This window comes from Leucobacter manosquensis (assembly GCF_018304845.1).
GTDB lineage: Bacteria > Actinomycetota > Actinomycetes > Actinomycetales > Microbacteriaceae > Leucobacter > Leucobacter alluvii.
The window spans coordinates 1,312,239-1,369,568 of the sequence record NZ_JAFEVO010000001.1 but is presented as its reverse complement, the minus strand read 5'-3'; the positions used below and the strand labels follow the sequence as shown (position 1 = coordinate 1,369,568).

Sequence of the window (57,330 nt, the reverse complement as noted above, 5' to 3'; positions counted from 1 at the left end):
ACGCCGCTACCCGACGGTGGCGATCCGCTCCTCGACGAGCGGCCAGAAGGTGTCGGCCCACACCTCGTACCCGCGGTCGTTCGGGTGGAAGGCGTCCGCGGCGAACTCGGTGAGCACGCCCGCCACTCCGCGCTCCTGCGTGGCCCGGTGCAGCGGCACGACGCGCATGCCGAGATCGCCGGCGATGGCGTGAATCATGCGGTTCGCGACCCGCACCTTCCGCTCGTTCCACGGCAGATGGAAGCAGGGGAGCTCGCTCACGATCGTGTGCCTGGGCAGCGCCCCGAGAATCTGCGTCATGTTCCGGTGGAAGCGCACCGCATCCCACTCGGCGATGTCGTTCGCGCCGATCGCGATTGTGACAAGGTCGGGCTCATACGCGAGCACCTTCTCCGCTTTCGGCAGTTGATCGCGCAGGCACAGGGCCGTCGTGGCCCCCGAAACCGCGAGATTGACGACTTTGACGGGCTCGCCGGTGCTGGCCTCGATCCGGTCGATCAGCTGCCCGACGTAGCTGCGCCCGGGTGTCGACGCTCCGATGCCCTGCGCGGTCGAGTCGCCGAGCGCGAGGTATCTGAAGCCGCCCTTCTGCTTGCGCCGCTCCCGCCACCACTGGGCGGTCACCGGCTGCATCTCCGCGAGCTCCATCAGCGGGCGATTCACGCGGTCGTAGAGTCGCTGCCACCCGAGCAGGCGAGCCGCTGACGCGGCTCCCGAGCGGGCGAGGGCGCGCGCACCGTCGCGTGGAACTCCTGCAGGCATCATGGATTCAGCGTAGCGAGGGCGGCTGTCGCGGCGCATCTCCTTCGCGCCGGCGGCGACCCCGACCGAACGGCGACGGGCCCGGGATCGACGCACTGCGATCCCGGGCCCGTCGGCGGTGCCTGCGGTGAACCTACTTCGCGACGCCCGGGTGGGTCATCGACAGCAGATCGAGCGCCTGGTCGAGCGCCTCTTCCGAGACCTCGCCGCGCTCAACGTACCCGAGGTCGACGACCGCCTCCCGCACCGTGATGCCCTTCTTGACGGAGTGCTTCGCGATCTTCGCGGCGGCTTCGTAACCGATGAGGCGGTTGAGCGGTGTCACGGTCGACGGGCTCATGCCGGCGAGGGCGGCGGCGCGCTCGAGGTTGGCCTCCAGACCGGCGACCGTCTTATCGGCGAGCACCGTCGAAGCGTTCGAGAGGAGACGGATCGACTCGAGCAGCGCGGTGCCCATGACCGGGATCTGCACGTTGAGCTCGAATGCTCCGGATGCGCCGGCCCACGCGATGGTCGCGTCGTTGCCGATGACCCGAGCGCACACCATGAGCACGGCTTCGGGAATCACCGGGTTGACCTTGCCCGGCATGATCGACGAGCCCGGCTGCAGGTCGGGGATGTGCAGTTCGGCGAGGCCCGTGTTGGGGCCCGAACCCATCCAGCGGATGTCGTTGTTGATCTTCGTCAGCGACACGGCGATGGTGCGCAGGGCTCCGGATGCCTCGACGAGCCCGTCGCGGTTCGCCTGCGCTTCGAAGTGGTTGCGCGCTTCGGTGATCGGCAGGCCGCTCGACTGCGCGATCTCGGCGATGACCTTCTCGGGGAACCCGAGCGGCGTGTTGATGCCCGTGCCGACGGCCGTGCCGCCCTGCGGCACCTCGGCGACGCGGGGGAGCGCAGCGTCGATGCGCTCGATGCCGTAGCGGATCTGGGCGGCGAATCCGCCGAACTCCTGTCCGAGGGTCACCGGCGTCGCGTCCATGAGGTGGGTGCGACCCGACTTCACGGCCGTCTTCCACAGCTCGGCCTTCGTCTCGAACGCCTCGGCCAGGTGCGCGAGCGCGGGCTTCAGCTGCTCGATGAGCGCTCCGGTGACCGCGATGTGCACGGACGTCGGGAAGACGTCGTTCGACGACTGCGAGGCGTTGACGTGGTCGTTCGGGTGCACGGGGGAGCCGAGGTGGCGCGTGGCGAGCGTCGCGAGGACCTCGTTCATGTTCATGTTCGAGGAGGTGCCGGAGCCCGTCTGGTACGTGTCGACCGGGAACATGTCGTGGTGATCGCCCGCGATGATCTCGTTGGCCGCCGCGACGACGGCCTGAGCGACCGAGGCGTCGAGGATGCCGAGATCGCCGTTCGCGATGGCGGCGGCGCGCTTGATGCGCGCGAGCGCGACGATCTGCGCGGGCTCGAGGCCCTTGCCCGAGATCGGGAAGTTGTCGACGGCGCGCTGCGTCTGGGCGGCGTACAGGGCGTCCTTGGGAACCCGCACCTCGCCCATGGTGTCGTGCTCGATGCGGTACTCGGTCTCGGCGCCGGCGGCGCTGCGATCTTCGGTCACAATCATCCTTCGTTTCGTGGATACTGCTCGTGGGTCGGAGAAGTTCGAGAGGCCCGTGCCTGGCTCACGCCGCGGCGACCGGCTCTGCCGCGGTGATGTCGAGGTGCCCGACGGCGCTCACGGCGACTGCGCGTCCCTCTGACAACTGATACTGGCAGCCGACGATGCCCAGCCGGCCAGCGGCCACGGCATCGCTGATGATGCGCGAACTGCGCAGCAGCTGGTTGACGGTCGCGGAGAGGTGCACGCGGCCGACGGCGTCGGCGTCGATGGCCGAGACGTCGACGTACGGGGTGTCGCGGTGCTCGCGGAGCCAGAGCTCCTGCACCGAGGGCAGGATCGGCGCGAGCGTGTTCTGCACCGCGATGGGAACAGCGGGGGGCTCCTGCTCCATCTGACCGATCGCCGCAGCGACGGCGCCGCACGAATCGTGGGCGAGCACGACGATCACGGCGACGCCGAGGTTCGCGACGGCGTACTCCATGGAAGCCGTGATGGATTCCGCCACCACGTGCCCCATGTTCCGGGCGATGAAGAGATCGCCGAGGCCGGCGTCGAAGATGATCTCGGCGGCGAGCCGGGAATCCGAGCAGCCGAAGAGCGCTGCGTCTGGCACCTGCCCGTTCGTGAGCTCGTTGCGGCGCTCGACGTCTTGCCTGGGATGCTGAGGGCCGCCGTCGATGAAGCGCCGGTTGCCGGCGACCAGTGCGTCCCAGGCCTGCTGCGGGGTGACTCTCGGGGCGGTCATTCGGTTCCCTTCGGTTCGGAGAGCGACTCGGCGACGTCCGTCGCCAGGTCGCGAAGCGTGGACGGTGCGTCGGTACCGTAGACGAGAATGGTGTCGTTCTCCCACTGCGCCTGAAGCGCGAAGAGCACATTGGAGTTGTCGGGATCCCGATCGCTGTGATCGTAGGTGATCCATTCGAGGCCGCCGAGCGATTCGTTGCCGGTCGGAGCTTGCTGTTCGAGCTGCTGCGCGATCCAGACGTCTTCGACGGGGGCGCCGTCCGGGGTGAACGCCTGCGTCACCGCGGCATAGGCCTCGCGGCCCGATTCCGCATCGACCGTGGTGTAGTTGATCTGCCAGGCGGTGACGCCATCGCTGCCGCGCAGTTCGGCCTGCTTCGCCTTCCACTCCTCGGGCACCTGCGGAGCGGCGAGCTCTCGGCCCGCGCTCGGAGCCGCCTCGGTCGCGAGCGACGCGACGTTCACCTCGTGATCCGCGAACCCGCCCGTGCAGCGGGGCACCATCAAGAAGATGACGAGCACCAGCCCGAGGCTCACGAGCAATGAGAAGACGAGGTTGTTGACCGTCTTGCGCTCCCGATAGAGCCGGCTGTCCCTCGCCTTGCGCGATGCGGTCTCGGCAGGGGTCTCGGGTCGGCCGAGCTCGGCGACCACCGCTGGCGTCTTGTGCTGCTTCGCCATCGGTTACGCGTCACCTCCGACGGATCCGTCGCCCGCGTTCTTCCGCGCCGCCTCGAGTCGCTGTCGCGCGCCGAGCAGCCATTCCTCGCAGCGCGACGCCAAGTTCTCGCCGCGCTCCCAGAGCTGCAACGATTCTTCGAGGGTCGCTCCGCCCTGTTCGAGGCGGCTGACCACCTGGATGAGCTCGTCGCGCGCTTCCTCATACGAGAGGGAGGCGGGATCCGGAACCACCGTATCTGCCATGCGTACGAGTCTACCCGGCGCTCCTGACACCGATGTCGACGGAGTCAGCGTCGCGGCGGGGCCTCCTCGCGCTCAGCGCCGTCCGCCGGATCCTGGGCGACGGCGCGCTTGCCGAGCTTCGCCCAGGACGATCGGATCATGCGCTGGATGGAGCTGTCGAGGGCCACCGCGATGATCAGGGTGGCGCCGACGAGGATCGTCTGCAGGAACGGCGACGCCTGCATGAACACCAGACCGGCGCGCAGCACGCGGAAGAAGAGGAGACCCGCGACGACGCCGCTGATGCGGCCGACCCCGCCCTCGAAGGCGACCCCGCCGAGCAGCACGACGGTGAGCACCTCGAGCTCCAGGCCCGATCCGATGTTCGGGTTCGCCGACTGCACCTTGGCCGAGAGGAACAGGCCGGCGAGTGCGGCGAAGGCCCCGGTCGCGACGAAGAGGAGGAAGCGGGAGCGCTGCACGTTGACGCCCATGAGGCGCGCGGCGCGCTCGTTCCCGCCGATCGCCTTGACCGACTTGCCGAAGGTCGTGTGGTTGAGCACGTACCATCCGAGCGCGATGACCGCGACGAGCGCGATGATCTGAATGGGGATCGGGCCCACCTTCAACGTGCCGATGCTGCGAAACGCCTCGGGGAGCTCTGCGCGCGGAATGGTGCGCCCATCGGAGAGCAGGAGTGCGAGCCCGCCCCAGACGCTGAGAGCGCCGAGCGTGACGACGAAGGAGTTGAGCCGCAGGTAGGCGATCAAGAACCCGTTGAGCGCCCCGGCGGCGACCCCGGTGGCCACGGCGGCGATGAAGCCGAGCAGTGTCGAACCGGTCGCGCTCATCGCGAGGCCACCGGTGATCGCGGACGCCGAGGCGACCGAGCCGACCGAGAGATCGATGGTGCCCGACATGATGAGGAATGCGGCGGGAATCGCGATCAATCCGAGTTCTGCTGCCTGCAGCAGGATGCTCTGCCCGTTGGCGAAGGTGAAGAAGTTGGGGCGGAGGATGGAGAAGACGGCGACGAGCACGATGAGAGCGAGGAAGATGCCGTTCTTCGCGGCGAAGATCTTGAGGCGTTCGGCGTTCATGAGGGGTCCGTTCAGGCGCGGGTCGGCTCGGCGATGGCGAGGAGCGAGGTCAGGAGGTCTTCGTTGAAGGTGCTTGATCGTGGGACGTCGACGAGCTGATCGCCCAGCATCGTGTAGGCGCGGTCGCAGAGGCTCGCGATCTCGTCGGACTCGCTCGACGCCACGAGGACTGCTGCGCCGCGGGCGGCGGCGGCTCGCGTCGCTTCGACGATGTCGAGCTTCGCGCCGACATCGACGCCCTGCGTGGGCTGCGAGAGGATCAGCAGCGCGGGTTGGGCGGGGTACAGCCACCGAGCGAGCAGATGCTTCTGCCGGTTGCCGCCTGAGAACTGCGAGATCTCGGCATCGGCCGAGGGGCCGCGGATGTCGAGGGCGCTGCGGGCGCGCTCATAGACCTCAGCACCCGATTTCGCCGATACCCACCATCCACGAGCCGCGCCTGCCGAGTGCCACGGGAGCATGACGTTGTCGAGCGCGGTTTCAGAGGCGATGAGTCCTTCGGTGTCGCGATCGGGTGGGACGAAGAAGACGCCGCGCTTGATGGCCTGCGCAGGTGAGGCGAAGCGCACGGGCGCCCCGCCCAGCGTGTAGGGCTGCGGAGTCTTGGCCGCCCCCGCGAGCTGCGCCGCGATGTCGAACTGCTCGCCGCCGGCCATGCCGAACAGGCCGACGACCTCCCCGGCGCGTGCGCGAACGGCTCCGCCGGGAGTGTCGATCGCGACGACCTCATCGCCGGGTGCGACGTGGGTGAAGTCGAGTGAGCGCAAGTCGGGAACGAGCGCATCCGCGAGCTTCGCGGGCGTGAAGTCGCTCGACGGTCCGTCCACGACGAGACGCCCGCCGCGAAGCACCACGATGCGCGTGCACACCTCCATGATGTCTGGCAGGCGATGCGAGACGTAGACGACGGCGATGCCGCGCTGCGCGAAGCCTCTGATGAGGTCGTGCAGCGCATCGGTCTCGGCCCGGCCGAGCGCTGCGGTTGGCTCGTCGAGCAGGAGCACCTTCATCTCGCCCGAGAGCATGCCGCGTGCGATATCCACGAGCTGCCGTTCACCGAGTCCGAGCGCTTCGACCGGGATCTCGAGCGGAATGTCGGCCCCGACAGCCGCGAGCGCCTGGCGTGCCTGGGCCCGCCGCTCCGCGACCCGGGGAGCTCTGCGTGCGAGAAAGAGGTTCTCGAGCACCGACATGTTCGGGGCGAGCGCAGGTTCCTGATGGATGACGGTCACTCCGTGCTGGGCGGCCTCGCGCGGGGTCAGCCGCTTGTCGATGCGTGCGCCGTCGATGCTGAACGCTCCGCTGCTCGCATCGATCACGCCCGTGGTCACGTTGAAGAGCGTGCTCTTGCCAGCGCCGTTGTGGCCGAGCAGTCCGACGATCTCGCCGGGGGCGATCGCGAACGTGATGTCTTCGAGTGCGCGTGTCGCACCGAAGTCGACGGTCACGCCGGTGTACTCGAGCCGATACTGATGGTCGACCATGCGGGGGTCCTCTCGTCGCACGCTACGGGGTCATCGGGGCGCACCTCGGCCTCTGGGCGCCCCGATGGGAGTACTACTGGTTCGCGAGCAGGAAGTCCTCTGCGTTCTCGCTCGTGACCTCCGTGACCGGAACGGACTGATCCTCCACGGGTTCGCCCTCCGCCGCGTCGACGAGCATCTGCGCGTTCGCTTCGGCGAGCTGTCGTGCCGGGGCGATGTACGCGTACCGCCAGAACGAATCCGGCTCCATGATGACCTCGAGTTCGGCGTCCGTCGCATCGAGGTTGAGCAGGAGCATGCTGTCGTCGGTGGGCGAGACCCCCGAGTCGGTGAGCGCCTGGTATGCCCCGAGCGCCGGGTCGTTGGCGATGGCGAGCCAGACCTTCGTGTCGGGTGCCGCGTTGAGCTGATTCTGCACGGCGGCGTACCCGTCGTCGAGGCTCAGCACCTTGTGCTCGGTGATGTCGAGATTGAGATCGGCCGCGTCGAGGGCGTCGAGCATGCCCTGGCCGCGGAGCCGCCCGAGATCGGTGTCGGGCCAGCCGAGGAAGGCGACGTCGACTTTCTCGTCGCCGTAGGTCTCCGCGATCCATTCAGCGGCCTTCTCGCCGGCCTTCTTGCCATCGGCCTCGTGATCGAGGGTGACGGCCGCCGTCACGCCATCCCACGTGCTGCCGTAGCCGAGGATCGGGATGCCGGCGTCGGTCGCCTGCGTCGTGACTGCGACCATCGCGTCCGACTGCACGGGGTACCCCATGATCGCCTTGATGTCGCCTCGGACGAGCCACGACTCCCAATCCTGCACCTGTGTCTGGGCATTCCACTTGGGGTCGTCGGTCACGAATTCGTAGCCGGCGTCGGTCACGATCGTCTCCATGAAGGGGAGCATGTCGTTCCAGATCTGGATGTCGAGACCGGCGAAGCTCATCGCGACGGCGCCCTTCGCCTCGGACCCGGATGACGCGTCGCCTCCGGTGCTGTCTGAAGTGCATCCGCTCAGTGCGAGCGCTGCGGCAGCCGCGAGTGCGACGCCGCCGGATAGTGCACGGGTGCGTTTCATGAGTTGACTCCTTCGTCGGGGTGCTCGGAGGGCACCGGCGCCCTCCGTTGTCGAGCCGACCCTGGCCCGCAGCGTCACTATGACAACACGTTCGAATCCCTAAAGTCAACGGGAAGAGTGTTTCATTTATGTTTCGACATTCAAATGGTGCATTTGTTTGTGGATCGTGAATTCTTGAGGCTATGGTGGGGGCCATCGGGACGCAGCGCCATCGGGCGCGGATCGCCGAGCGAAGCTGGAAGGACAACCGCAATGGAGCGCAGGACCGGATACGTCTGGCACGAACGATACGCATGGCACGACACCGGCACGCACGCCGGCATCTACCCCTCCGGGGGATACGTGCAGCCGTACCAGAACTTCGAGAGCCCGGAGTCGAAGGCTCGGTTCGCCGGCCTCGTCGAGGTGTCGGGCCTGCTGGAATCGCTCGTGCGGATCCCTGCGCGCGAAGTCGATGCGGCGGATCTGCTGCGCGTGCACACTCCGGAGCACGTGGAGCGCATCCGAACGCAATCCGAGCAGGCCGGGGGAGACGCCGGCGACGGGTTCTCCCCGTTCGGTCGCGGAGGGTACGATCTGGCGCGCCTCGCGGCAGGCGGCACGCTGGTCGCGGCGGAGGCGGTGCTCGACGGCGTCGTCGACAACGCGTACGCGCTGGTGCGCCCTCCCGGCCATCATGCGGAACCGGACCAGGGGCGGGGATACTGCCTGTTCGCGAATGTGCCGGTGGCCATCGAGGCGCTGCGGGCCGCGGGGAAGGTGCAGCGGGTGGCGATCTTCGACTACGACGTGCATCACGGCAACGGTGCGCAGAAGATCTACTGGGATGATCCGAATGTGCTCACGATCTCGGTGCATCAGGATCGCCTGTTCCCGGTCGACAGCGGATTGGTCGACGAGCAGGGCGCTGGCGCGGGCGCGGGAACGAACATCAATGTGCCGCTGCCGGCGGGTTCCGGCGACGGCGCCTACTGGTCGGTCGTCGACGAGGTCGCCCGACCGGCGATCATCGCGTTCCAGCCCGATCTCATCCTCGTATCGAGCGGATTCGACCCGTCGGCGTTCGACCCCCTCGGGCGCATGAGCGTGACCTCGGAAGGCTTCCGCGGGATCGCCGAGCGGTTGCTCGCGATCGCCGATGAGGCGTGCGGCGGGAGGATCGTCTTCTCCCACGAGGGCGGCTACTCGGCAGTGCACGTCCCGTTCTGCGGCATCGCGGTGCTCGAAGTGCTGAGCGGTGTGCGCACGGGCGTCGAGGATCCGTTCGCGCTCTCGGTGGGGGGATCGCCGACCCGTGCACTCGCAGACTGGCAGACAGCCGTGATCGAACAGTCCGCGTCACTCGCGCGCGCGCTCGGACTCGTGGTCGATCGAGAGGCCGACTGACCGGGCCGGCGCCTTCGGCCGGATCGATTCGCGCACCGGCGATCGATCCGGTCGGCCTCAGCGCCCGTTCCGCAGCGGGAAGATCGGGCGATGGGTGTGCACCGAGTCGTAGAGGAACGTCTCGATGTGCGATACCCCGCGGATCTCCCGGATCTGCCGGTTGATGAGCGTGAAGAGCTCGCCGGGCGACGTCGCGTAGACCTCGACGAGGATGCTGAACCTGCCGGAGCCGAGCACGACGTAGCGAACGCCCTCGAAGGCCGCGATGCGATCGGCTACGGCGTCGATGTCGCCCGACACCTCGATCTGCAGGCTCGCGATACTGCTGAGCCCGACTGCATTCGGGCTCGTCACTCCGATCACGCGCACGACTCCGCGCTCCTGCAGCCGCTTCACGCGGGCGCGAGCGCCGCCCGGCGTGAGCCCCACCTCGTTCGCGAGGTCGGAGTAGCTCATCCGGCCGTCGCGCTCGAGCAGCACGATGAGCTGCTCGTCGAGCTCGTCGAGCACTCCGAACGGCTCGTGGGGCTCGGCCGAGTGGGCTCCATCGTCGGTCCCGGGCTTGCGCGCTTTCGCCATGACATGCAGTATCGCACGCTGAGGCTGGCGGGGATCGTGCTCCTGGTGCTCCTAGCGCTCCATCGCCTCGACGTCGAGGGCGCCACCGGCGAGCGAGAGTCGGATCGGAGCGCCAGCGACCGCTTCCGCGGGGTCGCGGAGCACGGACCCGGCAGCCCCCGAGTCGTCGATGACCTGCGCGATCGCGTAACCGCGCTCGAGCGTCGCCCGAGGAGAGAGAGCGGCGAGTCGTCCGCGCACGTCGGCGAGCGAGCGCGAGCGGTCCTCGATCGCGCGGTCGGCGAGTTCCGTGCCGCGAGCGATCCACCGGACGAGCTCCTCGGCGCGCTCGTCGATCAACCGGTCCGGCGCCGCGAGAACGGGACGGCCGCGCAACTGCGCAATGCGATCCGTCTCGTGCGCGAGCAGCTGCCCGAGCCGCGTGGTGAGGCGGGCGCGGGCCTGATCGAGGCCGGCGAGCTCCTCGCCGACGTCGGGCACGATCCGCTTCGCAGCATCCGTCGGCGTCGATGCGCGCAGATCGGCGACCTCGTCGAGCAACGGGCGATCCGCCTCGTGGCCGATGGCACTCACGATCGGGGTCGTCGCCGCGCTCGCCGCACGGATCACGCGCTCGTCGCTGAATGGCAGCAGATTCTGGAAGTCGCCGCCGCCGCGAGCGACGACGATCACTTCGATCTCGGGATCCCGGTCGAGCGCCTCGATGCCTGCGGTGACCTCGCCGGCCGCGCGATCCCCCTGGACTGCGGCGTAGTGGATCGTGAACTGCACGCCCGGCCAGCGGAGCGTCGCGTTGCGGATGACATCTTTCTCCGCGTCGGAATCGCGCCCGGTCACCAGCCCGATGCGGCCGGGGAGGAACGGGAGGCGGCGCTTGCGGTCGGCGTCGAACAGGCCCTCGGCCTGCAGCTGCCGGCGCAGACGCTCGAGCCGTTCGAGGAGCTCGCCGATGCCGACGTGGGAGATGTCGAAGACCTGCACCGTGAGCGAGCCGCCCTTGACCCAGAAATTCGGCTTCACGAGGGCGACGACCCGGTCGCCGGGCGAGAACTCGCTCGACAAGCGCTGCGCGACCGAGCGCCAGACGGTGAAACTGATCGTCGCATCCTGGTGGAGGTCGCGCAGCTTGCCGTACACGTGACCGCCGCGCAGCTGCCACTGCGTGATCTCCCCCTCGATCCAGACCTGGCCGAGCCGGTCGATCCAGGCGGCGATCTTCTCGCTCATCTCTGCGACGGGCCAGGGGGCCTCCCTCGTCGCGGGACCGGTGGATGGTGCGTCTGCCATGGCACCAGCCTAGTTGTCGGTGCCGGCCGCCTCCCCGGCGGAGACGCGCAGGCGGCGGCGGTAGAATCTGCCTCATGAACGACACCCAGGTGCGAGACCAGCGCACGATCGGGGCGCCCGTGGTGACGCTCGCGATGCCGCGCATGCGTCGGCAGGCCGGGCGGTTGCGCGATCGGCCCGTGCTGGGCGAGAAGAAGGTCATTCTCGCGGCGCCGCGCGGATACTGCGCTGGGGTGGATCGCGCGGTCGTGGCGGTCGAGAAGGCCCTCGTGCGCTACGGGGCGCCCGTCTACGTGCGCAAGCAGATCGTGCACAACGTGCACGTGGTGAACACGCTCGAGAAGATGGGCGCCGTCTTCGTCGAGGAAGTGGACGAGGTGCCGGAGGGAGCGCACGTCGTCTTCTCCGCGCACGGCGTCTCTCCTGCGGTGGTGAACGAGGCTGCCGACCGTGGTCTGCACGCGATCGACGCCACCTGCCCGCTGGTGACGAAGGTGCACCGCGAGGCGGTGCGCTTCGCGAAGCAGGATCTCGAGATCCTGCTCATCGGCCACGACGGCCACGAGGAGGTCGAGGGCACGGCGGGAGAAGCGCCAGACCGCATCACGATCGTGAACTCGCCCGACGACGTCGACGCGCTCGAGGTGCGGGATCCCGATCGGCTCGTATGGCTCTCGCAGACGACGCTCTCGGTGGACGAGACGATGGAGACGGTACGCCGCCTGCGCGAACGATTCCCGAACCTGCAGGACCCGCCGAGCGATGACATCTGTTATGCGACGCAGAACCGTCAGGTCGCGGTCAAGCAGATCGCGCCTCAGGCGGACCTCGTGCTCGTCGTCGGGTCGGAGAACTCGTCGAATTCAGTGCGGCTCAAAGAGGTGGCGCTGGAATACGGCGCGCGCGCCGCGTACCGCGTGGACTTCGCGAGCGAGGTTCGCCAGGAATGGCTCGACGGGGTGCGGACCGTCGGTGTGACGAGCGGCGCATCGGTGCCGGAGGTGCTCGTGCAGGAGCTGCTCGACGACCTCGCCGATGCGGGATACCGCGACGTCGAAGCCGCCGTGACTGCGGAGGAGGACCTCGTGTTCTCGCTTCCCAAGGAGCTGCGCCAGGACGCGGCGGGCAACCGCGATGCCCGCGCGCTCGGCGGACGCGTGCGCTGAGCACGACTGCGGGAGCGCCCGATGCTCGATCGGGCGCTCCCGGTCACGCTACGGCTGGCTCATCTCCGCGAGCGAGTCGAGCAGCTTCTGCATCGCGTTCGGGTCGGAGGCGGCGGTCATCAGCTCCGGGACGTTGACGAGCACGACGGTCGACACGATGATCGTGCCGATCACGACGATCGCTCCGGCGGTGAGCGGCACCCAGAAGGCGAGCTTGCGCGCGCGCATGCGCTGGATCGAGAAGATGAGACTCACTGCGAAGATCGCGAAGATCGCGATCGCCGTCACGGTGCCGACGGTGCCGATCCACGACGGGACCGTGAAGTCCTCGAGCTCGAACGCCGACGCCATCAGGGAGAAGCTCGCCGGAAGGCCCATCATCGAGGCCGCGAAGTTCAGCGAGCCGAACATGCCGAGCACGAGCAGGATGATCGTGATGACGCGATCCGCGGTACGAGGCTTCTGCTGCGGGGCGCCGCTCGAGTACATCGGGGCCTGCTGCTGCGGAGCCGGGTCGCCGCCAGACTGCGGTGCTGGAGCGCGGTACGGCTCGGGGTCGCGGGTCCCCGATGCGGGCGGTGCGGGAGGCACAGGCGCGACCGCTCCCGCCCCGTCGCCTCGAGCGCCCAGGTTGTGCGGTACGCCCGTCACCGGAGTGCCCGCGGGGTTGCGCGTGGGCGACGCCTCATTCGGGCGTGCGTCGTCGCTCGTCTCCGGCTTCCACTCCCACCCCTCCGGGGCCAGTTCACCGTAGGCCGGGCGCGGGCGATCTGCCGGGCGCGCCTGCGGCGCTTCGTCGCGAGGGAGTGACACTACGCGCTCACCGACTTCCCTGCGGAGCCGAGCTGCTTCGCGGCGACGGCGACGCGCGCCGCCATCGCGGACTCCGTCACCTTGCCCCAGGCGCGCGGATCGTACTGCTTCTTGTTGCCGACCTCGCCGTCGATCTTGAGCACGCCGTCGTAGTTCTTGAAGAGGTAGTCGGCGAGGGCGCGCGTGAAGGCGTACTGCGTGTCCGTGTCGATGTTCATCTTGATGACGCCGTTGCGCACGGCCTCCGCGATCTCCTCGGCGGACGAGCCGGACCCGCCGTGGAAGACGAGATCCAGCGGCTTCTCGCCGACGCCGTACTTCGCCTGCAGACCCTGCTGGATCTCGGCGAGCAGCTCTGGGCGCAGCGAGACCCCGCCCGGCTTGTACACGCCGTGCACGTTGCCGAAGGTGAGCGCGGTGAGGTAGCGGCCCTGATCGCCGAGGCCGAGGGCCTCGACGGTGGCCACCGCGTCGTCGAGGGTCGTGTAGAGCTGGTCGTTGATCTCGTGGCTGACGCCGTCTTCTTCACCGCCGACGACGCCGATCTCCACCTCGAGAACCACGTTCATCGCGGAGAGGCGGGGGAGCAGTTCGCGTGCGATCTCGAGGTTCTCAGGCAGCGGAACGGCCGAGCCGTCCCACATGTGCGACTGGAAGTAGGGCAGCCCGCCCTCGGCGACGCGCGCCTCGCTCGCAGCGACGAGCGGCAGGAGGAAGTCGTCGAGTGCGTTCTTCGGGCAGTGGTCGGTGTGCAGCGCCACCGTGACGTCGTAGGCCTTCGCGACCTCTTCCGCGTACTTGGCGAACGCGATCGCGCCGCCCGCGCGGTTCTTCACCGTGTGCCCCGCGAGATAGTCGGAGCCCCCCGTCGTCACCTGGATGATTCCATCCGACCCCGCTTCGGCGAAGCCCTGCAGGGCGGCGTTGAGGGTCTGCGAGCTCGAGACGTTGACCGCGGGGAACGCGAACGCTCCGGTCTTCGCGGTGTCGAGCATGGCGGCGTACTGTTCCGGTGTTGCAACGGGCATGTGCGCTCCTTGACTTCGTAGGGGTCCGCTTCGTCGCACCAGTCTACGCGGTAGGGTTGCAGCTATGACTGAACCTGTTTCGCTGGGCGAATGGCAGCCCGACCGCAACCTCGCAATGGAGCTCGTGCGCGCTACTGAGGCGGCCGCGATGCGTTCGACACCGTGGATCGGACGCGGCGACAAACTCGCGGCTGACGGCGCTGCGGTCGACGCGATGCGTCGTTTCCTGTCGACGGTGAACATGCGCGGCACCGTCGTCATCGGCGAAGGCGAGAAGGACGACGCTCCCTGGTTGTACAACGGCGAGGTCGTGGGCAACGGCGAAGGCGCCGAGTGCGATGTCGCGGTCGACCCGATCGACGGCACCCGTCTCACTGCAGAGGGCCGCCCGGGCGCGCTCTCGGTGATCGCGGTCGCCGATCGCGGCAGCATGTACGATCCGTCGGCGGTCTTCTACATGGACAAGCTGGTGTGCGGCCCCGTCGGCGTCGGCGTCGTCGACATCCGCCGACCCATCGGTGAGAACATCCGCGCGCTGGCCCGCGCGAAGCAGGTCGACGTGTCCGACATTCGCGTGGCGGTGCTGGATCGGCCGCGCCACGAGCAGCTCATCGCCGACATCCGCGCGGCCGGTGCCGGTACCCGCCTGCTCATGGACGGAGACGTCGCCGGTGGCGTGAACGCCGCCCGTTGGGATTCGAACATCGATCTCTGCGTCGGCATCGGCGGCACGCCAGAGGGCATCATCACGGCGTGCGCGGTGAAGGCGCTCGGCGGCGTCATTCAGGGGCGACTCTGGCCGAAGGATGATGAGGAGCGCCAGCGCGCGATCGATGCTGGCCACGACCTCGATCGCGTGCTCGAGGCGAACGATCTCGTCGCGAGCGACAACTGCTACTTCGTCGCAACCGGTATCACGGATGCCGAGTTCGTCGACGGGGTCAAGCGCAACGGCCCGTTCGTGCGCGCCGAGAGCATCGTCATGCGTGCGCACTCCGGCACCATCCGCCACGTCACGAGCGATATGGATCCTAACCGCTGGTCGTGATCGGGTGACCTCGAAGGGTCCGGGTGCAGCGCGCCCGGACCCTTCGACGTTTCGCCACGGCGCCTGCGTGCGGAGTCAGATCTCGAACGGTGCGTCGGTGGGGAAGTGCTTGCGCAGACTGAGTCCCACGCCCTCCTCATCGTTCGAGAGTGTGCGTTCGACGTGCGGTGCGACGGTCAGCGTCGAGTCTGCGTTGCCCATGAGCACGCCGATGCCGGCGGCGTCGAGCATGGGCACGTCGGCCTCGGTGTCGCCGAAGGCGATGACCTCGTGCAGGTCGAGGCCGAGGTGGGCGGTCAGTGATGTCAGTGCGGTGTGCTTGCGCGATGCGGTGACTTCGAGCACGCGGGCGGAGAAGTGCGCGAATGCGTCCGGCAGTTCGCGGTCGATCGCCGCCTTGATCGGTGCGAGGGCGTCGGCGTCGCCACGGAACATGACTTTGAAGACCGGGTCCGCCGGGATGGCCGGGGGCGTGCCGTCTCCGATCGTATTCGGCCAGATCGAGGTGTTGCGCGCTTCACGCAGACCCCAGAATCCCATGTCGCTGACGTGCCACTCCGCCGCGGTGTAGAGCCCGACGTGAACGTCGGCTCCGGCGGCCGCTTCGAGCATGCGCGCGACATCTTGACGCTCGAACGGATGCTCTTCGAGCACGACGAGCCGCTCGCCTTCACGCACTCGTATCGTGCCCCCGCCGAACGCGATGTGCGACGCCGGCACCCCGAGCTTGCGCTCGATGATCATGGAGGCGGCGATGGCGCGCGCCGTGACGATCACGAGCTGCGCCCCGGTCGCGACCACCCGCGCGATCTCGTCCCGTGTGAACGGCGTGATCTGCTTCGCGCTGTTCGTGAGCGTGCCATCGATGTCGATGGCGAGCAAACGGGGAGTCACCGAGGCATCGGCGCGCGGCGGGCTGGGAAACGGGGTGCGCGGGTGCGCGTCGGATGCCATGGTCATACGCTAACGCAACCGCCCGTCTGCATCTGGCGCACTGGAATGCTCACTCGTCGTCCCACAGGCTGCGCGTGGCTGATTCGGGATCTGCGCTCGGTACGAGATCGTCGATCGCCTCAGCCGCACTTCCGGCGGGCTCCAGTGTCTCCACTGCGCGCAATCGTTTTTCGACGGCGCGCGTGCGGCGCCCCGCCTCACTCACCGTGTTCTGCGCAGTGGCGAGCTGCTTGCCGAGTTTCTCCCAGACCTGGCCGTACTTCTGGAATTCGCCCTTGGCCGCGCTCAGCACCTGCCACACCTCGGAGCTGCGGCGCTCGATCGCGAGGGTGCGGAATCCCAATTGCAGGCTGTTGAGCAGCGACATCAGCACGGTTGGCCCGGCCACGGTGACCTGGAATTCGGACTGGAGCCTGCTGGTGAGACCGGGGCGTCGTATGACCTCGGCGAACAGGCCCTCCGTCGGCAGGTACATGATGCCGAAGTCCGTCGTGTGCGGCGGCTCGAGGTACTTGTCGCGGATGAGCTTCGCCTGCGTGATGATCACGCGCTCGACGACCTTGCTCGCGGCCTCAACCTCGACGCGATCGCCGCGCTCCTGCGCTTCGAGGAGGCGCTCGTAATCCTCCTGCGGGAACTTTGAGTCGATCGGCAGCCAGACGGTCTCGTGATCTTCGCCGCGTCCGGGCAGTTTGACGGCGAACTCGACGCGCTCGGCAGAGCTCGGGCGCACGGCCACGTTCTCCGCGTACTGCTCGGGCGTCAGCATGTCTTCGAGCTGACGCGCGAGCTGCACCTCCCCCCAGCTGCCGCGATTCTTCACGTTGGTCAGCACGCGCTTCAGCCCTCCGACATCGGAGGCGAGCGTCTGCATCTCGCCGAGCCCTTTCTGCACCTGTTCGAGTCGATCGCTCACCAGCTTGAACGATTCGCCGAGTCGGCGTTCCAGCGTTCCCTGCAGCTTCTCGTCGACGGTCTCCCGCATCTTCTCGAGCTTCGCCTCGTTTCCCTGCCGAAGCTTCTCGAGTTCCTCTCGCAGTACCTGCTGCAGTTCCGCCTGCTTCGCCACGTGCACCTCGCCGAGGGTCTGCACGCGCCGCGCGTTCTCGTCGAGCGACGCCTTCAGGCGCTGCTGCAACTGCTCGCCGACGGCGACGCGCACTTGTTCGAGCTTCGCGTCGTTGGCCTCTCTGAGGTCGTCGAAGCGCGCTTCGACGCTCGATCGCAGTGCGTTCTGCGAGGAGAGCGCCGCCTGCGCTCCGGCGTGCACGCGATCAGTGATGGCGGAGAGGGATTGCCCGAGCTCGTTGCGCTGCGCGGAAAGATCCTGGCGGATCTCGCCGGAGACGCCGCGGAGATCGGCGCCGGGAGTCGACGCCGCCCCGCCCCGCCCCGTGCGTATGAGCACGGTGACGAGCACGGCGATGAGGAGCAGCAGGTTCAAGCTGAGGAGCGTGACGGTCAGAGTGTTCATGTTCTCCCGGGTTTCTGGATCGAACGTGCGTTGCCCTCACGCTGCCGCATACCGCCGACATTCGCGCGCATCACAGCTTCAGGGGGATCGCCTTCAGCTGCTGAATGCGCACCCCGGTCTGCTTCGCGAGCGCTGCGACCGAGTCGACGGCGTGCCGGCGCGCGGCGTCCGAGATGATCGCGGCGCACGCCTCGGCGTCCGCCAGCGCGTCGTGATGCGCGAATTCGCCGTAGCCGGCGGCCGCCGCCGAAAGCGGGAGCCGGTGCGATGGGATCTCGTACGTCTTGCGCGATATCTGCACGCTGCAGAGGTATTTCAGGCGAGGGGTAGGAGTCACGGTCTCTGCGCATGCCGCACGGATCACGCCCATGTCGAAGCTCGCATTATGGGCGACCGTCACGTCGTCTCCGATGAACTCCCGGAGGTCGGCCAGCTGCCCGGCCCAGTCGCGGGAGTCCGCGACCATCGCCGGCGTGATCCCGTGGATTCGGATGTTGAAGGGGAGAAAGGCCTCGTGGCCGGAAGGCGGACGGATCAGCCAGTGCACGCGATCCACCACCTCGCCTGCGCGCACTCGCACAAGGCCGACGGAGCATGCTGACGAGGGGTGGCTGTTCGCGGTCTCAAAATCGATGGCGGTGAAGTCGACGGGCACGGTTCAACTCTGTCACACGCCCCTGACACTCTCGGGCGCGGCCCAGCAGGGCGAGCCCGGACCCGCGAGGCGCGGCGCTCAGTGCGAGAATGGGAGCGTCAGCGCGTCGGATCATCAGAGCATCAGTCGAACCGGAGGCATCCCATGGCCGAGCACCGCATCTACTCGACGAGTTTCGCGAGCGTCTACGTGCACTACGTCGCCAAAGCTGAGCGCAAGGGGCACACGCGAGGCGAGGTCGATCAGGTCATCGGCTGGCTCACGGGCTACGACGCGGACGATCTCGAACGCATCGTCGCCGACGAGACGGACTTCCGCACGTTCTTCGCCGAGGCGCCGCGCATGAATCCGAACGCGAGTCTGATCACCGGTCTGATCTGCGGCATCCGCGTCGAGGAGATCGAGGATCCGCTGATGCAGCAGATCCGCTACATGGACAAGCTCGTCGACGAAGTGGCTCGCGGCAAGAAGATGACCTCCATTCTGCGTGGCACTCCTGCCTGAGGCTTTCGCCTTGCCGCCGCACCGCCGAGGTTGTCATCGGCACCGGCGCCGGCACCGGCACCGTCGCTCAGGGCGGCCAGAGCCGCGTAGACTCGTCTCCCGTGGCTCTAACTATCGGCATCGTAGGTCTTCCCAACGTCGGCAAATCGACCCTGTTCAATGCGTTGACGCAGAACGACGCGCTCGCGGCGAATTATCCGTTCGCGACGATCGAACCGAACATCGGCGTCGTGAACCTGCCCGACCGTCGGCTCGACGCGCTGGCCGAGATCTTCGGCTCGGAGCGCATCCTCCCGGCTCCGGTCAGCTTCGTGGACATCGCCGGCATCGTGCGCGGCGCGAGCGAGGGCGAAGGGCTCGGCAACCAGTTCCTCGCGAACATCCGCGAAGCCGATGCGATCGCCCAGGTCGTGCGCGGATTCTCCGATCCCGACGTGATTCACGTCGATGGCGCAGTGAATCCCGCGAGCGATATGGAGACGATCAACACCGAACTCATCATCGCCGATCTCCAGACCGTCGAGAAGGCGCTCGTGCGCTTCGAGAAAGAGCTGAAGAACAAGAAGATCGATCCCTCGGTCGTCGAGACGGCGAAGGCGGCTCAGGCCGCGCTGAACGAGGGCAAGGTGCTGTCGCAGGCCGGCCTCGATCTCGAGCCGATCAAGGAGCTCGGCCTCCTCACCGCGAAGCCGTTCCTCTACGTCTTCAACGTCGACGAGTCGGTGCTGCAGGATCAGGCGCAGCTCGACCAGCTGGCATCCCTCGTCGCGCCGGCGCACGCCATCTTCCTGGACGCGAAGATCGAGAGCGAACTCATCGAGCTGGACGCCGAGGACGCGGCCGAGCTGCTCGCCTCGATCGGTCAGGAGGAGAGCGGCCTCGACCAGCTCGCGCGCGTCGGCTTCGAGACGCTGGGGCTGCAGACCTACCTGACGGCTGGACCCAAGGAAGCCCGTGCCTGGACGATCAAGCGAGGCGCCACGGCGCCGCAGGCGGCCGGCGCGATCCACACCGACTTCGAGAAGGGCTTCATCAAGGGCGAGATCATCTCGTTCGAGGACCTCGTCGAGGCCGGTTCGGTCGCAGAGGCCCGCGCCAAGGGCAAGGCGCGCATGGAGGGCAAGGACTACGTCATGCAGGACGGCGACGTCTGCGAGTGGCGCTTCAACGTCTGAAAATCCGCAGGTCAGACCGTGCTTTTGACAGTATCACGGCTTCTGCTTCTCCCTGATTTCGACATGGACAGTGGTGGTTATGGGGCGTTTTGTTTCCTGTGTCACCGCGCTCTTCTTCCCCAAGGACAGCGACGGACCGCGGGAGAACGCATCGGCGGGACGGCAGCTACTGAAGAGGACGTTGTCCCGAAGTGGTTGATGCACAGGTATAACCTCGGCAACGCGTCTGCTGCACTGCCGAACCGTCAGCTTCGGGGATACGGACGGCGAAAGGTGCCTTGTTGCTTCGACTGTAACCAGCGAATGTCGGCGAAGCTCGAGCAGCCAGTGGCTACTGCTGTAGCGGCTGGGTGGAAGCTGTTCGGAAGTTAGAGCCGGGCACTTTGCTTATGTGGCTTGCGAAGCTCTACTACGGCACGAAATTCTACGAGACGCGATTCCGTCAATCGTTTACACCGTCCCAGAGTTCGCGTTAACGTTAACAAATTCGGTCGACTCCGAGTTAATAACGACCACGTTCGAACCGATCTCAGATGACGAGATCCGTCTCGCTCTCGCGCCCCTTGATGCGGCGGAGCCCGCGCAGCGGTGAGCGGTCAGTTCGGCGCGCGATCCATCAGCTTCGTGCACGCAGGTGACCGCCCAGGCGGCAACCGCGGGCGGGCGCGGCGACTCAGCGAACGCCGCGCATGAGGCGCAGGATCGGCGCCTTCACGGTCGCGAGCACGATGCCGACGGCGATCGACGCCAGTCCGATGGTCAGGAAGTACGGCACTTCGTCGTCCGTCGAGTACAGGCCGGACAGGGCGCCGGCGGCCGCCGACCCCAGCGCGATCGAGAGGAAGTGGAGCGCGACCATCTGGGAGTGGAACGCGTGGGGCGAGAGCTTCGTCGCCAGCGACTGGCCCACCGGGGAGATGCAGAGCTCCGCGAAGGTGAAGAGGAGCAGGATGAGCACGATGGCGTAGAAGGGCACCGAGCCGTCCGCTCCGCCGGAGAACGGGATGAACGTGAGGAACGCGAGCCCCATGATCATCGTGCCGAGTGCGAACTTGATCGGCGTGCTGGGCTGGCGCTCGCCGAGCTTCGTCCACATGGCCGCGAAGACGCCAGCGAAGATGATGATGAAGACCGGGTTGATCGAGGTGACGACGCTCGGGGGAAGCTCGAAGCCGAAGAGATTGCGGTCGAGTCGCTGATCGGAGTAGATCGCGAGCACGGTGAACTGCTGCTGGAACAGCGTCCAGAACACCGCGGAGGCGATGAAGAGCGGGATGTAGGAGAGGACCCGGCTTCGCTCGTCCGACGTGACCCGCGCACTCGCGCCGATCACCGAGAAGAGGCCGATCGCCGCGACGATAGTGAGCGCGACGACGATGATCGAGAGATTCTCGGCGCGCAGCAGGCCGAGCAGCGCCGCGACGGTGATGATGGCGATCGCCGCGACGAGGATCACGATCCACCGCAGGCGCTCGGGCCGCGTCAACGGATTGGTGGGGCGGGCGCCAGATTCGGTGACCGTGTGCCGACGCAGCAGCACGTACTGCAACAGGCCGAGCGCCATCCCGAGAGCCGCGAGGCCGAAGCCCCAGTGGAAGCCCTTCCAGCCCCAGACGAGGCTGGTGAGGAGCGGGCCGATGAAGCCGCCGATGTTGACGCCCATGTAGTAGATCGAGAACGCGGCGTCGCGCCGCACGTCGTTCGGCTCGTAGAGGTCGCCGAGCACCGTCGACGTCGTCGTCTTGAGAGACCCCGCGCCGAGCGCCACGCTGACGAGCCCGACACCGAGCCCGACGACGCCGGGGAAGACGGCGAGGGCGATGTGCCCGAACATGATGATGACCGCTGCGCTCACCAGAGTCTTCTCGGCGCCGAGCACGCGGTCGGCGACCCAGCCGCCCAGGACGGACGAGAGGTAGACGAGTCCTCCGTACGCCCCGACGATGGACGTCGCGGCGGCCTCGGACATGCCGAGGCCGCCTTCCGAGAGGGAGTAGTAGATGTAGAACGCGAGCAATCCCTGCATGCCGTAGAAGCTGAACCGCTCCCACATCTCGACGCCCGCGAGGTTCGCGAGGCCCCACGGGTGCCCGAAGAAGCCGCGATCCTGTCGGGCAGCGGCCGTGTCCACCGTGCGCTTCTGCTCGGTCATGATGTCCCCCCACGCTCCGCGGTCGAGCCGCGGGCGGTTGTCGTCGTGCAGTGCAGACATCAGCATAATGCCGACTGTTCGCTTCGATTGCCCGCCGTGCTAGCGTGGCCGTGCGGCAACCCATCGGGGTGGAGCCGCACGATGGCACTCGCGGAGGAGGCGTCCATGTCGGAGCAGGTCACCGGCCCGAAATCGTATTTCCCGTCGATCGAGCAGAAGTACGGGCTCAGCATCGATGCGTGGTTCGAACGGCTGCGACCGCTCGCCGGGCAGAAGCACATGGAGCAGGTCGCGTTCTTGAAGGAACAGGGCATGGGGCATGGACACGCCAACGCGCTCGTGCACGTGTTTCGCGCGGAGCACGACGGTGCGTGACGACGGTGCTGCGCTGCACCGCCCGACGCGATCGATCTGTCAGGTCGTTCGAGCAGCCGAGAGGTAGCCTGAATCCATGAGTAATCCGACGGCCTCTGCGCACGACGAGAACGCGCACGAAGACCCCGCTGACGATCAGATCACGATCTCGCCGAGTGCACTCCGAACGCTCGGCGATCAGATGCAGCGCTTCATGCTCGAGTACCGTTTCGCAATGGAGGAAGTCGAGACCAAGCTCGCGATTCTGCGCGAAGAGTTCCTCCACATGCACGAGTACAACCCGATCGAGCACGTCTCGAGCCGGGTGAAATCCGTCGAGAGCCTGGTGGCGAAGCTCGAGCGGCGCGGCATCGGCACCGATTTCGATGTGATTCGAACCGAGATCTACGACATCGCCGGAGTGCGCGTCACCTGCGCCTTCATCCGCGATGTCTACCAGCTCTTCGATCTGCTCACGCAGCAGGATGACATCACGGTGCTCGAGGTCGAGGACTACATCGAGACTCCGAAATCGAACGGATACAAGAGCCTCCACACGATCATCTCGGTTCCGGTCTACCTGTCGACGGGTCGCGTGGACGTTCCTGTCGAGGTGCAGTTCCGCACCATCGCGATGGATTTCTGGGCGAGCCTCGAGCACAAGATCTATTACAAGTACGAACGACAGGTGCCCGACACGCTGATCCGCGAGCTCAAGCACGCCGCCGAGACGGCAGCTGAGCTCGATACCCGTATGGAGCGGTTGCACGTGCAGATGCACGGCGAGCCCCCGCTGCACACGGCGCCGCTCGAGCTTCGCGCGGTGCGCGACCGCATCCACCGCGTCTGAAACGCCGAGCGCGCGCCCGTCGAAAGGTCGTGGCGCGCGCTCGGCGATCCGGCTCAGGAGGGTGTCGGACGCTCGCGTCCGCTGGCGAACGCGATGAGCGCGACCGCGGCGGCGGCGACCATGATGACCGCGAGGGGCAGTGCGCTGCGCTCGCCGGCGATGCTGACGAACGGTGAGACGGCGGCGGCGAAGCCGAACTGCAGCGCGCCGAGCAGCGCGGAAGCCGTACCTGCAGCACCGGGTACCGCCGACAGCGCGAGTGCCGTGACGTTGCCCATCACGAATCCGAGCGAGCCGACCACGACGAAGACGGCGGCGGCGACGACCCAGGGAGACGTCCCGAGGAGTGCGGCGCCGAGCATGACGAGTGAACCGACTGCGACGCCGGAGAGTCCGATAGCCGCGAGCGCGCGCGGGCCGACACGGGCGACGAGGCGGGCGGAGACGGCGCTCGTCACCACGAGTGCGAGCGCATTGAGGCCGAAGAGCAGCCCGTACTGCAGCTCGTTCGCGCCGAGCATCGACTGGTAGAGGAAGGGCGACGCCGAGATGTACGCCATCATCACGGTGAACGCTGCAGCGAAGGCGATGGTGTGGCCGAGGTACTGCCGAGAGATCAGTCGTCGTGCGGGCGAGCCCTGTGCGCGGCGAGCTTCGGCCAGCTGCGCACGTCGGTCGGCCGGCAGGGTCTCGCGCACGCCCCAGATGACGGCGACGAGCGTGCCGAGTGCGATCACGAGCAGCACAGCGAGCACTCCGCGCCAGCCGAGCGGGTCGGCGAGCACGCCGCCGACCAGCGGTGCGATGACGGGCGCGATGCCGCTGACGATCATCATGAGGCTCATCGCACGCGCCGCAACGGCGCCGGTGGCGAGGTCGGAGATGATGGCGCGCCCGAGCACCATGCCCGCGGCGCCAGAGACCCCCTGCAGCACGCGCGCCGCGACGAGTACGCCGAGGTTCGGTGCGAACACCGCGGCGGCGCTCGAAGCGATGAGCACGATCGTGCCGATCAGCAGCGGGACGCGTCGGCCGTACCGGTCGGAGAGCGGGCCGAACACGAGCTGCCCGATCATGATGCCGACGAGAAAGCCGGTCAGTGTCAGCTGAACGCCGGTCGCGCTCGTGCCGAGTTCGCTCGCGATCGCGGGAAACGCTGGGAGGTAGAGGTCGATGCCGAACGGGGCGACCGCGGCGAGGAGACCGAGCACGAGGAGCAGGGCGGGGCCGAGGGCGTCGCTTCGGGAGACCTCGGTCTGCAGAGCTTGGACGGAGGGGGGTGCGCTGGACATAACTAGTTATCTTACTATAAATATCTCGGGCAGGTGGCCTACGATGATCCTATGCACGATGCCGCGCCTGGAGACGACGCCTCAATCGCCGACCTGGCCGCCGCGGTCGTGGCCCTCGCGAGGGAGATCGAGTCTCGGCACGAGCACGCCGATTACATTCCATTGACGCAGACCGAGCGACTCGTGCTGGGCACCCTCGATCGCCACGGCGAGTCGGCGCCCGGCGCGCTCGCCGAACGTCTCGGCATGCAGCGATCCAATCTGAGCACCGCGCTTCGCGGACTCGAGGCGAAGGCCCTCGTGGCGCGCCGCCGCTCGAGCCCCGACGGCCGCGGCGTACTCGTGAGCTCCACTCCGCTCGCTGCGGAGAATCTGTCTCGACTCCGTGCGCGCTGGGCTGAAGTGCTCGAAGCGGTGACTCCGGAGGAGCTCGACGTCGCGAGCGTCGCCGACTCGCTCCATGAGATGACGCAGGCACTGATCGAGCAGCGGCGGTCACGGTCGTGAGCTCGGTGCACGCCCGAGAGGACGCGGATTCCGGTACGGTGTGACGCATGGAGCGCGAGCATCTTCCGGGCGGGTCCGGCGGCGTCTGGCGCGTGCAGCAGGCGGACGGCGCGACACGCGTCCATCGCCCCACGGGTCCTTGGACGCCCGCGGTCCACGCGCTGCTCGCCCATCTCGACGAGCAGGGCCTCGACGGCATCCCGCGCGTGCACGGCATCGACGAGGACGGCCAGGAGATCCTCGATTACCTGCCCGGCCGCACGCTCGACCCGGAGCGCGACAGCGTCGACGACGCGGCGTTCGTCGAGGCGGCGAGCTGGTTGCGTCGATTCCACGACGCCGTGCGCCGCTTCTCACCGGGAGCACTCGAGTGGCGGCAAGGCGTGCAGCGCCTCGAACCCGGCCAGGTCATCTGCCACAACGATCCTGGGCTGTACAACTGGGTGGTTCTGGACGACGGATTCGCCGGCATGATCGACTGGGATCGCGCGGGGCCCGGCGATCCGCTCGACGACCTCGCTTTCATGTGCTGGTCGGGCGTGCCGCTCCTGCGCGAGATCGATGCCGCCGATGCGGCGAGACGGCTCGAGCGTGCGGCGAGCGCCTACGGCGGAGTGACGGCGCGCGAGCTCTTGACCGCGGTGGAGGCTCGGATGTCGCTCATTTCCGAGCGGTGGCGAGCGGGGATTGAGCGCGGCGACCCGGGTACCCTCGCGCTGAGGGATGCGGGCATCATGGATCGCCATCACTCGCGTGTGGCCGGGTTCTTGCGGCGTCGTGCCGCGATCATGGATGCGTTGAGGGGCGACGCACCGCTGGAATCAGAGGAGGCATCATGACCATCACCGTGACCGACGGCGGCATCGAGACAGCGCTCACGGATCGGCTCGGGCAGGAGCTGCCCGAGTTCGCGGCGTTCGTGCTGCTCGACTCCGCAGCGGGCAGGACCGCGCTGCACGAGTACTACGCGCCGTTCCTGGCGGTCGCCCGCGAACACGACCTCTCGTTGGTGCTCGACACCCCGACCTGGCGGGCGAACGCGGATTGGGGCCGGCGTCTCGGGTACGGCGCCGACGACCTGGCTCGCGTGAACGCCGACGCCGTCGCGCTCGTGCGCGAGCTCGACGAGGGGGATCCGCAGCCCGCGCCCGAGATCATCGTGAACGGTTGCGTCGGGCCCCGCTTCGACGACTACGTCGCAGGGGAACGGATGAGCGCGGCCGAGGCGGAGGAGTATCACGCGCCTCAGGTGCGCGCCCTTGCAGAGGCGGGCGCCGACCGTGTGACCTCCGTGACCACGCTCGACGCGGCGGAGGGCATCGGCGTCGTGCGTGCCGCCGCAGCTTCCCGCATCCCGGTCTTCGTGTCCTTCATCGTGGGGGCGAGCGGGCGGCTCGCCAACGGCAGTTCCATCACCGAGGCGATCTCGGAGGTGGATCGCGCGACCGATGCGGCGCCCGAGGGGTACCTGATCAACTGCGCGCATCCGAGCGAGGTCGCCACCGGAATCGCGAGGGACGCCGGTGCTGCCGAGCTCGACCGCATCGTCGGGTTCCGGTTGAACGCCGCGGCCTCGGGCGACGACGGCGCAGGTGATGAGCCGCGCGCTTTCGCCGAGGCGGAGCTCGCCCTGCGAGACCTTCTCCCGCTCGCCGCCGTGTTCGGCGGCTGCTGCGGCACCGACGCGCCGCACATCGCCGCGGTGGCCGAGCGTGCGCAGCGCGACGGGGCTGCCGACGATGCGAACGAGGCTCCCATCAGACGCAGTTAGGCTGTCGGCGTGAGTAAAGATCCATTCGAGGAACTCTTCGGACCAGCAGACGCCGAGCCGCCGGCTGAGACGCGACCCGTTCCGCCGGCGGAGCCGCAGCCCGTTCCGGCGCGCGACCGTCTCTCGTACGAGCAGGCGGAGCGCGTGCGCACGGCGCAGTTGTCGACGGAGCCGCGAAGCGAGGGGACGCGCGCCGCGCCCAAGGCGCTGCCCTGGATCGTCGTCGGCGCGGTCGCCGTCATCGCGATCATCGTCTGCATCGTCCTCGTGAACCTGGCACGTGGGGGGTCGGATGACGGGAATGCCTCGAACCAGGAGCCGACCACAACGGCCGCTCCGAGCGCGACACCGTCGCCGTCGAGCGGCGCCGATGACGCGGATGCCGACGACGACGCCGAGGACACCGACCCGGATGAGGTCCCCGCGGTCGAGGTCGGACCGACCACGCCGCTCGACATCCCGGCGTGGGGCGTCACCTCGCAGCTCAGTCTGAAGTTCGGCATGACGAGCTACTCGATTCCCGACAATGTGAATCTGCAGCTGAGCAGCCCGCTGATCAATTCGCTGCCGGAGGAATGCGCGGCCATGCGCACCCAGTGGGGGATCACGCAGGGGGCCGACGGCACCTACTCCGTATTGAAGCCCGCGGAGCGGTGCGAGGCAGCGCCCGAGCTGTACGACGAGCTCTGGGGCTTGACCGACGCCTTCGCGAAGAGCATCACCCCCGCCGGCTGACGGGGAGGGCGGAGCGAACCGGTCGGCGCTCACCCTGCCGGCGCGCTAAAGAGCGCTGGCCAGAGGGCGACCGCGAGCGGGTAGCCTGCGAAGCTTGCGATATCGAGCGCCCAGTGCGCGACCACGAGGGGGAGGGCGCGGCCCCATCGCTGGTACACCCAGCCGAAGACGACGCCCATGATCACGTTGCCGATGAAGCCGCCGAAGCCCTGATACAGGTGATAGCTGCCGCGCAAGAGCGCACTGATGACGATCGTCGCCCAGGGCCCGACGCCGAGGCGCTTGAGTCGTTCGAAGAGGTAGGCGACGACGATGAGTTCCTCTCCGAGCGCCGCGCGCAGGGCCTGGAGTACGAGTACCGGCACCGTCCACCACGCGGCGTCGAGCGCGGTCGGCACCACGGTCGTGTTGATGCCGATCGCTTTGGCGAAGAGGTAGAACGCGATTCCCGGTATGCCGATCGCGGCGGCGAGCAGCACGCCTCCGCCCGCTTCTCTGCCCCACCACGCCCGCCCCGCGTCGAGCGGGCGACCGAGCCCGAGCCGTGAGAGATGCGGGCGCGTGCTCGACCAGAGCAGGTAGACGACCAGTGCGACGGGAGCCAGCCCGAAGGCGAACGAGAGCAGCTGGGAGATCAGGTCGAAGACCGGCCGGTCGGAGAGCGGACGGTTGATCGTCGCGGTCTGCTGCGACAGGGCCGTCTCGCGGGTGAGCCGCTCGACGATGGAGACGATCGCGTACACGGCGGATGCACCGAACGACAGCGCGAGCACGATGGCGATCTCCCAGCGGAGGCGAGCGCGCAGCGCGGCTGAAGTCATGGCGACAGCGTATCGCCGGACTCTCAGGAAAGTGTCGAGTGCCCACAGTGCCCGGGAGGCTCGGGTGGGATCTTTCTCCGAGAACCACAGATCTCTGTTACGAAGGCGTTACGCTGGGCCGAATTGCACGCATCCGGTCTGACAGGTCTGTAGGCTGTTTTCGTACTATCGAATCTGTCGGGTGCGACCGAACGCGAGTTCTGTCGGCATGCCGGGGGACATTTCAAGGAGGAAACCAGTGAAGCGATCACGGATCGGCTACACGTTCATCGCCCTGGCCGCAGCAGGCGCGCTCGCGCTTTCGGGCTGCTCGTCGAACGGTGGCGAAGGCGGCGGCGACGCGGGCTCGGGCGGCGGCATCATCACCGTCAACAACACCGAGCCGCAGAAGGGGCTCGTACCCGCCGACACGACTGAGGTCGGCGGCGGCAAGGTCGTGGACGCGCTGTGGGAGGGCCTGGTGTACTACGACATCGACGGCAAGACCCAGATGGGCGTCGCAGAGTCGATCGACTCGGACGACAACACCACGTGGACCATCACGCTCCGCGAAGACGCGGTGTTCTCCGATGGCACCCCGGTCATGGCGAAGAACTTCGTCGACGCCTGGAACTACGCGGCCAACGTCGACAACGCGATGGGCAACCAGTACTTCTTCAGCACGATCGAGGGCTTCAGCGAGACCGAGCCGGTCGAGGAGATGTCGGGCCTCAAGATCGTCGACGACTACACCTTCACCGTGAAGGCCACCCCCGATTTCCCGGATCGCCTGGGCTACTCGGCGTACTACCCGCTTCCCGACGTCGCATTCGAAGACATGGAGGCGTTCGGCCAGAACCCGATCGGCAACGGGCTGTACCAGATGGACGGCGAGGGTGCATGGAAGCACAACGAGTCCATCAGCCTGGTGAAGAACGAGAGCTACGTCGGCCCCCGCGAGGTCGCGAACGACGGCGTCGAGTTCAAGATCTACGCCTCGCTCGACGCGGCGTACACCGATCTGCTCGGAAACAACCTCGACGTGCTCGATCAGATTCCCGACACGTCGTTCGCCGTTTTCCAGGATGAGCTCGGCGACCGGGCGATCAACCAGGCCGGCGCCCTGACGACGACGCTCGCGATCTCCGAGAACCTCGAGCACTTCTCGGGCGAAGAGGGCAAGCTGCGCCGTGCTGCGCTGTCGATGGCGCTCGACCGCGAAGAGATCATCGATGTGATCTTCGAGGGAACGAACGTGCCGGCGAAGGACTTCACCTCTCCCGTGGTCGACGGCTACGCCGAGGATCTCGAAGGCGCCGAGAAGCTCGAATTCAACGCCGACGAGGCGAAGAAGCTCTGGGCCGAAGCAGACGCCATGAGCCCGTTCGAGGGAACGCTCGAGGTCGCGACCAACTCAGACGGCCCCCACCAGGTGTGGGTCGAAGCGGTCGCCAACCAGTGGGCCAACAACCTCGACATCGAGGCCGCCCCGAAGCTCTACCCGACCTTCCAGGCGTTCCTCGACGACCGTGAAGCCGACGTCGTCGGCGGTCCCTTCCGCGCCGGCTGGCAGGGCGACTACCCGGGTGCCTACAACTACCTGCAGCCGCTCTACTACACCGGCGCGAGCTCGAACCACGGCTTCTACGCGAACCCCGAGTTCGACGCGCTGCTCGACGAGGCCGCCGCTGAGAGCGACCACGACGCGCGCATCGAGAAGCTGAACGATGCGCAGGAGATGCTGCTCGAAGACATGCCGTCGATTCCGCTGTGGTACCAGGGCACCACCGGTGGCCACAGCGAGGGCGTCGACAACGTCGCCTTCGGCTGGAACTCCGTGCCGCTGTTCAACGAGATCACCAAGAACTGATCGAGTTCCTTCAGGCCCCGAACACCGGTTCGGGGCCTGAACCTCGTTCGGGCGGCATCACCGCTCGAGCGACACCATTTCCGACGCGGCAGGGACACTGGCGTCCCGACGACGTTTCGCGCCACGATTGCGAGAGAAAACGCACGATGTCTACGACCAGTGAACGGGGGAGCGGCGCATGCTGAGATACATCCTCTTCCGAGTTCTCCAGGTGATCCCAGTCCTTCTGGGCACCACATTCCTCATCTACTTCATGGTGTTCGCCATGCCCGGCGACCCGGTCGCCGCGATGTTCGGCGACAAGGTGCCGAGCGACGCCGTGCTGGAGCGGCTCCGCGAGCAGTACAACCTCGACAAGCCGTTCTTCATCCAATATCTGCTGTACCTGCAGGGACTCTTCGTCGGCGACTTCGGCATCAGTTTCTCGGGCGAGCCGGTCTCCGAGATCCTGGCCCGCACGTTCCCCGTGACCATCAAGCTCGCGCTGATGGCCATTGCGATCTCGCTGGTGCTCGCGATCGTGATCGGGCTCTTCTCCGGTCTGCGCAAGGGGCGGTTCTTCGACAACATCAACCTCATCATCGGGCTGCTGTTCCTGAGCGTCCCGATCTTCGTGGTCGCCTTCATCGCGCAGTACGGCCTCGGGCTCAAGCTCGGGTGGTTCAATCCGACCGTCGGCGCTGGCGCACCACTGCAGGATCTGCTGCTGCCGGCGATCGTCTTGGGCGCCTCGCTCTACGCGACCAGCATGCGTCTCACCCGGGCATCCGTCATCGACACGCTGAATCAGGACTTCGTGCGCACGGCCTACGCCAAGGGGCTCAGCCGCGGGCGCGTCATCCCGGTGCACGTGCTCCGCAACTCGCTGATCCCGACGATCACCAATACGGCGACCGATTTCGGGACGCTGATGGTGGGCGCCACGGTCACCGAGGGCATCTTCAACGTGCCCGGCGTCGGCAACGTGCTCTTCAACGCCATCCTCAAGGGCGAGAACACGACCGTGGTGTCGTTCGTCACCGTGATGGTGCTGATCTACCTCGGCGTCAACCTCGCCGTCGACCTGCTGTACGCCGTACTCGATCCGAGGATCCGCTATGCCTGATGCACCCCGCTCCTCTCACGAATCGGCCGGCCGTGTGCGGCCGCCTATCACCCATTTCGTCGCGCCGATCGACGAGACTCCGGTCGTCGCCGTAGACGCGGTCCGCATCTCGGAGAAGAAGTCGACGCTGTGGCTCGACGCCTGGCGCGACATGCGCCGGCGTCCGATGTTCTGGATCTCCGCGGTGATCATCTTCGTCGTGGCCCTGATCTCGCTCTTCCCCGGCCTGTTCAGCCAGGCGGATCCGCGCGCGTGCGCGCTGACGTTCTCGAACGCCGGCCCCTCCGCCGGGCACCCGCTCGGGTACAACAAGCAGGGGTGCGACGTCTACTCGCGCATCATCCACGGCACGTCGACCTCGGTGTCCGTCGGCCTGCTCGTCATCACGATCACGTTCGTGGTCGGCACCGTCATGGGGGCGCTCGCCGGATTCTTCGGGGGCATGCTGGACACCGTGCTGTCGCGACTCGGCGACATCTTCTTCTCGATCCCGTACATCCTGGCCGCGGTCGTCGTCATGAGCGTGCTGTCGGACCACCGCAATCCGCTCGTCATCGCGCTCGCGATCGGCGGGTTCTCCTGGCCGATCACCGCGCGAATCGTCCGAAGCGAGATTCTTCGCGTGAAGAACGCCGATTTCGTCATGGCTTCGGAATCCCTCGGACTGTCGAGGTTCGCGACGCTCGTGCGGCACGTGCTGCCGAACGCGATCGCCCCGGCGATCGTCGTCACGACGCTCTCGCTCGCGTCCGCCATCGTCGCCGAGGCGACGCTGTCCTTCCTGGGCGTCGGGCTTCCGGCCGGTCAGTTCATCAGTTGGGGCAATGACATCAGCGCGGCTCAGCTCTCACTGCGAACGGATCCCATGCCGCTGATCTACCCGTCCCTGGCACTCACCATCACCGTTCTCGGATTCATCCTCCTCGGCGAATCGGTTCGGGATGCGCTTGACCCGAAGGCGAGAGCACGACGATGAACGAAGCACACATGACTGAAGCAACGCAGGAATTCATGCAGCCGCTGCTGAGCGTGCGCGACTTGAAGGTCGGGTTCACGGTCGACCGGCAGGTGAACGAGGTGCTGCACGGGATCGACTTCGACGTCTATCCGGGCGAGACGGTCGCCATCGTCGGCGAGTCGGGTTCCGGCAAGTCGACGACCATGCACGCCGTGATCAACCTGCTGCCCGGCACCGGGCGGGTGACCGCGGGGTCCGTGCAGTGGGGTGGCCGAGAACTCGTCGGGCTCGGGCGCCGCGAGATGGAGCGCATCCGCGGCCGCGAGATCGGTCTCGTTCCGCAGGACCCGATGTCGAACCTCAACCCGGTGTGGTCGGTCGGGTTCCAGGTCGAGGAAGCGGTCCGCGCGAACGGACTCGCGACCGGCAAGAAGGAGGTGCGCGAGCGCGCGATCCAGGTGCTCGAACAGGCCGGATTGCAGAACGCCGCCCAGCGCATGAAGCAGTTCCCGCACCAGTTCTCCGGCGGGATGAAGCAGCGAGCGCTCATCGGCATCGGCCTCGCCGCCAGTCCGCAGCTGCTGATCGCCGACGAGCCGACCTCAGCGCTCGACGTGACCGTGCAGCGCGTCGTCCTCGATCATCTGCAGGGGCTCACGCAGCAGCTGGGCACGGCCGTCGTCTTCATCACCCACGATCTCGGGCTCGCTGCTGAGCGCGCCGAGAAGCTCATCGTGATGTACAAGGGCAACATCGTGGAGTCGGGGCCGAGCCGAGAGATCCTCGAACGTCCGCAGCACCCGTACACCAAGCGGCTCGTCTCCGCGGCGCCGAGCCTGGCATCCCGTCGCATCGGTGCGGACGCCGAGCTCCCCACCGCGCCCACGCAGACGTTCGACCTCTCGGCACTCGCCGACGAGCCGAAGCCGACCGTGAAGCACGGCGAGCCGATGATCGAGGTCTCGGATCTGGGCAAGATCTACAAGATCCGGAAGGGCAATTTCGGATCGGAGGAGTTCCACGCGGTCGCCGGCGCATCGTTCTCGGTCAACCGCGGTGAGACCCTGGCCCTGGTCGGGGAATCCGGCTCCGGCAAATCCACCATCGCGAAGATGGTGCTGCAGCTCGAGAAGCCGTCGTCGGGCTCGATACGGATCGGCGGTCAGGAGACCGCGGATCTGTCGGGGCGGGGGCTCTTCGACCTCCGCCGCACGCTGCAGCCGGTATTCCAGGACCCGTACGGATCCCTCGACCCGCTCAATAACATCGCGAGCACCATCATGGAGCCCCTCAAGATCCACGACGTGGGTGATGCCGCGAGCCGGAAGGCGCGCGTCTACGAGTTGCTCGATCAGGTCGCCCTGCCGCGGGAACTGGCGACGCGCTACCCGAACGAGCTCTCGGGAGGGCAGCGGCAGCGCGTCGCCGTCGCGCGCGGGCTCGCCCTCAAGCCCGACATCCTCGTGCTCGACGAGGCGGTGTCGGCGCTCGACGTGCTGGTGCAGGCGCAGATCCTCGACCTGCTCGCGCAGCTGCAGCGCGAACTGGGGCTCACGTATCTGTTCATCACCCACGACCTCGCCGTCGTGCGCCTCATCGCGGATCGTGTCTGCGTGATGCAGCAGGGCCGCATCGTGGAGCAGGCGACCACTGATGAGGTGTTCGAGAATCCGCAGGAGGAGTACACGAAGAACCTGCTCGCGGCGATTCCGGGCGCCCACATCGAGCTCGGGCAGCAGAGGTAGCGCGTTCAGCAACGCCCGCGCCTGTCTGGCACTCCGGACAGGCGCGGGCGTTGCTGCGTTGTCGCGAGGCGGGTGAACCGCTGGGATAGGGGAAGCGGGATGAGGCCCGCGATCCAGCACTTCAGCGAAAGGTCCAATGATGGCACTTCCCGGCGCACGCCCCGTCCGTTCCCCACGAGGCAGCGAGCTCTCTGCGAAGAGCTGGCAGACGGAGGCACCGCTGCGCATGCTCATGAACAATCTCGATCCAGAGGTGGCCGAGCGCCCCGACGACCTCGTCGTGTACGGCGGCACCGGCCGAGCGGCGCGGAGCTGGGAGGCGTTCGACGCCATCGTCGATACCCTGCGCGACCTGGAGGAGGACGAGACCCTGCTCGTGCAGTCGGGCAAGCCGGTCGGCGTCTTCCGCACGAACGTCTGGGCGCCCCGCGTCCTCATCGCGAACTCGAACCTCGTGGGGGACTGGGCGAACTGGCCCGAATTCCGCAAGCTCGAAGCCGAGGGCCTCATGATGTACGGCCAGATGACCGCCGGCTCCTGGATCTACATCGGCACGCAGGGCATTCTGCAGGGCACGTTCGAGACATTCGCCGCGGTCGCGCGCAAGCGCTTCGGCGGCACGCTCGCCGGGACCATCACCCTGACCGGCGGCTGCGGGGGAATGGGCGGAGCGCAGCCCCTCGCCGTCACCCTCAACGAGGGTGCGTGCCTCATCGTCGACGTCGACCAGAGTCGACTCGAACGCCGCGTCAGCAAGCGCTACCTCGACGAGGTCGTGACCAGCGTCGACGAGGCGCTCGCGAAGGTCCAGCAGGCGAAGGAGGAGCAGCGCGGGTGGTCCGTCGGACTCGTCGGGAACGCGGCCGAAGTGTTCCCCGATATCCTGCGCCGGCACCGCGCCGGTGAGATCACCATCGATGTGGTCACCGATCAGACGAGCGCTCACGATCCGCTGAGCTACCTGCCGATCGGCTACGAGGTGGGGGAGCGGCTGCAGCGGGCCGAGGCGGATCCCGAGCAGTTCACCCGCGATGCGCAGGCCGCGATGGCGGCCCAGGTGCGAGCGATGGTCGAATTCCAGGACGCGGGCGCCGAAGTCTTCGACTACGGCAATTCCATCCGTGACGAGGCGCGCACCGGCGGGTACGACCGAGCATTCGAGTTTCCCGGGTTCGTGCCGGCCTACATCCGTCCGCTGTTCTGCGAGGGCCTCGGCCCGTTCCGCTGGGCGGCGCTCTCGGGAGACCCCGAAGACATCCGCGTGACGGACGAGGCGATCCTCGAGCTCTTCCCGGAGAACGAGCACCTGCACCGGTGGATTCGCGCGGCACAGGATCGCGTGGAGTTCGAGGGACTGCCCGCGCGCATCTGCTGGCTCGGCTACGGCGACCGCGCGAAAGCGGCCGTGCGCTTCAACGAGCTTGTGGCCGAGGGCAGGCTGTCTGCTCCGATCGTGATCGGACGAGATCACCTCGACTCCGGTTCGGTCGCCTCGCCCTACCGCGAGACCGAGTCGATGGCAGATGGCTCCGACGCCATCTCCGACTGGCCGTTGCTCAACGCCCTGACCGCCGCTTCGTCGGGGGCCACGTGGGTCTCGCTGCACCACGGCGGCGGAGTCGGCATCGGTCGTTCGCAGCATTCCGGCCAGGTCTCGGTCGCCGACGGCACGCCGCTCGCGGCGGAGAAGCTGCAGCGCCTGCTGACGAACGACCCGGGCATGGGGGTGATCCGCCACGTCGATGCCGGCTACCAGCGGGCGGTCGACGTGGCGGGCGAGCGCGGCGTGCGCATCCCGGTGGCCCCCGTGATCCGCAACACCGACCAGGCCTGGTGACGCGATGACGCGATCGGCGAGCCTGCTCATCGACAACATCGGCGAACTCACCACGAACGACGATGCCGGGGGCGGTCGCCTGCACGATGCCGCCGTGCTGATCGAGCGGGATCGCATCGCGTGGGTCGGTGCGGCGGCCGACGCCCCCGCGGCCGACGAGCGCGTCGATGCCGCTGGGCGCGCGGTGCTGCCGGGGTGGGTCGACTCGCACACCCATCTCGTCTTCGCCGGCGACCGCACCGCCGAGTTCGAGGCTCGGATGGCGGGCGAGGCCTACGCCGCCGGTGGCATCAACGTCACGGTCGAGGCGACGCGCGCCGCGACTGATGCCGCGCTCGAGGCGAACCTCGAGCGACTGGTGGCCGAGGCGCGGCGCGGCGGCACCACGACGATCGAGACGAAGACGGGGTACGGTCTCACCGTGCGCGACGAGCAGCGCGCGGCCGTCGTCGCGGGCCGGCATGTGGATGCCGTGACCTTCCTCGGCGCGCACGTGGTGCCCGCCGGCGCCGACCCCGAGGGGTACCTGGATCTCGTCACCGGGCCGATGCTCGACGCCGTCGCGCCGCACGTCAGCGCCGTTGATGTCTTCTGCGAGCGCGGTGCATTCGACGAGGCCGCGACGGAGCGGGTGCTGGCGGCCGCCGGGCGCGCAGGTCTCGCAACCCGCGTGCACGGCAATCAGCTCGGGCACGGACCGGGGGTGCGGCTCGCCGTCGGCGCTGGATCGCTCAGCGTCGATCATCTCGGGTTCCTCGGCGAGGATGATGTCTCCGCGCTGGCCGATTCCTGGGCCGAGTGGAGTGGGGGATCGGGACGCCGCGGCACGGTTGCGACGGTGCTCCCCGCGTGCGACCTCTCCACGCGGATGCCGCTGGCGCCCGCGAGAGCGCTGCTCGACGCGGGGGCGGTGCTCGCGATCGCCTCGAACGCGAACCCCGGCACCTCGTACACCAGCTCCATGGCGTTCTGCGTCGCGACGGCGGTGCTGCAGATGGGGGTGACCGTGCAGGAGGCGGTGCGCGCCGCCACGCTGGGCGGAGCCATCGCGCTCGGCATGGAACGAGACGGCTGGCGGGATCCCAAAGGTGCGGAGCAGGGTGCGGTCGGCGTGGTCGCGCCCGGTGCGCGGGCCGACCTGCAGCTGCTCGACGCGCCGTCCGTCACCCATCTCGCCTACCGGCCGGGGATGCCGCTGGTGCAGGGTGTGTGGCGGGCCGGGCGACGCGTCGTGTGAGACACCGCTCCATACGAGTGCTGGAGGGGTCCAGGAGGATCTGTCAGACAGATCGTCTCCACTTTTCCCAATGGGCGAGAGAGCCCCGCTAGGCTGCGAATGTTCAAACACCGGGCGCATCGACACCGTAGTGATGCGCGTTTCCCGGGTAGTGAGAGGGAAAAAGATTGAAGAAGACGATGATGTCTGCGGCCGCTCTGATGGGCGCCGCACTGCTGTTCACCGGGTGCGCCACGAGTAGCACCAGCGGTTCAGGCGAGGGCGGCGACGAGGGCGGTGACGCCATCATGATCGGCACGACCGACAAAGTCACGTCGCTCGATCCGGCCGGATCGTACGACAACGGATCGTTCGCGGTCATGAACCAGGTGTATCCGTTCCTGCTCAACAGCGAGTACGGCACCGCCGAGGTCACGCCGGACATCGCGGAGTCGGCCGAGTTCACCTCGCCCACCGAGTACACCGTGAAGCTCAAGAAGGGGCTGACATTCGCCAACGGCAACGACCTCACGTCGAGCGACGTGAAGTTCTCCTTCGACCGTCAGGTGGCGATCAACGACCCGAACGGCCCCGCGTCGCTGCTGGGCAACCTGGACAGCGTCGAGGCTCCCGACGACACCACGGTCGTGTTCACGCTCAAGAACGGCGACGACCAGGTCTGGCCGCTGATCCTCTCGAGCCCCGCCGCGCCGATCGTCGATGAAGACGTCTTCGCCGCCGATGCGCTCACCGGCGACGACGAGATCGTGTCGGGCAAAGCCTTCGCCGGCCAGTACGAGATCACCTCGTACAAGCTGAACGAGCTCATCGCGTACGCCCCGTTCGACGGCTACCAGGGTAACCTCGGCGAACCGGCGAACAGCGGCGTGAACGTCAAGTACTACGCCGATGCTTCGAATCTGAAGCTCGACATCGCGGGCGGGGCGATCGACGTCGCCTTCCGCTCGCTGTCGGCCACCGACAACGACGAACTGGCCAAGAACGACGACGTGAAGCTCGTCGAGGGCCCCGGCGGCGAGACCCGCTACATCGTGTTCAACTTCAACACGCAGCCCTACGGTGCGACCGCGCCCGACGCAGACCCGGCGAAGGCGATGGCCGTGCGCCAGGCCGCGGCCGACCTCGTCGACCGAGCGGCGATCGCGAAAGAGGTCTACAAAGACACGTACAGCCCGCTCTACTCGTTCGTGCCGGACGGCCTTCCGGGCGCGACCGAGCCGCTGAAGGAGATGTACGGCGACGGCGCCGGCGCACCCGACGCCGCGAAGGCCAAGCAGCGCCTCGAAGATGCGGGCGTCGAGACCCCGGTGCAACTCAGCCTGCAGTACAACGGGGATCACTACGGCCCGTCCTCCGGCGACGAGTACGCCATGGTGAAGACGCAGCTGGAGCAGGACGGACTCTTCGAGGTCGACCTGCAGCAGACGGAGTGGGTGCAGTACTCCAAGGATCGCACCGCCGACGTGTACCCGGCCTACCAGCTCGGCTGGTTCCCCGACTACTCGGATGCTGACAACTACCTCTCGCCGTTCTTCCTGAAGGAGAACTTCCTCGGGAACCACTACGACAACCCCGAGGTGAACGACCTGATCGTCGAGCAGCAGACGCAGACCGACGAGGGGAAGCGCATGGACGAGATCGGCAAGATCCAGGAACTCGTCGCGAACGATCTATCGACGCTGCCGCTCCTGCAGGGCAAGCAGGTCGCCTACACGGGCACGGACGTCGAGGGCACCACGCTCGACGCATCGTTCAAGTTCCGGTACGCGCCGATCTCCAAGTAGCGCAGGACGTGGCAGCGGGCTCCACCCTCGGGTCGGGGCCCGCTGCCATGGACCGACGCGAACAGGCTCTCACATGACTGCTCCCGCACCTGTCGTCGCGGCGCGACGCGCCCCGACCGGAGGTGGGCTCGGACGCTACGTCCTGATCCGCCTCCTGCTCATCATCCCGACCGTGTTCATCCTCGTCACCGTCGTCTTCTTCCTCATGCGCCTCACCGGCGACCCCATCACGGCAGCCCTCGGCGGGCGGCTCCCTCCCGACCAGCTCGCCGAGCGAGTGCACGAGGCGGGATTCGACCGACCGCTCATCGTGCAGTACTTCGACTACCTCGGCGGCATCTTCCGCGGAGATTTCGGCACGTCGATCACGGACAACCGCCCCGTCATCGAGATCCTGTTCCAGTACGGCTCCGCCACGCTCGAACTCGTCTTCTACGCGCTGATCGTCGCGTTCGTCATCAGCATTCCGCTCGGGCTCATCGCCGCATACCGGCGCGACCGCTGGCAGGACGCGGTGCTCCGCATCATGGCGATTCTCGCGTACGCGACGCCGATCTTCTTCGTCGGGCTGCTCCTCAAGCTCGTGTTCTCCGTCTGGCTCGGCTGGCTCCCGGTCGCGGGCCGCGCCGGCACGCGCACCGAGCTCGTCATGGGCGGCGTGGATGCGCCGACCGGCATCTACCTGCTCGATGCGCTTCGACTCGGCGACATGCAACTGGTCGGCGACGTGCTCTGGCACGCCGTGCTCCCCTCGGTCGCCCTGGGCCTGCTCACCGCCGGGGTGTTCCTGAGGCTCATCCGCACGAACGTCATCGGCACCTTCGGGCAGCAGTTCGTCACGAGCGGTCGTTCTCGCGGCGTGAGCGAGTACCGGCTCCTCACCAAGCACGCCTTCCGGCCCGCACTGATTCCGATCATCACGGTCATGGGCATGCAAGTCGCACTGCTGCTCGCGGGAGCCGTGCTGACCGAGACGACATTCGAATGGAAGGGGCTCGGGTTCATGCTCGCCGAGTACCTCAAAGCGCGCGATTTCGTGGCGGTGCAGGGCATCGTCGTGATGATCGCGGTCATCGTCGCCGTCACGAACTTCGTCGTCGACCTCGTCGCGGCCGCCGTCGACCCGAGGGTGAGGTACTGAACATGAGTATGCAAGATCTCCCCACGCCGTCGACTGCGACGCTCGCCGTCGCCGTCCCGCAGGGCCGACGAGTGCGCGACCGTCTGCCGGTGCTCACCCAACTGCGGCAGAGCGTCGGACTGCAGCGCGGCATGCTCGTCACCGGGCTCGCGCTCACGGCGCTGTTCGTGCTGCTGGCCCTCCTCGCCCCCCTGATCGCGCCGTACGGGTGGGCGCAGCAGTCGGTCGACGGCGTCGCGTTCGGCACCCAGCAGGCTCCGAATGCGACGAACCTGCTCGGCACCACGGTCTCGGGATTCGACGTGCTGTCGCGCGTGATCTGGGGCGCCCAGACCGCGCTGTTCGTCATCGCCGCCGCGATCCTGTGCTCGATCTTCCTCGGCATCGCGCTGGGTCTCGTCTCGGGATACTTCGGCGGCTGGCTCGACCGCATCCTCGTCGTGCTCTGCGATGCCATCTACGCATTCCCGTCGCTGCTGCTCGCCATCGTCATGTCGATCGTGATCAGCCGCGGCCAGTCGACGCTGTTCGGCGGCATCCTCGCCACGGCGCTCTCCATCACGGTCGTGTTCGTGCCGCAGTACTTCCGCGTCATCCGCGCTGAAGTGGTGCGCGTGCGCTCCGAACCCTTCGTCGAGGCCGCACGCGTGATCGGCGTGCCGACCCGCCGCATTCTCGTGCGGCACGTGCTGCGCAACTCGGTGCGGTCGCTGCCCGTCGTCGTCACGCTCAACGCCTCCGAGGCGCTGCTGACGCTCGCCGGGCTCGGCTTCCTCGGCTTCGGCATCGAAGCCACCTCGGCAGCGGAGTGGGGGTACGACCTGAACCGCTCGGTCGCGGATGTCACGAGCGGCATCTGGTGGACGAGCGTCTTCCCCGGCGTCGCCATCGTGCTCGTGGTGCTCGGCATCACGCTCGTCGGTGAGAGCCTCAACGATCTGTCAGACCCGCGACTGCGTCAGCGCCGCCGGGCAAAGGGAGCATCATGAATCGCATCGCCGAGATCACCGACCTCCGGGTGCGGTTCGCGACCGACGGGGAACCGGTCGACGCGGTCAAGGGCATCAGCCTCTCGGCCAGCGCCGGCGAAGTGCTGGCGATCGTCGGCGAATCGGGATCTGGCAAGACCGTGACCGCGAATGCGCTGCTCGGGCTGCTCCCGGAGACCGCGACGATGTCGGGCGCGGTGATCGTGCGGTCTCGCGCCGGTGACGAGACCGACGTCGTCCACGCCTCCCACGCCGCGATGCGCGATATGCGCGGGAACGCCGCGGCAATGGTGTTCCAGGAGCCCTCGACGGCGCTGAATCCGGTGTACACCGTCGGGTGGCAGATCGCCGAAGGGTTGCGCGCCCACGGCCGCATCGGCAAGAAGGCGGCGCGGGCGCAGGCCATCGACATTCTCCGCCGCGTCGGGATCCCCGATCCCGAGCGTCGGGTCGATGAGTACCCGCACCAGTTCTCCGGCGGGCAGAAGCAGCGCATCGTGATCGCCATGGCGCTCGTGCTCAACGCCGGCCTCATCGTCGCCGACGAGCCCACTACCGCGCTCGATGTCACGGTGCAGGCCGAGATCCTCGAACTGCTGCGCGTCTGCCGCGATGAATTCGGTGCGACGATCGTGCTCATCACGCACAACATGGGCGTCGTCGCCGACCTCGCCGATCGCGTCATCGTGATGTACCGCGGCGAGATCATCGAGGAAGCGCCGGTCGCCGAGCTCTTCAGCGCTCCGCAGGAGCAGTACACCCGCGACCTGCTGGCGGCCGTGCCGCACGTCGGCCACGGCAAATCGCTCACCCAGGCGCGCGAGGCGGGCGACGTCGTCGCCGAGTCCTCCGAACGCGACACCACCGGGCACCTCATCGTCGCCGAGAACGCCCAGATCGGGTACCCCTCCCGCTTCGGGCGGGGCGCCGTGGTCGCGGTGCACGGCGTCGACTTCTCCGTCGCACCCGGCGAAGTGGTGGGGCTCGTCGGCGAGTCGGGATCGGGCAAGACCACGATCGGCCGCGCCGTCGTCGGCCTGACGAAGGTCGTCGACGGGTCGCTGCGAGTGCTCGGCCACGAGATGCGCGATGTGCAGCAGCGCTCGCTCGCGCCGCTGCGGCCCGACATCGGATTCGTGTTCCAGGATCCGGCGACGAGTTTCAATCCGCTGCTCTCGATCGCCGAGTGCATCGCCGAGCCGTTGATCGTGCACGGCCGGGCGTCGAGCCAATCCGCCGCGCGGGGTCGCGTCGACGAGCTGCTCGACGCGGTGCGCCTGCCCGCGAGCTTCGGCGATCGCTTCCCGCACGAGCTGTCGGGCGGGCAGCGCCAGCGGGCCTCGCTCGCCCGGGCGCTCGCGCTCGATCCGAAGCTGCTCATCGCCGACGAGCCCACCAGCGCCCTCGACGTCTCCGTGCAGGCGACGGTGCTCGAACTGTTCGTGCAGTTGCAGGCGGAGCTCGGGTTCGCGTCGCTCTTCATCAGCCACGATCTCGCCGTCATCGACGCGGTCTCCGATCGCATCATCGTGCTGCAGCAGGGGCGGATCATGGAGCAGGGAACGACGGCCCAGGTGCTGAGCCGCCCGCAGAATCAGTACACGCAGGAGCTCCTCGCCGCGATCCCGGTGCCCGATCCGGCGGAGCAGCGTCGCCGGCGCGAGGCCGCACGTGCCCGCAAGGTGCGTGCGTAACGCCAGCAGCAGGGCAAACAATCGTCGAGGCCGGGCCGTGCAGCACGCACGTACACCCGGCCTCGACTCAGTATTCGCGGGTCGTTCACGAAGAGACCCGCTAGAATAGTGCGTCGGCGTCTTTCGGCGCCACCGCGGGGCGATCCCGCTCCGTGGCCGGCATCCCGCCGCGCCGACGCTCACTCGTCTCGTTAGGACTCTACTACTTATGGCTCTCGCCACTCGCGATGACCTCCGCAACGTCGCCATCGTCGCACACGTCGACCATGGCAAGACCACCCTCGTCGACGCCATGCTGCGTCAGACCAACTCCTTCGACGCGCACACCGAGGTCGACGATCGGGTCATGGACTCGAACGACCTCGAGCGCGAGAAGGGCATCACCATTCTGGCCAAGAACACGGCCATCACCTACGAGGGCGAGCACGCCACCGGCGGGCCCATCATCATCAACGTCGTCGATACGCCCGGCCACGCCGACTTCGGCGGCGAGGTGGAGCGCGCGCTCTCGATGGTCGACGGAGTCGTGCTCCTCGTCGACGCCTCCGAGGGCCCGCTGCCCCAGACGCGCTTCGTGCTGCGCAAGGCGCTCGAGTCGAAGCTCCCCGTGATCCTCGCGGTGAACAAGACCGACCGCCCCGACGCGCGCATCGAAGAGGTCGAGGGCGAGGCGCAGGACCTCCTGCTCGGTCTCGCATCAGACCTCTCGGAGGATCACCCTGACATCGACGTCGACGCCGTGCTCGACGTGCCGACCGTGTACCTCTCGGGTCGCGCCGGTGCCGCCTCGCACGAGCGTCCCGGCGACGGCGAGCTGCCGAACAACCCGGATCTCGAGCCACTCTTCCAGACGATCCTGGAGCGCGTGCCGGCGCCCCAGTTCGACGACACGTTCCCGCTGCAGGCGCACGTCACGAACCTCGACTCGTCGCCCTTCCTCGGCCGCATCGCGCTGCTGCGCGTGCACCACGGCTGGATCAAGAAGGGCGAGACCGTCGCCTGGGTGCGCCACGACGGCAATGTGCAGAACGTGCGCGTCACCGAGCTCATGCTCACGAAGGCGCTCACCCGTTTCCCCGCCGAGAAGGCTGGCCCCGGCGACATTGTCGCGATGGCCGGCATTCCCGAGATCACCATCGGCGAGACGATCGCCGACGCCGAAGACGTGCGACCCCTGCCCGTCATCACGGTCGACGAGCCCGCGATCTCGATGACCATCGGCGCGAACACGTCGCCGCTCGTCGGCAAGGTGAAGGGCCACAAGCTCACCGCGCGCATGATCAAGGACCGCCTCGATCGCGAGCTCATCGGCAACGTGTCGCTGCGCGTGCTCGACGTCGGTCGTCCCGACGCGTGGGAGGTGCAGGGTCGTGGAGAGCTCGCACTCGCGATCCTCGTCGAGAACATGCGCCGCGAAGGCTTCGAGCTCACCGTCGGCAAGCCCCAGGTGGTCACCAAGGAGATCGACGGCAAGAAGCACGAGCCCTACGAGCACCTCACCATCGACACCCCTGAAGAGCACCTCGGTGCGATCACGCAGCTGCTCGCAGCGCGCAAGGGGCGCATGGAGAACATGGTGAACAACGGCACCGGCTGGGTGCGCATGGAGTTCATCGTTCCCGCTCGCGGTCTCATCGGCTTCCGCTCGGAGTTCATGACCATCACTCGCGGCACCGGCATCGCGAACGCGATCTCGCACGGCTACGGCGAATGGGCCGGAACGATCACGACCCGCAACAACGGGTCGATCGTCTCCGACCGCTCGGGTGTCGTGACGCCGTTCGCGATCATCAACCTCCAGGAGCGCATGAGCTTCTTCGTGCAGCCCACCGAAGAGGTCTACGAGGGCATGGTCATCGGCGAGAACTCGCGCTCCGAGGACATGGACGTGAACATCACCAAGGAGAAGAAGCTGACGAACATGCGTTCGGCTGCTGCGGACACCTTCGAGTCGATGACGCCGCCCCGCAAGCTCACGCTGGAGGAGTGCCTGGAGTTCGCCCGCGAGGACGAGTGCGTCGAGGTGACGCCCGAGAACGTGCGCATTCGCAAGGTCGAGCTCGCAGCGACCCTGCGTGCCCGCTCGGCATCGCGTCTCAAGAACCAGAAGTAGCACGGGTTCGCCCGGAGGGCCCCGACTCGCGCAGGTGCGCGGGCCGGGGCCCTCGTGCTGTTCGGAAGGCTCGACGCGCTCCGAGGGCCGGTCGTAGGATCGGATCATGTCGATCATTCACCGCACCACCCTGAGCCCGTCAAAGTACGATCTGCTCGCAGCGTGGCTGCCGGCGCAGCCGTGGTTCGCGGGCGATGCCGCACGACTCGCGCCCGTCGGCGCCTACCGCTTCGACGATCCCGAAGGCGAGGTCGGCCTCGAAGGTCACGTGTTCACCGCAGGTGACGAAGTCGTGTACCACGTGCCGCTCGCCTACCGCGGGGCCGCGCTGGACGACGGTGACGACTTCGTCGTCGGCACCATGGAGCACGGGATGCTCGGTACGCGCTGGGCGTACGACGCGATCGGCGATCCGGTCTTCCGCGCAGTGCTCTCCGGCGCGATCGTGCGCGGCGAGCACGGCAGTCGCGAGTTCACGCAGGATGCCGAGGGGAACTCGGCCGAGCGCGAACCCTCGGTGCGGGTGCGGGGCACCGGATCCGCGGGCGAACCCGTGCCCGACCTCGCAGCGGTGCGGGTGCTCTCGGAGGGGGCGGCGACGATCGCCGAGACGGAGTTCGCTCGGCTCGCCGTGCACCGCGCGGTCGCGGTCGACGCCGGGGACGATCCCGTGGGCACGCTGAGCCTCCTAGGCGAGTGGCCGGGCGCGGTCGACGCGCTCCTGGCGTCGCTCACCGTCTGACGCCGCTGCGCCGCTCCAACGCTGCGCCGCACGCCCACTTCTCCGTCGCACGCCCACTTCTCCGCCGCACGCCCACTTCTCCAACGCGCGCCCACTTCTGGGAGCGGGGTCACTCTTCGTGCGTGTTGCCATCGCGACACCCACGAAGAGTGACCCCGCTCGCAGTGGGGAGGGAGGGGCGACACGTCCGGAGCGCCCCCGTTTTCGTGATTCGCAGGGAAACCGCTAGAGTATTCCTTGCGTGAAACACGCAATCGGGATGTGGCGCAGCTTGGTAGCGCACGTCGTTCGGGACGACGGGGTCGCAGGTTCAAATCCTGTCATCCCGACGGAAACGGCCCGGAGCTGCGTTGAGAAATCAACGGGGTTCCGGGCCGTTGTCGTATGCTGAGGCCCACCGGGGCAGCGGCGGGAGGAGCGCACATGGAGCACGCAGACCGTGTTCGGGCGCTGCTCGTCTCCGAGCAGGATCGCATCGGCGCGCGCGTGTCGAAGCTGGAGCACGACATCGCAGCGTTGACGAGCGCTCGACGAAGCGCGGTGGACGACGACGAGCACGATCCCGACGGCGAGCCGTTGTCGGCGAGATGGTCGCTGCTCGCCGGGCTGCTCGACTCCGCTCGCGACGACGCCCGACAAGCCGCGGACGCGCTGCGGCGGCTCGACGCTGGCACGTACGGCGTGTGCGCGCAGTGCGGAGAGCCGATTCCCGTCGGCCAGCTCGAGGTGCGCCCGTTTCGCGAGCGCTGCGTCGCCTGCACACCCTAGGGCTGCGAATCAGCGTGCTGGTGCCGCTGGTGTCGAGGCGAGGGCACCGAGACGCCCGCGCAGCACCGATCGCGGCATCCAGCGGGCCCTGGCGCGGCGCGCGGGGCCGGCCACGTCGCGCAGCGCCGCGACGGTCGCGTCGAGATCGCGTTCCATATCGGAGCGGCGGTCGGATTCACGACCGGAGTCATCCGCGTCACCCGAGACATCGGAGACGTCCGAGACATCCGCGCCGTCGCTCGGAGCTTCGCCTCTCGGAGAACCCGCTCCATAGCGCTCGGCCGACATCGCTGCGGCGATCCTGCGCGCCGCGAGAGCCGGCGCTCCGGAGAGTACCCCCGCGCGCTCCCAGTGCTCGAGCAGGGCGCCCGAGGTCTGCGCGCGTGGGGCAGCAGCCCCATCGACCGCGTCGAAGCCGAGATCGGAGGCCGTATCGCGCAGCTCCTCCCATGCAGCTGACGCCGGAGCAGTGGCGCTGCGCATCGCGCGCGCTCGGCGTCGCCTGCGCCGGTCCCGTCGAGCGGCGGGAACGCTCAGTGCCGCACCGAGGAGCAGCAGTGCTCCGGCTGCGGTCGCGAGCATGCTCGGCAGCGTCGCCGGCGCCGCTGGGCTGCTCTCGGTTTCGGCGCCAGCTGCGGTCGCCTCCGCGGGAGCATCCGGGGCATCCTCGGTCGGTTGGGTGAGATCGGTCGGCTGCTCCGCCGGTGCGGAGGTCGGGTCCGGCGCGTCACTCGGATCCGCGCCCGACGGCCCGTCTCCGTCCGCCAGTGCCCCTGCTCCGCCCGGTGTCGGTTCGAAGGCCACCCAACCGAGGTCATCGACGTAGATCTCCGGCCAGGCATGCAGTTCGCGCCCCAGCACGACCGTCGACTCGTTGGCCTCCGCGCGGCTCGCGTACCCCACGGCCACGCGGGTCGGTACGCCGAGCTCTCGAGCCATGACGGCGAAGGTCGCGGCGTAGTGCACGCAGAAGCCCTGTCGCGTCTCCAGAAACTCCGTCATGACGGCATAGGGATCGTCGGGGTCGGCGCCCGGCTGATACGGCGCGGCCTCGTCGTAGCTGAACGCTCCGCTGCGGAACCAGTCCTGAAGCGCCCGGCCGACCGCGATCCGACTCGTTCGCCCGGCAGCCACATCAGCGGCCGCCGAGGACACCGCATGGGGAATCCCATCGGGAAGTGCGAGGTAGGGGGTGATCGGTGCGCCGGCCTCCGGGTCCCGGATCAGGGCGGTTGCGCTCTCCGGCAACGAGGCGAGCCCGTCCGCCGGCAACTGGCCCGCGTCGAGGGGAGCGGCCTCCGCGGTGTAGCGGTACCCGCGCCGGGTGATATCGCGTTCGGTCTGCGCCGTGTTGGACGCCGCCGACCACCACCACCGCTCGGCCTGGAACTCGTCTCCGTCACGGCTCGGATGCACGACGGTGGTGGATTGCGGCAGCGGGAGCCACGAGCTCAGCAGCCCGTCGATGGTGATGGTCACCGTGCGCGCGGGCGCGGGCGGTGCCGAATCCGAAGCGGTCGGCGGCAGCTGCGCCGGTGACCGCTCCTGGCTCACGTCGGCGCGATTCGCCGCGAGCTCCTGCTGGGGCTGCCACTGCCCGCCGTCGAACTCTGCGAGCGTCGCGAGCGTGAACCGCAGCGGCCCAGGAGCCGAGCTCGTGAAACTGAACGCTGGGGCGCTGCTGCGCTCCTGGAGATCCTCCGCCAGCGCGAGCGTCACGTCGGGAACCGTTCGCGACACGGGTGAGGGGAAGAGCGAGTCGTTCCACACGCGGTCCTGCGTCGCGGGGGTGATGGCCATCGCGCCGACGGCGAGCGCCCCCGCGAGGAGGCCCGCTCCGATGCCGTGCCACCTCGGTGATCCGGAGCCGATCCACGCGAGGAGGCCCAGCATCAGGAGCGACGCGCTCCACGCGGTGATGCCGATCGAGACTCCGGTGACGGCTGCAGGGACGAGGAGCACGAGTGCGACGAGTGCTCCGGCGAGCAGCGGGGATTCGGTCAGTACGAGCAGCAGGGTCGTCGCCCCTGCGACGAGCAGCACGGTCGCGAGGAGCAGCTCGGTCAGCGGTCCGGAAACGACGAGCGGCGCCGAGCCTCCGACGATGCGCACCTGCACCTGCTCGAAGACCGCGGCAGGTTCGATCCACCAGTCGACGGCCCGGCCGCTGGTGACGAGGAGCGCGGCCCATACTCCAAGGCCGGCTGCGAAGCCGGTCATGCCAGCCAGAGCGCCGCGCTTCGGGCGCCCGGCCCGCACCGCGCAGGCGGCCGCGATGGTCGCTCCGGTGATGCCGACGGCGGACGGCCACCAGGATCCCCAGACGAACACGCGGGTGAGCGCCGTCAGCACCACGATCCAGAGCAGCAGCAGCAGGCCTCCGGCGATCCACAACCGAGGCGGCGACATGCGATCGTCTGCCGCGACCGTGCCAGGCGGGGCCGCACTCCGCCCGGTTGCGGCCGGCCCGCGGCCCGCGCGCCGCAGCGCACTCATGAGGGCTCCCGCACCGGAAGCGCTCGCCAGGCGCCGGGCAGCGCGCCCTGCGCGGCCCCCACGGTGACGAGCGTGCCGCCGGCCGCAGACATCTCGAGAGCGCGCATGAGCCGGCGCTGCACGATCCCGGTGACCACGATCCCGGGGAGCAGCTCCGCCGTCGCCTCGTCCGCGTCGTCGTCGGCCTCGCACCGTGCTGCTGCGAGCGCTCGCAGCAGCACGTCGACGTCTCCGCTGATCGCGGCACGCTGCCCCGCGCACTGCACCTCGACGACGTGGCCGAAGCGCGCCCAGTGGGTGACGATCGCGGCGGCAGCCGAGACGGCGACCTCGAACTCTGCATCCGATCGGTAGGCGTCGGCGTCGCAGTCGAGGCGGAGCGCCCGTTCGGAGCGTGTCGCAGGCTCGGGGAGGTTCACGAGCCACTCGCCCTGCCTGGCGCTCTGCTTCCAGTTGATCTGCCGGGAGGCGTCACCACGACGGTACTCGCGGAGCGCGCCTCCGCCGATGCCCCCGTCGCCGATGCCGTTCGCCGCGGTTCCCGCATCGCCGCCAAACAACGAGGTCACCTCGGCTTCGAGCAGCTCGGGGAGCCCCGGGAGGGCGCGGGGCAGGACGGTCACCGGGGCGACGGCGTGCGTCTGCGCATCGAATCGCACGAGGCCCAGGGGGTCCACGATGCCGACGGCGGCCACGCGCACCTCCTGCGGCCCTCGCGCGCTCGCGTGCCAGTCGAAGACGCCGACGGCATCGGATCCTCGCACCCACCGCAGTGGCGCGGAAGCCTTCAGGCCGGCCGCATCCCACACGAGGCGACCCGACGCCGTCCACGGCAGCCGGTGGGAGACGGTGGCCGTGCACACCACGATCGAGCCGACGAACGGTGCGGGCTCGTCGAGTCGGACCCGCACGTCGAAGCGAGCGAGCAGACCGCTGACCAGGGCGCAGGCGAGTGCGACGACGACGAGTGCTCCGAGCAACCAGGCGAGGTACCAGACATCGCGCAGGCCGATCGCGTACCAGCTCGCCCCGACCAGACCCGCGCCGAGTGCGCACGCCCAGCCGCGAGGCGTCAGCGTTGCCGACCAGCCCGGGGATTCCGCGCGGCTGCCGCGCATCATCGCAGCGGGGTTCGAGCGACGATCTCCTCGACGATCTCGGTCGCGGCACGTGCGGCCTCGTCGGCGCGGGCGAACCTGCCGCGCGGCACGAGGCGGTGCGAGAGCACCGTCGTCGCGAGGGCGGCGACATCGTCGGGTGACACGAAGTCGCGCCCGAGCACGGCTGCCCTGGCCCGGCTCATCCGGCTCAGGTGCACGGAGGCGCGCGGGCGGCGTCGCGTTGATGAGGTCGACGATGTAGGCTCCGACTTCCGCGGAGAGGTGCACGCTGGCGACCGCGCGCTGCGCGGCTCGCACCTCCTCCACCGATGCGATGGGTGGGACGACGTCGCGGCGATCCTGATCCGACTTCGCGAGCAGCATGCGCAGCTCGGACGCGGGATCGGGGTACCCGAGCGAGATGCGCGTCATGAAACGGTCGCGTTGCGCCTCCGGGAGCGCGAAGGTCCCCTCCATGTCCTGCGGGTTCTGCGTCGCGACGACGACGAAGAGCTCGGGGAGGCGGTGGGTGCTGCCGTCGACCGTCACCGACCGCTCCTCCATGGCTTCGAGCAGCGCGGACTGCGTTTTCGGCGTGGCCCGGTTCACCTCGTCGCCGATCACGATGTTCGCGAAGATCGGCCCGGGGTGGAACTGGAAGCGACGGCTCTCCTGGTCGTACACCGAGAGGCCGGTCACGTCGGTCGGGAGCATGTCCGATGTGAACTGGATGCGGCGCGCATCGGCGCTGATGGATCGTGCGAGGGCCGTCGCGAGCGTCGTCTTGCCGACTCCCGGAACATCTTCGAGGAGGAGGTGGCCGCCCGCGAACACGGTGGTGACCACCGTCTCGATCACCCCTCGCTGACCTTGGATGACCTGCGCGAGCGTATCGCCGATGCGCTGCGCGAGTACGCTCGGATGCACTGATTGGGCGGGTGCGGCCGGGACCGGCTCGTGCGACAGTTCGGTCATCGACATGGTGGCCGCCCCTCTTCAGTCCAGTGACAGGCAGCTTGCCACACCACCCCGGGAATTGCCGGGTTGCGCGCACTTCGGCTCGCGGGCAGCGGGAGCCGGGGGAGCGGCCTAGACGCTGCCGCCGAGTTCTCCGGTCAATCGTTCGTGCATGGTGCGGCTGTCTGGGTTCATGCCGACGAACTCGACGGCCGCCCCGTACTGCGCGTACTTGGTCTCGATCGCGTCGAGCGCGGCGACCGTCGACGCATCCCAGACGTGCGCCGCGGTCAGGTCGATGACGACGCGCGGGGGGTCGCTGTGGTACTCGAAGAGCGTGGTCAGATCGTTGCTCGACGCGAAGAAGAGCTCGCCCGTGACGGTGTAGTGCGCGATCGCGCCGGCGACACCGTGCTCGTCGCGCAGCTCGCGGCGCACGTCGACCACGCGCGCGACCCGGCGGGCGAAGAGCACCGAGGCGATCAGTACGCCGCCGATCACTCCGATCGCGAGGTTGTGCGTCGCCACCACCAGTGCGACGGTCGCGACCATGACGAGCGTTTCGCTGCGCGGGAGACGGCGCAGCGTGGCCGGCGCGATCGAGTGCCAGTCGAACGCGCCGATCGAGACCATGATCATGACGGCGACGAGCGCGGCCATCGGAATCAGCGCGACGATGTCGCCGAGCGCCACGATCAGCACGAGCAGGAAGACGCCGGCGAGGAACGTCGAGATGCGGGTGCGCGCGCCCGATGCCTTGACGTTGATCATCGTCTGCCCGATGACGGCGCAGCCGCCCATGCCGCCGAAGATGCCCGACATCATGTTCGCGACCCCCTGGCCCCAGCTCTCGCGCGTCTTGTTCGAGTGGGTATCGGTGATCTCGTCCACGAGCTTCGCCGTCATCAGAGACTCCATCAGCCCGACCAGCGCCATCGCGCACGCGAACGGGGCGATGATGGTGAACGTCTCCCACGTCAGCGGAACATCCGGGATGAAGAGCTCGGGGAGACTCCGCGGCAGTTCGCCCTGGTCGCCGACGGTCGGGACGGCGATGCGCGCGGAGACGACGACGACGGTGACGGCGATGACCGCGATCAGCGGCGCCGGCACGACCTTCGTGATCCTCGGGAAGACGACGAGGATCGCGATGCCGAGCACGACGAGCGGGTAGACGAGCCACGGCACGCCGATGAGGTGGGGCAGCTGCGACATGAAGACGAGGATCGCCAGAGCGTTCACGAACCCCACCATCACGCTGCGGGGAATGAAGCGCATGAGCTTCGCGACGCCGCAGGCGGCGAGCACGATCTGGAAGACACCGGCGAGGATGACCGTCGCGATGAACATGTCCATGCCGTAGGTGGGAGCCACCGGAGCGATCACGAGCGCCACGGCCCCGGTCGCTGCGGTGACCATCGCCGGCCGGCCGCCCACGAAGGCGATGGTGATGGCCATGATGAACGAGGAGAAGAGGCCGACCTTCGGGTCGACGCCGGCGATGACCGAGAAGGCGATCGCCTCAGGGATCAGGGCGAGAGCGACGACCAACCCGGCGAGGGCCTCCCGCGTCAGCAGGCGCGGCGACCGCAGCGCGGTGAGTACCGAGGGGTCGGCGCGGTATCGGACGCGGTCGTCAGTCACTGAGCGGTTCACCCGACCACTGTAATGCCCCGCGCGGTCGGCGGTTTCCATGCCGGCGGAACGCGCGTCAAGGGGGAGCGCGCACGGCGGGCGCTGAGTAGACTTCGGATGAAGCCGCTGGGAGGTGCGATGACCGGAATGCAGGATTTGACCGGAGGGCGCGAGCTCGTGATGGTGTCGAACCGATTGCCTGTGGATCGGGTGGTGGCGGCAGACGGGACGACGTCCTGGCGTACGTCGCCGGGCGGTCTCGTGACGGCCGTCGAGCCGATCGTGGAGCAGCTCGGCTGCGTCTGGGTCGGGTGGGCCGGGAGTGAGGACGAGCACATCGAGCCGTTCGAGATCGGCCGCATGCGGCTCGAGCCCGTCGAGCTCTCGCACGACGATGTCGAGCGCTACTACGAGGGGTTCTCGAACGGCACCCTGTGGCCGCTGTACCACGACGTGATCGCGCCGCCCGAGTATCACCGTCACTGGTGGGACCGGTACGTCAAGGTCAATCGACGCTTCGCCGAGCGCGTGGCCGAGACCGCGGCTCAAGGAGCGGTCGCCTGGATCCACGACTACCAGCTGCAGCTCGTACCGGCCATGCTGCGGGAGCTGCGCCCCGATCTCACGATCGGGTTCTTCCTCCACATCCCCTTCCCGCCGCGCGGGCTCTTCGAGCAGCTGCCCTGGCGTCGCAGCATCATCCAAGGGCTGCTCGGGGCGGACGTCATCGGCTTCCAGCGCGTTCCCGACGCGATCAGCTTCCGCACGATCGCCGAGCGCTACACGCACACCCAGGCGCTCGGCAACACGATGGTGCTCCCGGCCACGCCGGATGCCCCGGGGCGCACGGTGCTCGCGCAGGAGTTCCCCATCTCGATCGATGCAGCGGCGTTCGCCGAGGTGGCGCGGCGCCCCGAGACGCAGCAGCGCGCTCGCGAGATCAGGGCCGAACTCGGCGACCCGAAGACGGTGATGCTGGGCGTCGATCGGCTCGACTACACGAAGGGCATTCGTCACCGTTTGAAGGCGTTCGACGAGTTGCTCGCCGACGACGAGATCGATGCATCGAACATCGTGCTCGTGCAGGTGGCGAGCCCGAGCCGCGAGCAGGTCGACGCGTACCGTCAGCTGCGCAACGAGGTCGAGCTCACCGTCGGCCGGCTGAACGGCGAGCGAGGCACGATCGGCCACTCTCCGCTCGTGTATCTGCATCGCGGGTATTCCCGCGAGGAGATGGTGGCGCTGTATCTCGCGGCCGACGTGCTGCTCGTCACGCCGCTGCGCGACGGGATGAACCTCGTGGCGAAGGAGTACGTCGCCTGTCGCGAGGACGAGCAGGGCGTGCTCGTCCTGAGCGAGTTCGCGGGCGCCGCCGATGAGCTGAAGGATGCGCTGCTCGTGAATCCGCACGACATCGAGGGCTTGAAGGCCGCGTTCCTCCGGGCGACGCACATGCCGCAGGAGGAGCAGCGCCGGCGCATGCAGGGGATGCGGCGCGCAGTGCACGACAACGACGTCGAGCACTGGGCCTCCGCGTTTCTCGGGTCGATGACCTCGATCTCCGAGACCCGGGCGACGGCGCAGGCGAATGGCACGGCCGAGGGAGCGACCGGACCGGTCTCGCTGGTGCCGCAGGCGTTCGTGCCGCGCAGCGTCGGTGACCGGCTCCGGCGCATCGCGACGGCGTCATCACTGCTCGTGGCGACCGACTTCGACGGCACGATCGCTCCGATCGTGCCTCGGCCGCAGGACGCGCGGATGCTGCCCAGGGCGCGGCAGGCGCTGGAGATGCTGAGTGCTGCGCCCGGCGTGCGCGTGGCGCTGCTGACCGGGCGCTCGCTGGGCGGGCTGGCCGACACCGGCACCGGCAGCGAGGGGTGGATCGTCTCCGGGTCGCACGGTTCTGAGCTCACGGGATTCGATGTCTCAGGAGTCGTCGGGACGAACGGCTCGGGGGAGCCGACCGATGAGGAATCCGATCGACTCGATCGCATCACCCGGCGTTTCGAGCGCGTGCTCGGGTCCGAGCCCGGCGTGCGCCTCGAGCGCAAGCCGTTCGGCGTCGCCGTGCACACGCGGGAAGTCGCGGACCCAGAGTACGGCCGCGAATTGCTCGCTGCGGCCGTCGAATTCGGCGTCGCGGAGGGGCTGCACGTGCGTGAGGGCAAGCAGGTCCGCGAGTTCTCGGTACGCGCTTCCGACAAAGGAACGGTGCTGCAGACCATTCGCGAGGCGCTTCCGCCGGGGCCGGTGCTCTTCATCGGCGACGACGTCACCGATGAAGACGCGTTCGCGGTGCTCGGTCCCGACGATCTGGGCATCAAAGTCGGCGAGGGGGAGACGGCCGCCACGGGCCGAGTGCCAGACCCGGCTGCCGTCGCGGCGGTGCTCGCGCGCCTCGTCGAGTTGCGCACCGGCATCGTCATCGGCTCCGACTGAGTCGCCTCTCGCCGAGCGCGTGCGAGTACGGCTCGCCTCGGGCCGAGCGCGTGCGAATACTGATGGGCGCCTGCGAAATCAACCCCGCTGACAGCATCGGGCGCCGAGCAATACGCTCGTCAGTGAATCGATGATCAACCATGATCGGTTCTTCGACACGACGATAGGAGTGCACCGAGATGAATACTGTCAGCAGCGACATCGATATCGACCTTCCCATCCGCACCGTCTACAACCAGTGGACGCAGTTCGAAGACTTCCCGGCATTCATGGGCGGCGTCGAAGAGGTGAAGCAGGTGGACGAGACCACGTTGAACTGGCGCGTCAAGGTCGCAGGCGTCGAACGCGACTTCCTCGCGAAGATCACGGAGCAGGTCCCGGACGAGCGCGTCGCGTGGAACAGCATCTCCGGACCGTCGCACGCTGGTGTCGTCACCTTCCATCGACTCGATGAGAACAAGACGCGAGTGCGTCTGCAGCTCGACTGGGAGCCAGAGGGCTTCGTCGAGCACGCAGGCGCTGCACTGCAGCTCGACGACGCTCAGGTCGGCAAAGACCTGAAGGAATTCGCCCGTCTGCTCGAATCGAATGGATTCGAATCGGGTGCGTGGCGCGGCTCGGTCGCTCGACCGAGCGACGGCACGGCCGTCTGAGCCCGCACCGCAGCACAGCACCACCGAAGGAAGGGGACGGCCATGGCCGAAATCTGGGAGCCAACGGATGAGATCGACGGGGACGAGGACCTCACGGTGACCGATCACCGCGATGAGGATCGCCCGCTCGTGTCGGCAGATGACGAGCAAGCGGTGGAGGTGACGTCCGACGATCCCCGAGAAGCGCTCGAAGAACTCGGCGAGGATGTCGCATCCTCTCCCGCGCGTCGCGCGGAAGACACCGAGACCGACCTCGACGCCGGAGAGGCCGTCTGAGCGTGGGAACTGCCGAGACCGAGACCCGCAGCTTCGGCGTCGAGGAGGAGTTCCTCCTGCTCGACGCCGAAACGGGCGCCCCCATCGATCGCGCAGCGCAGATCGTGGAGCGGCGGCCGGAGCTGCGCCGCGAGGCGGACCGCGAGTTCTTCTCCAGCCAACTCGAAACCGCGTCACCGGTCTGCACGGAAGCGCGCCAGGCCGACGAGGCGCTGCGCAGCTTCCGCTCCATCGCGGGTGCTGCTGCAGCGGATGTGGGGGCAGTGCTCGCGGGCACCGGCCTGCCACCGGTCGGGGGAGAGCACGAGGGCTCGGTCACCCCGAAGGCCAGATACCGCGAGATCAGATCCGAGTTGCGGGCCGCTGCGGCGCATCAGTACGTCACCGGAACGCACGTGCATGTGTCGGTGCCGTCGCGCGACGCCGGCGTAGCCGCCCTCCGGGGGCTGGCTCGCTGGGCTCCGGCACTGCTCGCGATCTCGGCGAACTCACCCATCTGGTGCGGTGAGGAGACGGGGCTCGCGAGTTGGCGCCATATCAAGAGCATGGCGTGGCCGCTCGCCGGGTACCCGCCGGAGTTCTCGTCGGGGGCTGAGTACGAGCGGACGGTCGTCAGCCTCGTCGACACGGGCATTCTGATCGATCCGGGCATCGTCACCTGGGTCGCGCGTCTCTCGGAGCGATTCCCGACGATCGAGCTGCGCATCGCCGACGCGCAGCTCGAGCCGGAAGGAGCCGTCTCGTTCGCGCTGCTCGTGCGAGGACTGGTCGACCGCATCCTCGACGACGCGGAGTACGGCCGCGAGGAGGAGCGCGTCACTCCCGGTCTCGTGAACGGAGCGATCTGGATGGCCGCGCGGGATGGACTCTCCTCCGCGATCATCGACCCGGTGCGCGGGACCGCGCATCCGGCGGCCGCGGTCCTCGACGAGATGTTCGGGTTCGCCGAGCGATCGCTGGAGCGCTTCGGCGACGCCCAGCGCGTCGAGCAGTATCTCGGCGATCTCCGCACATTCGGCGGCCCGGCGCAGCGGCAGCTCTCGAGCTTTCGCGAGGGCGGCGTCTCCGGGCTGCTCGACCTCTACCGTGCGTCCGGGGTGCAGGAGCGCCGATGAGCGGATCGGGCCGTCGCGGCGGTCGTGGGGGCCCGATCACTCGGGAAGTCGACGGGGATGGCTTCGTCTATCGGCGAGACGGTCGCCGTGTGACCGCCGCGAAGGAGATCGCCCGGATCGAGTCGCTCGCGATCCCTCCGGCGTGGACGGACGTGCGCATCGCGCGCGGGCCGTCCGCCAAGGTGCTCGCCAGAGGCATCGACGCTGCCGGGCGCACGCAGATGATCTACCACCCGCGGTTCCGACAGCGTCGCGAGCGGGAGAAGTTCGCCCGCCTGGGCAGGTTCGGCACCGCTCTTCCGAAGCTGCGCGCCCGCGTTGACCGAGATCTGCGTCGCAAACGCCTCGGAAGAGAACGCGTCGTCGCGTGCGTGATCCGACTCATCGACCTCGAGTTCTTCCGCGTCGGCAATGAGGAGTACGCGGCGAAGCACGGCAGTTACGGCGTGACGACGCTCCGGGAGGAGCACATCGAGGCCACCGGGAGCTCGGTGCGGTTCGATTTCGTCGGCAAGAGCGGAAAACGGCA

The 57,330-nt window shown here is 68.2% G+C and carries 50 protein-coding genes and 1 tRNA gene (1 of these 51 cut by a window edge); 30 read left to right on the top strand and 21 right to left on the bottom strand.

Annotated elements, in window-relative coordinates:
* Window positions 1–6: 6 nt before the first annotated feature.
* From JSQ98_RS06310 to JSQ98_RS06275, 8 genes are all read right to left on the bottom strand, one after another.
* Window positions 7–765, bottom strand: coding sequence for an SGNH/GDSL hydrolase family protein (locus JSQ98_RS06310; RefSeq protein ID WP_249290762.1), 759 nt, complete (start codon window positions 763–765; stop codon window positions 7–9).
* Window positions 766–895: 130 nt separating this feature from the next.
* Window positions 896–2,329, bottom strand: a complete 1,434-nt coding sequence (locus tag JSQ98_RS06305) for a class II fumarate hydratase (protein ID WP_211648843.1) — start codon at window positions 2,327–2,329, stop codon at window positions 896–898.
* A gap of 58 nt (window positions 2,330–2,387) precedes the next feature.
* On the bottom strand, window positions 2,388–3,071 hold the full coding sequence (locus tag JSQ98_RS06300; RefSeq protein WP_211648841.1) for a carbonic anhydrase: 684 nt from the start codon (window positions 3,069–3,071) through the stop codon (window positions 2,388–2,390).
* Window positions 3,068–3,751, bottom strand: coding sequence for a DUF4245 family protein (locus JSQ98_RS06295; RefSeq protein WP_211648840.1), 684 nt, complete (start codon window positions 3,749–3,751; stop codon window positions 3,068–3,070). The genes JSQ98_RS06300 and JSQ98_RS06295 overlap by 4 nt, the downstream gene beginning before the upstream one ends.
* Window positions 3,752–3,754: 3 nt before the next feature.
* Window positions 3,755–3,994, bottom strand: coding sequence for an exodeoxyribonuclease VII small subunit (locus JSQ98_RS06290; protein ID WP_211648839.1), 240 nt, complete (start codon window positions 3,992–3,994; stop codon window positions 3,755–3,757).
* Window positions 3,995–4,038: 44 nt separating this feature from the next.
* On the bottom strand, window positions 4,039–5,073 hold the full coding sequence (locus tag JSQ98_RS06285) for an ABC transporter permease (protein WP_211648838.1): 1,035 nt from the start codon (window positions 5,071–5,073) through the stop codon (window positions 4,039–4,041).
* 11 nt (window positions 5,074–5,084) lie between these two features.
* The gene (locus JSQ98_RS06280; protein WP_090150903.1) at window positions 5,085–6,557 is read right to left on the bottom strand and encodes an ATP-binding cassette domain-containing protein; all 1,473 of its coding nucleotides are present in this window, start codon (window positions 6,555–6,557) and stop codon (window positions 5,085–5,087) included.
* A 73-nt stretch (window positions 6,558–6,630) separates the two neighbouring features.
* Window positions 6,631–7,617, bottom strand: a complete 987-nt coding sequence (locus JSQ98_RS06275; protein WP_090150901.1) for a sugar ABC transporter substrate-binding protein — start codon at window positions 7,615–7,617, stop codon at window positions 6,631–6,633.
* A gap of 252 nt (window positions 7,618–7,869) precedes the next feature.
* On the opposite strand from JSQ98_RS06275, the gene JSQ98_RS06270 reads away from it, so the two are divergent.
* Window positions 7,870–9,003 (top strand): class II histone deacetylase, encoded by a 1,134-nt coding sequence (locus JSQ98_RS06270; RefSeq protein ID WP_090150898.1) that lies wholly within the window; start codon window positions 7,870–7,872, stop codon window positions 9,001–9,003.
* A gap of 57 nt (window positions 9,004–9,060) precedes the next feature.
* Here the strand turns inward: JSQ98_RS06270 and JSQ98_RS06265 are convergent, their stop codons facing one another.
* Window positions 9,061–9,582, bottom strand: a complete 522-nt coding sequence (locus tag JSQ98_RS06265) for an Lrp/AsnC family transcriptional regulator (protein WP_090150895.1) — start codon at window positions 9,580–9,582, stop codon at window positions 9,061–9,063.
* A gap of 51 nt (window positions 9,583–9,633) precedes the next feature.
* The gene (gene xseA / locus JSQ98_RS06260) at window positions 9,634–10,869 is read right to left on the bottom strand and encodes an exodeoxyribonuclease VII large subunit (RefSeq protein WP_090150890.1); all 1,236 of its coding nucleotides are present in this window, start codon (window positions 10,867–10,869) and stop codon (window positions 9,634–9,636) included.
* Window positions 10,870–11,003: 134 nt separating this feature from the next.
* On the opposite strand from xseA, the gene JSQ98_RS06255 reads away from it, so the two are divergent.
* Window positions 11,004–12,035 carry a 4-hydroxy-3-methylbut-2-enyl diphosphate reductase gene (locus JSQ98_RS06255; RefSeq protein ID WP_200331899.1) on the top strand — a complete coding sequence of 344 codons (1,032 nt, stop codon included), beginning with the start codon at window positions 11,004–11,006 and terminating at the stop codon, window positions 12,033–12,035.
* Between the two features lie 48 nt (window positions 12,036–12,083).
* On the opposite strand, the gene JSQ98_RS06250 is transcribed toward JSQ98_RS06255, so the two are convergent.
* Window positions 12,084–12,848: a DUF6264 family protein gene (locus tag JSQ98_RS06250; protein ID WP_211648837.1), complete on the bottom strand. Its 765-nt coding sequence runs from the start codon at window positions 12,846–12,848 to the stop codon at window positions 12,084–12,086.
* On the bottom strand, window positions 12,848–13,876 hold the full coding sequence (gene fbaA / locus JSQ98_RS06245; protein WP_211648836.1) for a class II fructose-bisphosphate aldolase: 1,029 nt from the start codon (window positions 13,874–13,876) through the stop codon (window positions 12,848–12,850). Before fbaA ends, JSQ98_RS06250 begins: the two co-directional genes overlap by 1 nt.
* A 64-nt stretch (window positions 13,877–13,940) precedes the next feature.
* On the opposite strand from fbaA, the gene glpX reads away from it, so the two are divergent.
* On the top strand, window positions 13,941–14,924 hold the full coding sequence (gene glpX, locus JSQ98_RS06240) for a class II fructose-bisphosphatase (protein ID WP_090150878.1): 984 nt from the start codon (window positions 13,941–13,943) through the stop codon (window positions 14,922–14,924).
* A gap of 75 nt (window positions 14,925–14,999) precedes the next feature.
* Here glpX and JSQ98_RS06235 read toward each other — a convergent pair whose 3' ends face one another.
* From JSQ98_RS06235 to JSQ98_RS06225, 3 genes are all read right to left on the bottom strand, one after another.
* Window positions 15,000–15,878, bottom strand: coding sequence for an HAD hydrolase family protein (locus tag JSQ98_RS06235; protein WP_211648835.1), 879 nt, complete (start codon window positions 15,876–15,878; stop codon window positions 15,000–15,002).
* A gap of 49 nt (window positions 15,879–15,927) precedes the next feature.
* Complete coding sequence (locus JSQ98_RS06230) at window positions 15,928–17,352, bottom strand: DNA recombination protein RmuC (protein WP_211648833.1); 1,425 nt, start codon at window positions 17,350–17,352, stop codon at window positions 15,928–15,930.
* A gap of 70 nt (window positions 17,353–17,422) precedes the next feature.
* Window positions 17,423–18,007, bottom strand: a complete 585-nt coding sequence (locus JSQ98_RS06225; RefSeq protein ID WP_211648831.1) for a 3'-5' exonuclease — start codon at window positions 18,005–18,007, stop codon at window positions 17,423–17,425.
* A gap of 144 nt (window positions 18,008–18,151) precedes the next feature.
* Here JSQ98_RS06225 and JSQ98_RS06220 point away from each other — a divergent pair, with 144 nt between their 5' ends.
* Together JSQ98_RS06220 and ychF are read left to right on the top strand one after the other, a co-directional pair.
* Window positions 18,152–18,511, top strand: a complete 360-nt coding sequence (locus tag JSQ98_RS06220; protein WP_211648829.1) for a DUF2200 domain-containing protein — start codon at window positions 18,152–18,154, stop codon at window positions 18,509–18,511.
* A 101-nt stretch (window positions 18,512–18,612) separates the two neighbouring features.
* Window positions 18,613–19,686: a redox-regulated ATPase YchF gene (gene ychF, locus JSQ98_RS06215; protein WP_211648827.1), complete on the top strand. Its 1,074-nt coding sequence runs from the start codon at window positions 18,613–18,615 to the stop codon at window positions 19,684–19,686.
* 673 nt (window positions 19,687–20,359) lie between these two features.
* Here ychF and JSQ98_RS06210 read toward each other — a convergent pair.
* Entirely contained in the window at window positions 20,360–21,838 is a 1,479-nt protein-coding gene (locus tag JSQ98_RS06210; protein WP_090151397.1) for a peptide MFS transporter, read from the bottom strand.
* 141 nt (window positions 21,839–21,979) lie between these two features.
* On the opposite strand from JSQ98_RS06210, the gene JSQ98_RS06205 reads away from it, so the two are divergent.
* Together JSQ98_RS06205 and JSQ98_RS06200 are read left to right on the top strand one after the other, a co-directional pair.
* Window positions 21,980–22,213 (top strand): DUF4287 domain-containing protein, encoded by a 234-nt coding sequence (locus JSQ98_RS06205; RefSeq protein WP_428833611.1) that lies wholly within the window; start codon window positions 21,980–21,982, stop codon window positions 22,211–22,213.
* Between the two features lie 76 nt (window positions 22,214–22,289).
* A complete protein-coding gene (locus tag JSQ98_RS06200) occupies window positions 22,290–23,042 on the top strand; it encodes a GTP pyrophosphokinase (RefSeq protein ID WP_090150807.1) in 753 nt (250 codons plus the stop codon).
* 53 nt (window positions 23,043–23,095) lie between these two features.
* On the opposite strand, the gene JSQ98_RS06195 is transcribed toward JSQ98_RS06200, so the two are convergent.
* Complete coding sequence (locus tag JSQ98_RS06195) at window positions 23,096–24,334, bottom strand: multidrug effflux MFS transporter (RefSeq protein ID WP_211648825.1); 1,239 nt, start codon at window positions 24,332–24,334, stop codon at window positions 23,096–23,098.
* A 51-nt stretch (window positions 24,335–24,385) separates the two neighbouring features.
* On the opposite strand from JSQ98_RS06195, the gene JSQ98_RS06190 reads away from it, so the two are divergent.
* The 4 genes from JSQ98_RS06190 to JSQ98_RS06175 are packed head-to-tail and all read left to right on the top strand — an operon-like array spanning window position 24,386 to window position 27,347.
* Window positions 24,386–24,841 carry a MarR family winged helix-turn-helix transcriptional regulator gene (locus JSQ98_RS06190; RefSeq protein ID WP_090150801.1) on the top strand — a complete coding sequence of 152 codons (456 nt, stop codon included), beginning with the start codon at window positions 24,386–24,388 and terminating at the stop codon, window positions 24,839–24,841.
* Between the two features lie 47 nt (window positions 24,842–24,888).
* A complete protein-coding gene (locus JSQ98_RS06185) occupies window positions 24,889–25,680 on the top strand; it encodes a phosphotransferase (RefSeq protein WP_211648823.1) in 792 nt (263 codons plus the stop codon).
* Window positions 25,677–26,612 (top strand): homocysteine S-methyltransferase family protein, encoded by a 936-nt coding sequence (locus JSQ98_RS06180; RefSeq protein WP_211648822.1) that lies wholly within the window; start codon window positions 25,677–25,679, stop codon window positions 26,610–26,612. Before JSQ98_RS06185 ends, JSQ98_RS06180 begins: the two co-directional genes overlap by 4 nt.
* A 9-nt stretch (window positions 26,613–26,621) precedes the next feature.
* A complete protein-coding gene (locus JSQ98_RS06175; protein ID WP_346728725.1) occupies window positions 26,622–27,347 on the top strand; it encodes a hypothetical protein in 726 nt (241 codons plus the stop codon).
* Window positions 27,348–27,376: 29 nt separating this feature from the next.
* On the opposite strand, the gene JSQ98_RS06170 is transcribed toward JSQ98_RS06175, so the two are convergent.
* A complete protein-coding gene (locus tag JSQ98_RS06170) occupies window positions 27,377–28,168 on the bottom strand; it encodes a CPBP family intramembrane glutamic endopeptidase (protein ID WP_211648821.1) in 792 nt (263 codons plus the stop codon).
* A 238-nt stretch (window positions 28,169–28,406) separates the two neighbouring features.
* Between JSQ98_RS06170 and JSQ98_RS06165 the strand changes: the two genes are divergently transcribed.
* The 14 genes from JSQ98_RS06165 (at window position 28,407) to JSQ98_RS06100 (ending at window position 46,130) form a co-directional block, all read left to right on the top strand.
* Window positions 28,407–30,017 (top strand): peptide ABC transporter substrate-binding protein, encoded by a 1,611-nt coding sequence (locus JSQ98_RS06165; protein WP_211648820.1) that lies wholly within the window; start codon window positions 28,407–28,409, stop codon window positions 30,015–30,017.
* A gap of 178 nt (window positions 30,018–30,195) precedes the next feature.
* The gene (locus JSQ98_RS06160) at window positions 30,196–31,122 is read left to right on the top strand and encodes an ABC transporter permease (RefSeq protein ID WP_090150790.1); all 927 of its coding nucleotides are present in this window, start codon (window positions 30,196–30,198) and stop codon (window positions 31,120–31,122) included.
* Window positions 31,115–32,098, top strand: coding sequence for an ABC transporter permease (locus JSQ98_RS06155; RefSeq protein WP_090150788.1), 984 nt, complete (start codon window positions 31,115–31,117; stop codon window positions 32,096–32,098). The genes JSQ98_RS06160 and JSQ98_RS06155 overlap by 8 nt, the downstream gene beginning before the upstream one ends.
* 11 nt (window positions 32,099–32,109) lie before the next feature.
* The gene (locus JSQ98_RS06150; RefSeq protein WP_090150786.1) at window positions 32,110–33,825 is read left to right on the top strand and encodes a dipeptide ABC transporter ATP-binding protein; all 1,716 of its coding nucleotides are present in this window, start codon (window positions 32,110–32,112) and stop codon (window positions 33,823–33,825) included.
* Between the two features lie 139 nt (window positions 33,826–33,964).
* Window positions 33,965–35,662 (top strand): urocanate hydratase, encoded by a 1,698-nt coding sequence (hutU, locus tag JSQ98_RS06145; RefSeq protein ID WP_211648819.1) that lies wholly within the window; start codon window positions 33,965–33,967, stop codon window positions 35,660–35,662.
* A 4-nt stretch (window positions 35,663–35,666) separates the two neighbouring features.
* The gene (locus JSQ98_RS06140) at window positions 35,667–36,899 is read left to right on the top strand and encodes an amidohydrolase family protein (protein ID WP_211648818.1); all 1,233 of its coding nucleotides are present in this window, start codon (window positions 35,667–35,669) and stop codon (window positions 36,897–36,899) included.
* Window positions 36,900–37,081: 182 nt separating this feature from the next.
* Window positions 37,082–38,683 (top strand): ABC transporter substrate-binding protein, encoded by a 1,602-nt coding sequence (locus JSQ98_RS06135; protein ID WP_211648817.1) that lies wholly within the window; start codon window positions 37,082–37,084, stop codon window positions 38,681–38,683.
* A 73-nt stretch (window positions 38,684–38,756) separates the two neighbouring features.
* Window positions 38,757–39,824, top strand: coding sequence for an ABC transporter permease (locus JSQ98_RS06130; protein WP_200331407.1), 1,068 nt, complete (start codon window positions 38,757–38,759; stop codon window positions 39,822–39,824).
* 2 nt (window positions 39,825–39,826) lie between these two features.
* The gene (locus JSQ98_RS06125) at window positions 39,827–40,813 is read left to right on the top strand and encodes an ABC transporter permease (RefSeq protein ID WP_090150777.1); all 987 of its coding nucleotides are present in this window, start codon (window positions 39,827–39,829) and stop codon (window positions 40,811–40,813) included.
* The gene (locus JSQ98_RS06120; protein ID WP_211648815.1) at window positions 40,810–42,507 is read left to right on the top strand and encodes a dipeptide ABC transporter ATP-binding protein; all 1,698 of its coding nucleotides are present in this window, start codon (window positions 40,810–40,812) and stop codon (window positions 42,505–42,507) included. Before JSQ98_RS06125 ends, JSQ98_RS06120 begins: the two co-directional genes overlap by 4 nt.
* Window positions 42,508–42,715: 208 nt before the next feature.
* A complete protein-coding gene (gene typA, locus JSQ98_RS06115; RefSeq protein WP_090150771.1) occupies window positions 42,716–44,620 on the top strand; it encodes a translational GTPase TypA in 1,905 nt (634 codons plus the stop codon).
* Between the two features lie 106 nt (window positions 44,621–44,726).
* Window positions 44,727–45,362, top strand: a complete 636-nt coding sequence (locus tag JSQ98_RS06110) for a maltokinase N-terminal cap-like domain-containing protein (protein ID WP_211648814.1) — start codon at window positions 44,727–44,729, stop codon at window positions 45,360–45,362.
* Between the two features lie 255 nt (window positions 45,363–45,617).
* Window positions 45,618–45,691, top strand: a tRNA-Pro gene (locus JSQ98_RS06105).
* A gap of 94 nt (window positions 45,692–45,785) precedes the next feature.
* The gene (locus JSQ98_RS06100; protein ID WP_211648813.1) at window positions 45,786–46,130 is read left to right on the top strand and encodes a TraR/DksA family transcriptional regulator; all 345 of its coding nucleotides are present in this window, start codon (window positions 45,786–45,788) and stop codon (window positions 46,128–46,130) included.
* A gap of 9 nt (window positions 46,131–46,139) precedes the next feature.
* Here the strand turns inward: JSQ98_RS06100 and JSQ98_RS06095 are convergent, their stop codons facing one another.
* From JSQ98_RS06095 to JSQ98_RS06080, 3 genes are all read right to left on the bottom strand, one after another.
* Window positions 46,140–48,626 (bottom strand): transglutaminase TgpA family protein, encoded by a 2,487-nt coding sequence (locus JSQ98_RS06095; RefSeq protein WP_211648812.1) that lies wholly within the window; start codon window positions 48,624–48,626, stop codon window positions 46,140–46,142.
* Complete coding sequence (locus tag JSQ98_RS15495; RefSeq protein ID WP_430413597.1) at window positions 48,623–50,707, bottom strand: AAA family ATPase; 2,085 nt, start codon at window positions 50,705–50,707, stop codon at window positions 48,623–48,625. Before JSQ98_RS15495 ends, JSQ98_RS06095 begins: the two co-directional genes overlap by 4 nt.
* Before the next feature lie 108 nt (window positions 50,708–50,815).
* On the bottom strand, window positions 50,816–52,378 hold the full coding sequence (locus tag JSQ98_RS06080; RefSeq protein WP_176698363.1) for a SulP family inorganic anion transporter: 1,563 nt from the start codon (window positions 52,376–52,378) through the stop codon (window positions 50,816–50,818).
* A gap of 78 nt (window positions 52,379–52,456) precedes the next feature.
* Between JSQ98_RS06080 and JSQ98_RS06075 the strand changes: the two genes are divergently transcribed.
* The 5 genes from JSQ98_RS06075 to JSQ98_RS06055 form a co-directional block, all read left to right on the top strand.
* On the top strand, window positions 52,457–54,757 hold the full coding sequence (locus JSQ98_RS06075; RefSeq protein WP_090150749.1) for a bifunctional alpha,alpha-trehalose-phosphate synthase (UDP-forming)/trehalose-phosphatase: 2,301 nt from the start codon (window positions 52,457–52,459) through the stop codon (window positions 54,755–54,757).
* 179 nt (window positions 54,758–54,936) lie between these two features.
* Window positions 54,937–55,410, top strand: a complete 474-nt coding sequence (locus JSQ98_RS06070; protein WP_090150745.1) for an SRPBCC family protein — start codon at window positions 54,937–54,939, stop codon at window positions 55,408–55,410.
* A 42-nt stretch (window positions 55,411–55,452) separates the two neighbouring features.
* Entirely contained in the window at window positions 55,453–55,686 is a 234-nt protein-coding gene (locus JSQ98_RS06065) for a hypothetical protein (protein ID WP_211648810.1), read from the top strand.
* A gap of 2 nt (window positions 55,687–55,688) precedes the next feature.
* On the top strand, window positions 55,689–56,801 hold the full coding sequence (locus JSQ98_RS06060; RefSeq protein WP_211648809.1) for a carboxylate-amine ligase: 1,113 nt from the start codon (window positions 55,689–55,691) through the stop codon (window positions 56,799–56,801).
* A protein-coding gene (locus JSQ98_RS06055; protein ID WP_211648807.1) for a DNA topoisomerase IB crosses the window boundary here: on the top strand, window positions 56,798–57,330 show its 5' portion. Its footprint extends 484 nt past the window's final position; 533 of the gene's 1,017 nt are visible here — the first part of the coding sequence; the start codon lies at window positions 56,798–56,800; its stop codon lies off the right edge, out of view. Before JSQ98_RS06060 ends, JSQ98_RS06055 begins: the two co-directional genes overlap by 4 nt.

Coding starts and splice junctions, on each gene's coding strand:
- JSQ98_RS06310 (WP_249290762.1), bottom strand. CDS start 765: ATGATGCCTGCAGGAGTTCCACGCGACGGTGCGCGCGCCCTCGCCCGC.
- JSQ98_RS06305 (WP_211648843.1), bottom strand. CDS start 2,329: ATGATTGTGACCGAAGATCGCAGCGCCGCCGGCGCCGAGACCGAGTAC.
- JSQ98_RS06300 (WP_211648841.1), bottom strand. CDS start 3,071: ATGACCGCCCCGAGAGTCACCCCGCAGCAGGCCTGGGACGCACTGGTC.
- JSQ98_RS06295 (WP_211648840.1), bottom strand. CDS start 3,751: ATGGCGAAGCAGCACAAGACGCCAGCGGTGGTCGCCGAGCTCGGCCGA.
- JSQ98_RS06290 (WP_211648839.1), bottom strand. CDS start 3,994: ATGGCAGATACGGTGGTTCCGGATCCCGCCTCCCTCTCGTATGAGGAA.
- JSQ98_RS06285 (WP_211648838.1), bottom strand. CDS start 5,073: ATGAACGCCGAACGCCTCAAGATCTTCGCCGCGAAGAACGGCATCTTC.
- JSQ98_RS06280 (WP_090150903.1), bottom strand. CDS start 6,557: ATGGTCGACCATCAGTATCGGCTCGAGTACACCGGCGTGACCGTCGAC.
- JSQ98_RS06275 (WP_090150901.1), bottom strand. CDS start 7,617: ATGAAACGCACCCGTGCACTATCCGGCGGCGTCGCACTCGCGGCTGCC.
- JSQ98_RS06270 (WP_090150898.1), top strand. CDS start 7,870: ATGGAGCGCAGGACCGGATACGTCTGGCACGAACGATACGCATGGCAC.
- JSQ98_RS06265 (WP_090150895.1), bottom strand. CDS start 9,582: ATGGCGAAAGCGCGCAAGCCCGGGACCGACGATGGAGCCCACTCGGCC.
- xseA (WP_090150890.1), bottom strand. CDS start 10,869: ATGGCAGACGCACCATCCACCGGTCCCGCGACGAGGGAGGCCCCCTGG.
- JSQ98_RS06255 (WP_200331899.1), top strand. CDS start 11,004: ATGCCGCGCATGCGTCGGCAGGCCGGGCGGTTGCGCGATCGGCCCGTG.
- fbaA (WP_211648836.1), bottom strand. CDS start 13,876: ATGCCCGTTGCAACACCGGAACAGTACGCCGCCATGCTCGACACCGCG.
- glpX (WP_090150878.1), top strand. CDS start 13,941: ATGACTGAACCTGTTTCGCTGGGCGAATGGCAGCCCGACCGCAACCTC.
- JSQ98_RS06235 (WP_211648835.1), bottom strand. CDS start 15,878: ATGGCATCCGACGCGCACCCGCGCACCCCGTTTCCCAGCCCGCCGCGC.
- JSQ98_RS06230 (WP_211648833.1), bottom strand. CDS start 17,352: ATGAACACTCTGACCGTCACGCTCCTCAGCTTGAACCTGCTGCTCCTC.
- JSQ98_RS06220 (WP_211648829.1), top strand. CDS start 18,152: ATGGCCGAGCACCGCATCTACTCGACGAGTTTCGCGAGCGTCTACGTG.
- JSQ98_RS06210 (WP_090151397.1), bottom strand. CDS start 21,838: ATGACCGAGCAGAAGCGCACGGTGGACACGGCCGCTGCCCGACAGGAT.
- JSQ98_RS06205 (WP_428833611.1), top strand. CDS start 21,980: ATGGCACTCGCGGAGGAGGCGTCCATGTCGGAGCAGGTCACCGGCCCG.
- JSQ98_RS06200 (WP_090150807.1), top strand. CDS start 22,290: ATGAGTAATCCGACGGCCTCTGCGCACGACGAGAACGCGCACGAAGAC.
- JSQ98_RS06195 (WP_211648825.1), bottom strand. CDS start 24,334: ATGTCCAGCGCACCCCCCTCCGTCCAAGCTCTGCAGACCGAGGTCTCC.
- JSQ98_RS06190 (WP_090150801.1), top strand. CDS start 24,386: ATGCACGATGCCGCGCCTGGAGACGACGCCTCAATCGCCGACCTGGCC.
- JSQ98_RS06185 (WP_211648823.1), top strand. CDS start 24,889: ATGGAGCGCGAGCATCTTCCGGGCGGGTCCGGCGGCGTCTGGCGCGTG.
- JSQ98_RS06180 (WP_211648822.1), top strand. CDS start 25,677: ATGACCATCACCGTGACCGACGGCGGCATCGAGACAGCGCTCACGGAT.
- JSQ98_RS06170 (WP_211648821.1), bottom strand. CDS start 28,168: ATGACTTCAGCCGCGCTGCGCGCTCGCCTCCGCTGGGAGATCGCCATC.
- JSQ98_RS06160 (WP_090150790.1), top strand. CDS start 30,196: ATGCTGAGATACATCCTCTTCCGAGTTCTCCAGGTGATCCCAGTCCTT.
- JSQ98_RS06155 (WP_090150788.1), top strand. CDS start 31,115: ATGCCTGATGCACCCCGCTCCTCTCACGAATCGGCCGGCCGTGTGCGG.
- JSQ98_RS06150 (WP_090150786.1), top strand. CDS start 32,110: ATGACTGAAGCAACGCAGGAATTCATGCAGCCGCTGCTGAGCGTGCGC.
- hutU (WP_211648819.1), top strand. CDS start 33,965: ATGGCACTTCCCGGCGCACGCCCCGTCCGTTCCCCACGAGGCAGCGAG.
- JSQ98_RS06140 (WP_211648818.1), top strand. CDS start 35,667: ATGACGCGATCGGCGAGCCTGCTCATCGACAACATCGGCGAACTCACC.
- JSQ98_RS06135 (WP_211648817.1), top strand. CDS start 37,082: ATGTCTGCGGCCGCTCTGATGGGCGCCGCACTGCTGTTCACCGGGTGC.
- JSQ98_RS06130 (WP_200331407.1), top strand. CDS start 38,757: ATGACTGCTCCCGCACCTGTCGTCGCGGCGCGACGCGCCCCGACCGGA.
- JSQ98_RS06125 (WP_090150777.1), top strand. CDS start 39,827: ATGAGTATGCAAGATCTCCCCACGCCGTCGACTGCGACGCTCGCCGTC.
- JSQ98_RS06120 (WP_211648815.1), top strand. CDS start 40,810: ATGAATCGCATCGCCGAGATCACCGACCTCCGGGTGCGGTTCGCGACC.
- typA (WP_090150771.1), top strand. CDS start 42,716: ATGGCTCTCGCCACTCGCGATGACCTCCGCAACGTCGCCATCGTCGCA.
- JSQ98_RS06110 (WP_211648814.1), top strand. CDS start 44,727: ATGTCGATCATTCACCGCACCACCCTGAGCCCGTCAAAGTACGATCTG.
- JSQ98_RS06100 (WP_211648813.1), top strand. CDS start 45,786: ATGGAGCACGCAGACCGTGTTCGGGCGCTGCTCGTCTCCGAGCAGGAT.
- JSQ98_RS06095 (WP_211648812.1), bottom strand. CDS start 48,626: ATGAGTGCGCTGCGGCGCGCGGGCCGCGGGCCGGCCGCAACCGGGCGG.
- JSQ98_RS15495 (WP_430413597.1), bottom strand. CDS start 50,707: ATGTCGATGACCGAACTGTCGCACGAGCCGGTCCCGGCCGCACCCGCC.
- JSQ98_RS06080 (WP_176698363.1), bottom strand. CDS start 52,378: ATGGAAACCGCCGACCGCGCGGGGCATTACAGTGGTCGGGTGAACCGC.
- JSQ98_RS06075 (WP_090150749.1), top strand. CDS start 52,457: ATGACCGGAATGCAGGATTTGACCGGAGGGCGCGAGCTCGTGATGGTG.
- JSQ98_RS06070 (WP_090150745.1), top strand. CDS start 54,937: ATGAATACTGTCAGCAGCGACATCGATATCGACCTTCCCATCCGCACC.
- JSQ98_RS06065 (WP_211648810.1), top strand. CDS start 55,453: ATGGCCGAAATCTGGGAGCCAACGGATGAGATCGACGGGGACGAGGAC.